This window comes from Paenibacillus sp. S02 (assembly GCF_019454065.1).
In the GTDB taxonomy this organism is placed as follows: domain Bacteria; phylum Bacillota; class Bacilli; order Paenibacillales; family Paenibacillaceae; genus Paenibacillus; species Paenibacillus polymyxa_B.
The window spans coordinates 4,221,572-4,279,242 of record NZ_CP073682.1; the positions used below are offsets into that span (position 1 = coordinate 4,221,572).

The following is a 57,671-nucleotide window of genomic DNA, read 5'->3' on the forward strand; positions in this document are numbered from 1 at the left end:
AGCGCCATCGACGTATCGTCCGTCCACTGGCCCGGCTTTAACCCAAAGACACCGCCGCCCACGATATCCGTTACAGGTTCAAATGTACCTGGACTGCTGAATTCCACAGTGGTTCCCAAAGCATCGCCCACGGCCAGCCCAACCAGGCATCCCAAAAAACGATCCTTGATAAGTGCCATTTTGGTTTTACGCCCCTTTTCAAATGTAATAACTAACGCATATTTTCCCATCTCGCCAGGAAGGAAGCCCGACACTGCCATTTATTCGTAGCTTAAGGCCTTACAACGACTATCCGGTTTCAATTCAATGAAAATTCCTGCCTCTTGATGGTAAACGAGTGGAAACCGCTCCGTATCTACATATTCCCGCACACCGCTTGAAAGCCGCCATACCTGAAGCGGGACTCCTTTTCCCCATAAGAATAATCGGTCACCGCAAATGGCCATATCCGCTTGGGGGTAAGGAAAAACCCCGTCTTCAACAGGCTTACAATTTAGGGATGGGATCGCTGGAAGCACACGCCGGTACCCGGGCTGGGTCATATCGAATAGGACAACAGCCGGTTCAACTCCTTCCTCTCCCCAATCTTTCTCCTCCAGCAAATCGGCATCCATCTGTCCCCAAACCGCCAATGTATCGGGTCCTGTCCAGTATACCGGCCCATCCCAATCTATGGTTTGCCAAAGATGGCGAACCGACGGACCGTTCTCCGATTCCCATGGGTTCATCAGCCAATCCGATAACGACCAAGTTCGAACCACTCCAATCGGAGCCCACACCCATCCCGTATCCGCAATCCACTTTCCCCCTGGTGAAATCAGCAGACTCCCATGAAAATAATCTAGATAGTGCTCATTTTTGCTTTCGCTGTTATACACAGGGGTAGGTCTTGCTGTCAAAAGCATGCCTGTTTCTACATCCGTCAGATCAAGCCGGTTCCATTCCGTCCCATGAACAAGAATGCATGCACCATCTTGGTGTACAAATGCCAGGGGAAACATGCTTTTATCGTAGTGATATTCGTCCCGTGATAATTGCATTTTTTCTTGAGCATGGACTAAATCATACACTGCCGCATGCCGTCCAAAACGATTGGAGATTGCTACGTAGCTGCCGTCAGAACTGGTAACCATTTGGACAGGTTGCATGGGATTAAAATCAGGAATACAAATACGTGTGCACAATTCTGCGCTGCCAGAGCGAAGTTCTAGTCTCCACAGTTCTGCTTGTGTGTTTAGTGCCAGCAGGGTTATGCTTTCCTGAGAGTCACCCTTTAGTGGATGAATGGCTGTAAGGCGTCCGATAGACGGTGGTAAATCAGGTAAAGAAACGTGATGGAATGGCATCATTAAACCCCTTTTATTCTTGATAAATAATAATCTATACCCGCATTTATGAAGCTGGATTTATCAACAAAAAATCTGATATCAAGCAATGCAGTCAATACTTTCATAAAAACTCCCGGTTTTTTCTTGCAAAATAATTTAAGATATGTAATTTCGCTAGGATTACTTTTGAGAACAAAATAGGAATAGTTCATCAAGATCAAATGGGAGATGAACTGCTCTGTTGGAGATTGATGCTCATTGATACAGTCTATCAGCACCTCTAATACCCTATTTTTATTAGTTCATGACTTAAATCAGAAATACGCTCATTAAAATAAGCTCTTAATTTGTAATCGTATATTTTAGAAAATGACATGCTTATCCTCCTTACAAGTAAGCCTGAGCATATTAAACTAAGTACAAAACATTTTCGAACTCCTATATTGTAAAATTAATCTGGATAGACTGGCAAGGCGACACAATTACAGAAACGTATGTTCTCCATGTCTATATTATGATATCTTTACGATAGAAGTAAAACGTGATGTCAAAGGTCATAGCCTACAATTAGAAAGGAATGCAACCTATGAAACAGTTAAGCGAAGCTCTGGCCCGTTTTGTACAACAACAAAACTTATATAATGAAGCCTACGGGCTGTTCCAAGACCACGACATCCAGCCCCGGACGGAGAACCTAACAGATTGCTGGGACAGACGGATTCCCGTATCCCCTGAGCTTGAGTACCTGTATAGCCATTATGAAATGATCGATGCTAAGGCAGCAGGAACACACAAATTGAAAAATGCGGCAGTTGAAATCGGGGATGCAGCTGTCCTCTTTTTTGCTGCACCAGAACACCTGTATCGCCAACAACTAGGCTATCGCTGGATTACATCTGGTGAGTTTGTCCAAGAATCTTCTTCGTGGCCGCCCCATCATGTCGTGATTGCAAATTTTAATGACGATCCAGTCATTGTCGATACTAGCGCACCCGATTCCCCTGTATATGCTGCTTTTGAAGGTGGGGCAGCGCAGCAGGTTGCCGACTCTTTAGCTAACTTCTTTACGGCTCTTTCCATCCTGATCGAAAGTGCCTGCACCTTTAAGGGAGAATTGAAAGATGAGGACACATACGAAACCAAAGCAGAATATATCGAGCACGTAAAACCATTGCTGCATCCGCTGTTGAACGAAAATCAAACCACGTATTTAATGGAATACCTATCCCTTTGTTAGAAATCCTTTTTTTGAAGAGAGGTGGAGCTTATATGATCTATATCGCATTACTGCGGGGCATCAATGTTGGCGGCAACAACAAGATCGAGATGAAGAAGCTCAAGCAAACGTTTGAAAATGCAGGTTTGGGGCATGTGACGACTTACATTAATTCTGGAAACATTATTTTTTCTAGTCAGACCCAGTCTAACCAGGAGCTTTCACTCATATTGGAACAGGCAATTCTGGAGGATTTTAGCTTACCCATCCGCGTCATCGTCCGTAACATGAAAGAGATTCAGAGCATTATGGAGGCACTGCCGAATGAATGGTCTAATGATACACAGATGAAAAGTGATGTAATGTTTCTGTGGGATGAAATTAACGATATTTCCGTTCTGGACAAGCTTCCTTTAAAAACGGGAATAGGCCATGTAATATATACAACCGGGGCCGTTCTGTATTCTGTCAGCAAAGAACAAGTCACAAAAAGCGGGTTAGCGAAATTAGTCGGCACCAAGCTGTATCAGCAAATGACGGTGCGGAATGTGAACACAACTCGTCAGATTTATAAGCTGATGCAAATGGCTGAACAGGAAGAGTTACGGGATACGAGCTCTGACCGTAATCCAAAAGCAATCTTGGAAGAGTAAACTCAAAAAGGGAGCCTTTTTTACGGCTCCCCAACTGTTTTTCTTCGATGTAATTTTTTCCCTAGTCTTTGTGTATTGGCCTCGTTATATTTTAAAACCTTCGACCAGTTCATTCAGTCGGGCCGCGCTTTCCTTCACCTGATCAGACTGGTGTGCCACTTCAAGAGATTTCTCCGTCGATGAAACCATATTCTCTGCAATGTGCTGAGTGGATATAGCAGACTGTTCGCTGGCTGTTGCAATCTCATGGATCGCTCTCACCATGGTTTGGATGGTTGCATTCACCTGCTTAGAGGTGGCGTTCAAATCATTGACCGTGTTCGTATGCTCCACGGCATCATTGTAATATTGTCCTGCTGTGTCCTCAAGCAGCTGATAATCCTTGCCCACCTGGGCTTGCAGGAAGTGCAGTAATTCTTCGGCATTAGTAGTTAAATTCTCTACAGATTGCACAACTTCTTGAGTAACACTCTGAATTTGGTCTACCGCGTGTTTGGAGCCGTCTGCCAACTTGCGAATCTCGTTAGCCACAACCGCAAACCCTCGACCTGACTCACCCGCACGAGCCGCTTCAATGGATGCATTTAGAGCCAGCAAATTGGTTTGTGCCGTAATTTCTAAGATAGACTGAGAAAGTAAACGAATTTGGTCTACAGCCTTGGCTCGTTCTAGCGCTTCCTTCATCTTTTCATTGGCCTTCCGGTAAATCTCCTTGGCCGCTTTATTGGATTCACTAGCCGCATGCTTCAATGTTTCGGCTTTTACACTTGTATCATTGGCAGACTGAGCTCTTTCTTGAGTTTTAACCGAAATGTACTCTGCTGCCCGCTGCATTTCTTCCGCAGAATGATTCATGTTCTCGGTGTATGCCGAAGTCTCTTCCATAGCTGCTGACAGCTGTTCGACCGTGGCAGATACATCTCTAATCCGCTCATTGAGATCTGTCATATTATAATTCGTCTGATCACTCAGTTGGTTAATTTGGCGTGACTCATTGATAACCCCCGTAATGACCATTGAGGTTGAATCTGTCATTTGTTGAATGGCACGAGCAATGACAGCGATCTCATTATTTCCTTTGAGCAAGGTAGGATCAAGTGCTGCCGTTAAATTCCCTTGGGTGATCTCCTCACAGTATTTCGTAATTGTACTCATCCGAAAACGGATATTTCGAATGGCCGCAAAGGAGATGGTGATAAGAATAGCCAGCACGAGTGCCAGAACCGTGATCAAAACAATTGTACGCATTTTAATCTCATTTTGCGTATTTTGATATAAGTTGGCGGATTGCTCATTGTTATAATCTGAAATCGTAGTCAACATCGTAACAATTGCCGTACTGGATTTATTAATCCGGCCTCTCTCTTCCGTGTCATACGTTCCGCTATTTTTTTTGACTGCCATGATTTGCTCAATATCCTGATAATATGTGTCTATACTCCCCCGTAGTTCCTCGTACAATTTCTGTTCCTTAGCATCCAAATTCCTTTGTGAGAATTCATTTAGTCCGGTTGTAACGCTATCTTTTCCTTTCTGCACCTGCTTATACTGTTTATCTGTGTACTCCTTATTGTCGAGTATTTTTGTATAATTAGCCCGCATATTATAGAAATCACTTTTGACTTCAAGAATATTCGTTTGGTGTTGAAAGCGATCCACATACAAAATACCTTGACCCTCTTTAGCTTGATACATACCGATAACCCCAACCAACGATACAATGAGCAAACCCACTAAGCTGATTATAATCATGGAGATCATCGTTGTCGTAACCTTTAAATCTCTAAAACCCTTCCCTTTTTTAGTCCTGTCTAATAGCTTGTTACTCATCCAAACCCCTCCAGATCGTCTATGGATAATAGTTCACGCTGCTCTCAACTTTCACGAGTTTCCGCTCGGTCTCCTTGACATTGCCCTCCAAACAACACAATGAAGCAGATCACAGAACGTGATGATATATATATTTATATATATCGGTAGAAAGCGCTTAAATTTATAAGTAAGATAACAGTGATGCAAAAATAAAGAATATTCTGATAGCCAAATTCATTTGCGGACTTGCTATGTAACTCAAAATTTTAGATACTCATGGGCTTAAAGAATTTGCTAAACTAGAAGAGGAGTCCTTACACGAAGTAGGGCACATATAAACAACGAACGCTAATGATGGGAGAGAAAGTATTGTGACAAACATACAAAATAAAAAACAAGTATATATAATCCACGGATACACAGCTTCGCCAGCCGATCATTGGTTCCCTTGGTTACAAGACAAATTACAGGAAGATGGGGTATCGGTAGATATACTGGAGATGCCCAATTCGCAATCCCCCAAACTTAATGAGTGGATCGAGCATCTATTACAAAATATTAAAGTTCTACATAAAGACACCTATTTTATTGGTCATAGCTTGGGATGTGTATCCATATTAAGATACCTACAGCAAGTAAGTATCCCAGAACCACTTGGTGGTCTCGTTTTCGTTTCCGGTTTTACTGATCCAGTGCCGAGTCTACCGTCATTAGATGAATTTACAAATGGCCATTTGGATTATCAGCAAATCATGGATTCGCTAAAAGCGCGTTCAGTTATCGCTTCAAAGGATGACACAATTGTGCCCTTTGTACTCAGTAAGAAACTAGCTGAAGACATCCAAGCCGATTTCCATGAAGTAGACCATGGAGGACACTTTTTAAAAAGTGACGGTTTTACCACCTTACCGATGGTATATCAAGTGTTAATTGAAATGATGAATGCAAATGAGTAGTGTTACAAGCTCTAGCTCAAGTTCTGTGTGGAGCATGTGATGTGTGACGACTCTTGTAAACATTCCATGCCACCCGCAAGATGGATAAGGCGAGAAAAGTGTCCAACTTGCGGGTTATAAAACACAGCTGGATGAATCATGGGGAATAAAGCTTATGATTATCTAATAACAACCGAATTTACAGCTCCTCTTCCACACTGCAACAGCAGTTTTAACTTATATTATTTCGAGGTGTTTTTATGGAGTGGCTGGAAACGATCAAATTATGGAACCAAATACCGGTTAAAGTGCTGGACATTCGTCATTTTAAGATGAAGCCTGGAGAAAAACTGAGTGCCTATTCCCTGCCTTCAAACGGATTTCTATTTGCCAATCAAGGAGAAGCCAGATTAATACTGGATGAAGTCGAAACCTCATCAGCCAAGTTTCAGGTTCTTCACGGCGGAAAAGGAGCCAATCTTAACATCTGGTGCTTAAACCACCCGTTTGAATATTACCTCATTTTATACAAACCCGTTCAAAAGCAAGCGGATCAGCCTTCACATAAACTAGAAGATCCTATGGCTCTATTTAGACAACAATATGCGTTTCAGGCCCTCTATCCGCTCCCCCTGATATCGCTTGTGGAGCAGATGAATAATCAGTGGGCAAAGAGAAATGAGTTGGATAAGCTACAAGTGAATGGATTGTTCTATCAGTTCGTACATGAACAGTTTCGTCAATTACAGATGAAAGAGGTCAAAATATCCGAGCCGGATTTAGCTACACAAATAGCCCAATATATTCAAGAGCATTTCCAAAAACCAATAGCTATGGAGGCAATGGCTAAACATTTTCATTACAGTACCCACTACCTCGTAAAGGTGTTTAAGCGGAAATATGGATGCAGCCCCATCGAATATGTCGTTCAAACCCGCATCAACAGGGCCAAATCCTTATTGGCTGAAACAGATGCTTCTATTCGTGATGTTGCCGAACACGTTGGATATAACAATTTTTATTATTTTAGTCGACTCTTCAAAAAACAAACTGGCGAAACACCAACACAATTTAAAATGCACAGCTTTGTTCTAAAAGGTTCAACGAATACAAATTTTACACTCAAATCATTCATTGCTCCCCGATCAGGACAACGTTATATTGATAACAATGATAATCATTATCAACATGATGCTTGGAGAGTGGATGATATGAATGTTAGCTTTAAGCCTGCTTTTGCCGTTACCCTTTTGTTTAGCCTAACTCTGCTACTGGCAGCTTGCGGCGGCACGAGTGATGTTGCGAAATCAATTGAAACAAGACTGTATACGGATGCACTTGGTCGGCAGATAGAAATTCCTGTTCAACCCAAAAAGGCTGTTGTTATTACATACGGCGGTTATTTGCTTCCATTAGGCTTAAAACCGATAGGTGCTAATCAAGAAATACTCGATCTTTATCCTGATAAGATGGCTGATGTCCACAGTATAGGGAAAGGAACAGGAAATGTCGAAGCCATCTCCGCTTTAGGCCCGGATTTGATTATACTGCCAGACTTTCACGACAAAGCAACCTTTGAGCAATATCAAAAAATTGCCCCAACTATTGCAGTAGCATGGGGTGGTGATCCAGACGTGATCGATACATTGCGGACCTTTGGTGATATTATGAATCGGAAAAAAGAAGCAGAATCCTGGATTGCTAAGTTCGAGAATAAATTGCAGGATATTCGGGAGCAAACTCACATCCCTATTAAAGCAGATACTACCGCGATATCTTTCATTATTCACAAAGGAGAGGTACTGCTTGGAGGTGAGGGCGGTACACTTGGAAAATTGATTTATCAAGATTTCGGGTTCCAGATGCCTGAGCAATTCAAACCCTATGCCGATGGTGGTACGGCTCTTTCCATGGAGGCTCTAGTTCATCGTCCAGCCGATTATTTCATTACTCAAATGACAGATCAAGAGTTGACACAAATGAAAGAGCTGTTCAGCGAACCTGTATATCAGACAATTCCTGCTGTCAAACGTAATCACATTATTAATGTGTCTCGTGATAAATGGAACTATGGTCCCTATCTGGTGGATGAGGCCGTCGATTCGTTGATCGAACAAATAGCTCAAATTCAGTCATAGGGATATACGCATACGGCACAATAGCGAGAAGTCCAATTCTATGGACTTCTCGCTATTGGCTATATATTGGGCAGAATCATGCAGGTATCAATACAATGCCCATTTTTCCGTACACAGCTCTATAAATGAATGGGCAACCTGTTCACATTCGTCATACCCTAAACTGCCAGAATGAGCAAAAAGAACGGGATACTCATTGTTTCTTTTTTCCTCTCTCATATCAAACATATAGTGGTTTCCGCACCCATCCATCGCAAACGACACAGCACCCGGCATATATTCCGGCAGCTCGTAGGCAAGGTTCATTTCTCTCAAATCTTCGGTATTAAAAAACTGAAAATAGCGTTCACCATTTTGAAACTCCCCGCCGTTAGAGTATTTCAAAAAATCCATATAGCTGTCAGGAAATTGCCCTTGGGGCAGAAGCCAGCCCACAGGATCTAAAGGTTTATATTGATCATGGAATGGAGACGACTTTGGAAAAGGGTTCACTTGTCTTTGCTTGATTTCGTGAATCTCTTGCTCGGATAGCTTTATGTTCCATGTTTTCAAAAAATTAGCGATTTGATCATCAGTTGCTTCCTGACTTTTTACAAACGGTTGTTCAAATTGAATACTCCACATATGTGCCAACCTCCATGCCTTGATGCCTCTAAGAGTTGTTATTTCTACCGAGCAAGCTATTCCTTATCCACTACCGCCTGCCATGCTTTTGTAATGTCTATAGGCGACTTGCTGCTGGTCTCCCCTCCACCTTCCTGGGTCCATAGCGGGGGATAATATGCAAATACCTCTCCCGGCTGAAGTTGCTCCATATCCTTCTGCCAACCGTTCCAGCGGAATGTCTGGTAGAACAAGCCCAAATCTCCCTCAGCCAACCAGCTCAAGAAACCGGAATAGGCCAGCTCAGTGGATTCCCATTCCAATGCATCTGGTGCAAAATAGTAGATATGACCGCTACGTCCGAATTTCCCTATATCCAACCCAAAAAATCCACCTGCTGCATCATAGGCAACAATCAGCATCCCCTCAAGCGCAGGAACACTTTTCGACTCTTGAAGCCCGTTCCATGAGGTCAAGCTACCGAAAATTCCAGAGCCACCCGCACCCAGCAAGGTGATCCAACCGTAATCAAACACGATTCCTCCTGTCTCATAGGCAACTGTTCCCAAATACGATTTCGTACTCACCTGCAAACGGTACAGCGCGTCCCCCGTAGCGGATTTCGATTCGGCCGATACAATGTGATGTGAATTCCGGCCTTCTTTCAGAATATTTCTGACCTCTTCCCATGCATGGTTATCCTTATCTACCAGTTCATCAACAGTTAAAGTATGCATGTTCATTCCCCTTCCCGCATATCCCAAAATTCACTTTCAACCTGCGAACTGATTTTTCAAAACCTGCGTTTGATCTAAAATCACCCACTGATTCACTTCGTCGTATCCTTTTACAATGGCCGTGACCTCATGCTTCGGATACATCCACTCGGATGGTGTCTTTTCCTCATATGTACGAGTGTCTGACAATCCGACCGCATGATGCTGGAAAATATGAATAAGCGTACCGTGTGGGAAAAATGCTTCAATATAACCCTTTACCTTAGTTCCAACGGGCAGTGCATTTTTGATTTGATGCCATTCCTTGTTGAAGGTGTGAAGATAATTGGACCAGACTTCTTCAAACTCTTTTTTTGTAATTTGCGTATAATAGGGCTCTGTATCATCAATCGCTTGCTCAGCTAATAAGAAATGATACTGCTCGTGCTTGCGATTAGAGGTGATAGACGTGCCATCATCCTGGATGACAATTTGTCGATAGGCTATTCCATCCGAATCTATTTCAAAATACCAGGTTCCCATGCCTGGTTCCGGGCAATCCTTAAGATATTTCATGGGCTCCTCCTATTAAAAAATTCAATTCGTTTGTATCACTTTTTCCCGCCATAGGTTCTTGCCAAATATGCGAGATATTCCGAACGCGTCAGTCCTCCCGTTTGACGGTTGAACTCATCATACGAAATGTCTTCCGGGAATCCGAATTCGGCCAGTGCTTTTCGACGTTCATCCTGATGTAACGGATTATCCAGCGTTTTGTGCCACGCCCGCTCTTCCCAGGAGCCAAAACAGTCGGCAACGATACCTGAATAAGCACCGTTATTTGAAAATTTTCGCGAGGACTTGAACACGGTCTCCCCTTCCGGTTTGAAAACCGTGCCCGTTCCCCATGACAGACTATATGTTTTTTCTTTTCTACTATCCGTACTACAGCCATAGCCAATGGGGAATACAACATCCTCTTCCACTAACAGCTTATGTCCAACCCGCTCGTAGGCACCCCGCATAAAGGAATCATCCATAACAATCCAGGTTGTTTCGGATAACGGGGCGGATGTGATAGATTCCAAAGCTGTTGAACGGTCACGACTCGTAAACAAATATGGACGTACGAATAAAGGCATGGTCATGACACTGTTCCAAATGCTCTCCTCTGCAAACAACTGATCCTTTTGCATTTGGCGCAAATCTCCAACAACCAGTACATATCCATCTGTGAATAGGTCTATTTCCACACGAAAGATATCTCCTGGGATTGTTTTATAACGCTGGTTTTTCATATGCTTCAACCGGTCCAGCTTACGATCGTAATCCTTGGGCACAAGTGACGGATATTGCTGAAGCCAATCGATGATCTCTTCTTTACTATGTAAATGCTCACATCCCGTAATAGGGAGTTTCACACCCGTTTTACTATTCACAGCAGTAACATAACTAAGAGGACGATCCCTTCGAATGCCTGCTGAAAAGGTCACGCCTTCTGCCTTGATGCTCGAAACACTTGTGTAATTCAGCTTTTTCTCTTTGCCACGAGCCGTTTTAGGCAAAACAAATGCCCGATCACGAGTAAGAATCTCTACATCGGTTTCTCCATAAGTATCCTCAGTGGAAGAAATTCGCTTGCGAATTACGTCTCCATCCACACAAATATAGTATCCTTCTTTAATTTCTACCACATCCCAATGCTCTTCCAGCACCTCCAGCCCGAAGTACGGTCGTAACGCGTTCGTTAGCCAACTATTCATCTGTTCCTCCAGTTCCAAGTATATCTCAATGCACCCGGGTTCAATTTTCCCAAAGATTATAACATAACGTAGCATGTAGCTCGTTTATTCCTACACTGTTCCAGCTTGGACCAACTCCTCCTGAATCCAGCTACTGCTGGTAGAAAGCTGGAGCAAGTCGGCAGAGATCTGTTTGACCTGCTCTTGCAACACGTGTGACTGATCCGTTCCTTCCAGAAAGCGACTCAAAAAATGAAGAAATACGTCTACCTTCCTAAGCAGCATCAAAATAGGCAACGCATCAATCTCGGTGTGGCTTAAATGAACCTGGCGGCTGAAGCCCCGGCAAAAATCCCGAACTGCTGTCGTCTCCTCCGGTTGTCCCAAAAATCCTGATAAGATGACCGCCGGCTCCATGACCCGAACGTCTAGCGTACAAAATTCAAAATCAAGCAGTGCGGTTACTAGACTATGATCCGAATCCTTTACTAACAAATTGGAAGCGTTCAAGTCTCCATGTACAAGCTGATGCGGCAACTCTTCCAATGCATGAAGCGAATCTGTAATCTCTTCATAAGCTTTTCCTATTAATCGCAGCTCTTCATGCAAATCCTTTAGAGGCTCAGGCGGATGTAAACAAAAGCCTTGAACCGTTTCCCGGTTACACAATGGATAGGATTGCTGCAATGCATAATACGGTCGATAGACTGGAGTCATATCAAGATTGACTGTCGCAAGCACTGCCGATAATTCCCCTGTAGTCTCGCCAAAAGAATTGGCAAAGCTTGAATCCTGCTCCAGGGGTGATATGCCTTTTATGTATTCGAACAGACACACATATTTACCGCTTTCCTTCTCCAGCTGAGCGAGCGTCTCTCCCGTGATCGTCGGAATAGGCGTGGGTGTCCTGAACGATAGTGAATGCTTACTCAGCTCCTGCAAAACTGCATGCTCAAATTCAATTTTGTCCCGATCCTTGTGTGTATCGTAGACGCGCAGCACTCCGTTTCGCCCACCACTCTTAACAAAATACGTCGTATTATTCCAACCTCCGGCTCGTTTTTGCAGCGTACCGTTCCACTCCGGCCAATGCCGTCGTAGCATCGCTTCCAAGGATGTATCCTCCCTTATAAACACCAGCTTATGAATTTGCAGATATTATAACAAATATAGACGCCCATTAGAATTGGACGTCCTTGTATATCTTTCATTTCCTCAACTGTTTGTTTCGGATATTTTGAGGGGTAGCACCATACGCTGTTTTAAACTTTTTATAGAAAAAACTCATGCTGTTATATCCCACCTGTTTAAATATCATTTCGAACGGCAGATTGGTATTCACTACCAAAGAATAGGCTGCATTGAGTTTAATGTTGGCAATAAGCTGAGTGTAAGTAAGACCGGTTACTTTTTTTAACTTATTACTTAAATACGTACTATTGTAATTAAAATGGTTAGATAATTGCTGTAGGCTTAAATGCTGATAGTGCTCTTCCATGTAATTCAGAATAGAGGTAATATTATTTTCCTGCTGGTTTAAGTGAATATTATGCTCGCTTTCCAATACACGGACCAATTCTCCAAATACAATTTGCAAATAAGCCTTCACCAATTCCATCGAATCCTCTTGCCTGGAATAATATTCGATCAAGATCCTACGCAGTATATATTGAAGGTTTTCATTATGCTGCGACTCAAAAATAATAAAGTGATTATGGTGCTGATGCTGGAGGACAGAGTTGGCTAGAAATTCGCCAATCAGGCTTTTTTTCTTAGATAGCCGCTGCAGAAATAGGGATGAAATCGTTTCTCTTTGTAGCAAGATATTAATAAGTATATCGTCTTCTCCCAAAGGGGCGATGCTGTGGGGCACATCCTTATCCAGGACACATACTTGGCCTTCACAAAGCTGAATTTCTTTGCCTGCTATGATTTGGTTGCACTTACCTGAGTAAACATAGTTTAATTCAATAAATTCATGCATGTGCTCCAGCATCGGAGCAAATCTATTGTGTTTGCTAATATAAATATCATGTTCTCCGAAGAAAAATAAAGCGGGCATTCGATACATTTTCTGATTCATATCAAAAAATCGCTCATTTTCCGAATCCTTGGAGAGATCATTAATCACCTGATTGTTTTGCTGTTGTAAAAGTTCAATTTCCGTTTTGTTTCTCAGCAACTGATCCAACTCATGAAGGTTCATAAACACTGACTCCTCCTTCACTATATGATGGAAAACGGGCGGTTCTCCGCCCGTTGAAAAAATCACTATATCGGATACATCCCATTAACTGTGGACTGCCGCTTGAGTTTTGCTTCCCTTTCCTCTAATAGCGATTCCCAGACAAAGGAGTGCTGCAATCGTAAATACAATCGCAGAAACAAGGAAAGAAAATGAGGCCGTTTCATTTCCAGACAACACGCCAACTAACTTGATCACATAAGGCGAAGCAAACGCTCCCAAATTGGAACCTACCATCGCAATGGAAATGGATAAAGTCTCACTGCCTTTAGGTACGATTTTAGTTAGTATGGTAAAAATATAAGGAATAAACAGCGCAAAACTAAAGCCAATGATCAGCATGGCAACGGTAACCATGGTAACATTCTGAGCAAACCATAGTAGTACAAAACCTGTTGCTGTTAATAGACTGGAGATAAAGGGAGCGTAATTTCTAAACCATTTATAGATTCTACCAAACAAGAAGCCTGCAATCATGGTGGACAAGGAAAACAGCGTTAACGCAGTTCCTAAAAAACCAGCATTGGGCATACTCTTTTCAGCAATCATAATGCCTGTTTTGGTATATACAATCATGATAAAAGTCATAAACAGAAAAAGTGCAGCCCCTAATCCAAGTACAGGTATGGATATTCCCCCGCTCTTGTGACCCTTTTCTGTCGAGTTCTCTACTGTAGGCTCCCCGCGCTCTGGTTCGGGAATGATCAGAAAGAATAATAGCGCAATAGGAATGGTGATTCCATAGCATAAAAAAGCGAACTGCCAGTCGATTAGGGCGAGCTGTCCTGCCACAAAGGTAGCCAAGCTGCTTCCGAGCCCTTGAACGGCGCTTTGAAAGCCTACTAATTGAGCACGTTCATCCCCTTCAAAAAAATCACTAATTAAACTGACTGCCAGTGAATTAAACATCCCGAGACCTGCACCTAGTACCAAACGCAGCGCAAGAATCCATGTAATATTCGTCGTGAACATGGGAAGTATTCCGCCGATGACTACGAGCAAAAGCCCTAGCAGGACTGTATTTTTTTTACCCAATCGGGAAGAAATCGGGCCACTCAACAGCACAAACAGCATCATCGAGAAGGATGGAATCGTGACTACGCTTTCAATCAGCGAACTGGAGACGCCTGATAATTGGTTCAGCATCATCGGTATGACAGCCGAAATGGCACTCGCTGACGTCAGGACTAAGGAAATGGATAGCAACGCCGTTTTAAACAAAACTTTGTTCTTTATATTCATTAAGCTCTCACCTCTAGTCTATGTTATTTAGCCTCTAGTTGCATCTGTACTGGAACGTATACTGTCCTGAACCAACCGTAAACGTCATTTCATGATCTCCGCTCTTTTGGAAAATCACCTGTTCCCCAGTAGAACCTAATTTTCCGGCCAGCTCCTTTGGTACATCTCCAGGCGGATACTGAATCGACGGATATTGCATAGCAATGGTCTGCTGTAGTGCATCCGGTTCCATAACGCCCGGAAGTGTAATCTCAGCCGTCGTATTATGTGGCACGTGAACCGTCATCTTCATTTCTTTATTCACGATTTCCCATTGGACTTCAAGCGTGCCATATGGCGTCTCCAGCTTGCCATGGGCCGAAGTAAGATTGGCAGGCGGTTTAGGAGCTAAACGTGATTTTTTATAGCCCGCTTCAAGCACATCGATTCCGGCAATATTTTGGTACATAAAGTCTCCTACTGAACCGTACGAATAGTGATTGAACGAGTTCATATCGGTGCTCCAGAATGAGCCGTCCACTTTGATGCTATCCCAATGCTCCCACATGGTCGTTGCTCCCCGTTCAACCTGATAGAGCCATGAAGGATAATCATTTTGAAATAAAATGTTATAAGCGACATCCGTATAGCCATGGTCGGATAAAACCAGACATAGATAGGGGGTGCCCACAAAGCCGGTATCCAGATGCATATCATTTTTTTCTATGAGCCGTACGAGCTCCTGGATCACTTGTGTTTTATACTTATCTGGCACCAATCCGAAGTGCAAAGCCACAACCTGTGCAGTCTGGGTATTGGAGGTTAATTTGCCCGCGTCATCGAAGTAGCGGTTCGCAAAAGCCGTTTTAATCCCTTCATGCAAGCTTTTATATGTGTTGTAATCGGTATAGCGATTCAGAAGTTTGGCCGTCTGTGCCAAAATATGAGTCGAATACGCAAAATAAGCAGTGGCCACCAGCGTTCCGTCGGTCGCCCCAAAATAGCTTCCTTCCTCGCTATCCAGCGCCAGCCAGTCTCCCAGCTGCAAACCGGTATCCCAAAGACATTCTTCGTTCCCCTGGGTGCGAATATAATCCACCCATGCTTTCATACTGCCATACTGCTGCACTAAAATTTGCTTATCCCCATAGCATTGATATAGGGTCCACGGACATATAACCGCCGCGTCTCCCCATGCTGCCGTCGTTTTGTCCATATTATCGGCAAAGGTTCCTTTGAGGACATCCGGCACTACAAAAGGCACTGCCCCATTTTCCAGCTGGTTGTAAGCCAAATCCCTAAGCCACTTTCGGAAGAAGGAAGCTGCATTCATATTGAAGCTGGCAGTTCTAGCAAAAATCTGTGCATCGCCGGTCCAGCCTAATCGCTCATCACGCTGCGGACAATCGGTTGGCACATCCAGGAAGTTCCCCTTTTGCCCCCACACAATATTGTGTTGAAGTTGATTCAGCTTTGGATCAGATGTCTCAAACACCCCGATCGTCTCCATGTCCGAATGCAGAACAACACCCGTAAAATCTTCAATCGTAACGTCATCAGGAAAGCCCTCAAGCTTCACATATTGAAAGCCTTGAAAAGTGAAATGCGGCCTAAATATCTCCGTCCCCTTCCCGCTGCAAATGTACGTAATCTGCTGCGCTGCATCACGAATATTATCTCTGTAAAAGTTCCCTTGCTGATCCAGCACTTCACCATGAACCAAATTCAGAACCGTACCTTCGGGGGCTTCCACTTTAAATTCCAGCCAGCCTACCATATTTTGACCCAAGTTAAGCACCAGCTCACCTTTAGGAGTTCGAATGAGTTCAACAGGCTTCAATCGGTTCATCACACGGACAGGCTCGTTCTCCTGAGCAATCAGATGACTTAACGGGAACGAGACGACCTGCATCATTTTCCGTTCGGTTAAGGAGCTATGTTCGGCTGCCTGCTGCTCAAGTCGGGCATCATAGATTTCGCCGTTATAAATATCCGACATTAAAATGGCACAGCTCGTTTCTTCCCAGGAAGAATCAGAGCAAATGACTTCAGAACGGCCATCTTCATAACTAATCTTCATTTGAAATAACAATGCATTCGTGTTCCCGTAGGTGTCCTTGCGCTTTTGCCAGCCCAAATAACCGCTGTACCAGCCTTCTCCCACCGTGGCTGTAATTCGGTTATGTTGTTCTCGAATGGTAGAAGTCACGTCATATGCTTGTACCTGGACACGATCGTTATAATCCGTCCATCCCGGGGTAAAGTAGACATCGCCCACTCTTTGTCCATTGAACTCCAGTTCATACAGCCCAAGACTTGTAGCATAAATGACTGCTTTTTTCACTTTTCCCTCAACCGAAAAATATTTGGAAGCGGCAAAAGGAGCCCTTGTCTGAAACTGTTCATGGATGCTCCGCTCCTTGGCTGTGATCCATTGTGCCTTCCAGTCCTGCTCATGGAGCAGCCCCATTTCCCAAAAGCCGGACTCACTCCATTCCGATTCTTCTGGTTCTGTGTCACCCGCTCCCTGAGCCCATACTTTTACCCGATAATAATATCTTTGTCCTGATTCCAGCGGGGGGCCTTCATAGGGAAACAAAATGGATTGATCCGAATAGGTAAAATGATTCCAAATCAGCGGTTCAAAAGTGGGATGAACGGATACTTGCAATTGGAAACGTTTTTGAGAAACATACATTTTTTCAGATTCGATCTGCCAACTTAACCGCGGTTTTAGACAACCCAATCCAATCGGATTATTTAAATGCTCGCATCTAAGCGCTTTCACTTTTAGCATTCTTATGTCCTCCCTGAGGTCTTCTTTTGTGTTTCTATATTCAAATTAAAACGCTTCCATTGATTGTGCGCAATGTTGTATCCCTGCATGTTATATGCTTGATTTACAGGTGTTGAAATTCCACCCCTTATATTGAAGCTTAAAATGGATTTATTAGAAAAATATGTGCGTTTGCAGAGCAGCTACACTTAAAAAAAGCCTGAATCCGTTTGAGAAGGATTCAGGCTTGATTCTTGCTAGAAGGTCTACCTATTCTTTTTCAGCTGGCTTATGCCTGTCCGGCTATCGCCGCTTGTTCCGGCGTGGAAGCTGGATACAAGTGACAGGCTACCTGCCGCCCCGGTGCAGCTTCGGCAAAGATGGGCTGTACTTTGCTGCATATCTCCATGGCTGCCGGGCAGCGGTTATGAAACGCACAACCACTTGGCGGATTTTCTGGACTGGGCACATCCCCTTTAAGTACAATCCGATCACGCTCCGCTTCCGGATCAGCTACAGGTACCGCAGACATTAGCGCCTTTGTATACGGATGCAGCGGCTCTCTGAACACTTCTTGGGTCGGTGCGAGTTCGACCAGCTTGCCCAGGTACATCACACCCACGCGGTCGCTGATAAATTTGACTACCGACAGATCATGAGAAATGAACATATACGTCAGATCATATTGTTTTTGCAGGTCCTTCATCAGATTGAGCACTTGCGCCTGTATCGACACATCGAGGGCCGAGACTGGCTCGTCACACACGATAAATTTGGGATGAAGCGCCAGTGCCCGTGCGATCCCGATCCGCTGGCGTTGACCACCCGAGAACTCATGCGGATAACGATGTGCATGATAAGGAGACAATCCGACCACTTCGAGCAGCTCTTCCACCCGCTCTTTGAGCTGCGTTTTGCTTAGCTTTTCATGCGTGATGAGCGGTTCTTCCAGCACCTGCTGTACCGTCCATCTGGGATCAAGCGAAGCAAACGGATCTTGAAACACCATCTGCATATCCATTCTGAATTTGCGCAGCTGCTCTGTGTTCAGCTTACGTATATCCGTGCCATTAAACAGAATCTCTCCATCCGTCGGTTCGATCAATCTGAGAATTGCCCGTCCAGTTGTGGATTTGCCGCAGCCGGATTCTCCCACGATTGCCAGGGTTTCACCCTGCTGTACAGTCAGGTTAATACCATCCACCGCTTTGACTGCTCCCACTTGTTTGGAAAAAAGTCCTTTTTTGATCGGGTAGTGTTTTTTCAAATTACGTATTTCAAGCAGTGTACTCATGATATCCCTCCTGCTGTAGCAAGCAACGGCTTTTGTGTCCGGGTTCCACTTCTGTAAGCTCCGGTGCCTCTGCACGGCAAATTTCCTTGGCAAACTGACAACGTGGTGCAAAGCGGCAGCCTTTTGGCATATCAAGTGGGTTGGGAACCTGGCCCGGAATGGAAGCCAGACGCTCCTGATCACTGTTTAATTGTGGCAGTGAGGCTAGCAAACTTTGTGTATACGGATGCTTGGGATCTTTAAAAAGCGTTTTTACATCGGTTTCTTCTACCACTTGTCCGGCGTACATAATCACGACCCGATCGCACATTTCAGCAACGACACCAAGGTCATGAGTAATCATCAGAATGGAAGTTCCTTCGGACTTCTGCAGCTCACGCATCAAGTCAAGAATCTGTGCTTGAATGGTTACATCTAGTGCCGTTGTCGGTTCATCGGCGATCAGCAGTTTCGGATTGCACACCATCGCCATCGCAATCATCACCCGTTGGCGCATCCCGCCCGAGAGTTCATGCGGATAAGAAGCGGCTACTTTTTCTGGACGTGGAATTCCCACTTTCGTCAGCATGTCCACAGCCATGTCTTTCGCTTTGTGTTTGCTTACACCGTGGTGGTATCGGGCAGACTCCGCAATTTGCTTGCCGATTTTGAATACAGGATTTAGCGAAGTCATTGGCTCCTGAAAAATCATAGCCATCTCGTTGCCACGAATCGAGCGCATTTTCCGCTCCGAAAAATCCAGTATGTTTTCACCGTTAAACCGTACTTCTCCAGCGGCAATTTTCCCAAGTCCCTTGGGGAGGAGCTGCATAATGGAAAGGGAGGTAATGCTCTTGCCGCACCCGGATTCGCCAACGATTCCGAGTGTTTCGCCTTTGCCAACCGATAGATCGACGCCATCCACAGCCCGAATGGTGCCAGCCGCAGTCTTAAACTCCGTCCGGAGGTTGGTTACTTCAAGCAGTTGTGCCATGCCCTCTTCCTCCTCCTTGTCTATCATTGAACCTTCATGTTCTTTTTAACTTAGGGAATAAAGCTTATTCAGACTTGCCCATCGTTTGCAGATGCTTCATGGTACCGTACAGTTTAGTAATATGTTGAAACTCCTTTTCCGAATGAAAAGAGCATTGCCCACGTCCATAAGCTTTGGCTGTTTCTACAGCCAATTTGGCCGCCAGCGCAATATCGCTTTCGTGGCTGGCCCCCGTTGCACTGCCTGGGACAGGAGCAGCGGCCGTGATGGCTACACCAACCACTGGAGCGGAAGTTGCCACCGCTGGTTGCAAAATGCTGTTGATGTGATACAGGTCGTTACCATAAGGTGTGATGTCCTGCGTAGTTACAGCAAACGTGACACACGGTTCGCCAGTAACGGTCTGAACAATATCGACGAGGTCTTCACTAATTCGTAGCACGTAGCCTTCACGTACCGTCGGGGAAATGGCAATACCTTTATGGTTAATGACCCGATTCCCTTTGGTCGTATCAATGGACAGGATCGCTTCCATTTCGGGTGTCACTTCATATTTGTTCATCGTCAAAATATCTACGGGTGAATCCATAAATGGAACCGGATCATGGGGCTGAGTGGGTGCATCTGGACAAATATGTGTACAGATGATCACGTCTCCATCAAGCACATCTCCTTTGGACTGCATGCTCAAAAGTTTAGCTGCCGCCGAAATTGCCGCTGCCGCACCGTCACCATCGGAAACAAATCCAATCATTTCCGGTCGTGCTCCAAGTCCACCAAGTCGCCCTACTACACCCAAGGTTGGAGAATCGCCCCCCTGAATGCGACCCGTTTTACCGGCAATGACAATTTTAATAAAATCCGTAGAGCCCTTTTCACCTTTCACGGTGGAGACCGTAATCTCCGCTTGACCCAGTTGTTCCAAATAAGCTTTGACTTCTGCCCCGCTGGCAAACGGACTATCCAAAAGGTCATAGACTTCAAAAACTTGTTTCATCATACGGCAGATCCCCTTATGCTTCTTTTTGTGTTGTTTTCAGATATTTAAGCGCCGTCAAGGCGTATACTTTCGCAGATTGAATGATCTGCCATACCGGAGCTTTTTCATTAAAATTGTGAATGGTCGACAGTTCGGCAGGCCCGTATTGCAATACCGGGATGTTGTATTTGCGGAATGCACGGGCATCGCTGGTTGCCCATTGCAGTACGCCATAGGCCTCTTTACCGCTGACCTCAGCGATAGATTCCACAAGCTCCTGTACAATCGGCTCGGTTGGAGGGGTCCAGTTGGCATTACCATAAAATCCGAATTGTTTGGGTTCCGCGTCAATGCCAACACTTGCAAGCAGTTCTTTGGCTTTGGCCAGTACATCGCGGTGGTCTACGCCAAATGGAACACGGGAATCCACTTGCACTGTGCAACGGTCCGCAACCACATTGACTTTGGTGCCTCCCTGGATCGTACCAATGTTCACTGTTACATGATCAAACGCTTGTCCATAGCTTGGGTTCTCACGTTCACTTGCATAACGCTTGGAAATTTCAATGATCTCTTTGACTTCTTCCGGGATGTGCGGCTTAATGTCCCACAGTTGTTGCAGCGCTTCAATCCCTTTTGCTGCCTTCAAAATAGCACTTTCACCTGCTATCGGCTGCAAACTGCCATGACCCGGTGTGCCTTCAACGGTAAATTCAAACCAGCAGCTTCCTTTTTGCCCGATGGTCGGGTTTTGCGGGCCGGAAGGCTCTGCGATCACAGCAGCCGTTCCTTCAATCAGCTTTCTTTCCAGCACCCAAGGTACTCCAAGATGTCCCCCGGTTTCCTCGTCTGGAACTACAAGCAACGACAACGCACCTTCGAGTGGTACGCCTAGTTTGGAGAACAGCGCAACGGTAAATATTAATCCGCCCAGTCCTGCTTTCATGTCCGAAGCACCGCGACCCAGGAGATAGCCATCACGTATTTCACCACAAAACGGATCAAAATCCCAACGAGTACGATCCCCTGCCGGCACAACGTCTGTATGCCCACAGAAAATCAATTTTTTTCCGTCCGCCGTTTCAGCGCCATAATCAGAAATGAGATTCCACATATTCGGCCCGGATTCATGCACCGTTGTTTCTATACCTGCTTCTTTAAGATAGTCCATAATGAACTGACTAATTTCGCGTGAATCACCTGGAGGATTTTCCGAAGGAAACTGAATCAACCGCGAGCATAGCTCAAGCAATTCGTCCTGCCGTTTATCTATTTCATCAAGAACCAACGTTTTCCAATCTGTCATTTCCATTCAGTCCCTTCACGTTTTTCATTTAGCCAACTAAATTTTTTACGATCCATCGGGATCAGCTTCATACTTCAGGTGTAAAATGATAGCCTTCGGCTGTAAAAACCGAAGGCATAAGGTAAGATCACAACTTACTCTTTATTCAATGAATAGAATCGGATAACCTCATCTGGGTAGTAAACATATCCAGTGACGTCTTTGCTCATGCCAACAACCCGATTGTATTCATACAGGTACGCCCATGGCGAATCTTGATTTATAAGCTCTTGTGCTTTGCCATACAGCTCTTTACGTTTATTTTCATCTTGCTCTTTGCCTGCTTGTTCCCAAAGCTTATCCACTTCTGCATTAGCATAATGCATATAATTCGAGGAACCGCCGCTGTACATCAGGAACCCGAGATGGTAACCAGGGTCGTTGACGAAGGAAGTCCATTTGGAAATGTATGCTGTCAGGTTGCCTTCTCGTTGCTGTTCAAGGAACTGTGCACGAGCAACATTGACAACATTCATCTTTACGCCAATCTTGGCAAGTTCAGCTTGAATCAATACAGCATCATCTGCCCAGTCCTGGAAGCCGGAACCCAGTGTCAGGTCAAAATTAAACCCATTAGGATAACCCGCTTCTGTAAGCAGCTGTTTTGCTTTGTCCAGGTCGTGCTTGTAGCTGTAGCCCGCATCGGTGTAGCCAGGCGTGTTACTCGCTACAGAACTCTTCATTTGCTTTGCTTGACCGTACATGACATCGTCGATTAATTGGTCGTAAGGAATAGCATAAGCAATTGCTTGACGCACTTTTGGATCATTAAAAGGTTTGACTTTGTTATTCATGGCGAAATACAGAATCCGGTTACTTGCATTGGATTGAACCTTCAGATCAGCGTTGGTTTCCAGCTTCGAAACGTCCTTTGCAGGAATCTCAATCGCCATGTCCACATCGCCTTTATCCAGCAGAAGTACACGGTTGGAAGCTTCCTTGGTAAACTTCATCGTTACTTTGCTCAGATTTGGCGCTCCTTGCCAGTAGCTGGCATTAGCATTAAAGACAGCTTCTGTCGCAGGGTCCCATTTTTCAAGCTTGAACGGACCTGAACCTGCCGCATGTGTTTTCAAATAGTCGCCATCGCCATTTTCTTTGACAAGCACATCATCCACAATGGAGAAGTTGTACAATGACAGGATTTGCAGAAACATATGATTGGGTTGGGACAATGTAACGACAACGGTGTGCTCATCAGGCGCTGTAGCGGTTTTAATGGAGCTCATACCATACAGGAAGCTACCGGAATCGGAATTTTTAAGCCGCTCAAAGGAATACAACACAGAATTGGCGGTCAGCGGGTTGCCGCTTTGGAATTTAACGTCTTTACGCAGATGGAGCGTATAAGTCATGTTATCAGCGGACACATCCCATTTCTCAGCCAGCATGGGCTTAATTGCTTCCGTATCTGCCACTTCACCGCTATCCGTAGACTTTTTGCCATAGGTCACAAGCTGATCATAGAGCGCAAGCACAAGGGTATCCGATGTAAGATCACTTGCTTCAGCAGGGTCCATGGTTGACCCTCCCTCCGAGTAAGCAAGTGTAATCGTCTTTGGTGGGGATGGGGCATCTGCGCCTTTCTCTCCAGATGAAGCGGACGGGCTGTTAGCATTGCTCGCACAGCCTGCCGTCCATAGCAACGTAGACAAGACGACAATTAGAGAAAGACTTTTTTTCAACATGGCTTACGTTCTCCCCTTTAATGATCTATTTATTTTTATTTGCTAGAGCGCAGTCTAGGATCAAGAACATCCCGCAAACCGTCTCCAAGCAAATTGAAGCCCAAAATAGCTGTCGCAATTCCAAGACCCGGGAAGGTTACAATCCACCATTCACCGGAAATGATATACGCTCGCCCTTCTGAAATCATTGCGCCCCATTCAGCAATCGGGGGTTTCACACCGAGCCCCAGGAAGCTGAGACTGGCTGAGGTGAGGATGGCGAAGCCCATTCCAAGCGTTGCATTCACAAGCAGTGGGGCAAGTGCATTAGGCAAAATGTGGCGAAACAGGATCGTTCCGTTCGTTACACCGATCGCCCGGCTGGCTTCAACAAACTCCTTCTCCCGGAGAGAGATGGTTTGTCCGTGAATCAGTCTGGCGAATTCGGGTATGCCTACAATACCCACGGCGATGAGTGCACTCATCAGTCCTGGTCCCATCGCTGCAGCAATGGCCATGGCGAGTACCAACGACGGGAAGGCAAGCAGAATATCCATACAGCGCATAATAATGCTGCCCATTCGACCGCCGTAGAAACCTGCGATGGCTCCAAGCGGTACGCCGATGATAAATGAGATCGACACTGCGATCATCCCGGTCCATATGCTGATTCTCGCTCCATAAATAACACGACTGAGGATGTCACGTCCGTAATTATCGGTCCCAAACCAATGTTCTGCACTGGGCGGCAACAGCTTGTTCGCCGGGTCGGTTACATAAGGATCATACGGAACGATCCATGATGAGAGGATGGCAATGAGCGTCCACCCAACGATAAAAATGAATCCAATTAAAGCAAGCTTGTTGCCAAACAACAATCGCCAAAAGGTTTTTCGTTTCGGTATAGCGGCTGCATTAGGCTGAGGTACAGCCGCTTTTGCCACCAAATCACTTGCAGTGCTCATCCGAGTACCTCCCCCTACTTTTGTGCTTCGTTCATTATTCGTACCGGATACGTGGATCAATCAATCCGTAAACCAGGTCGACTCCAAGATTGATAAAGCTGTAAATCAGCGCACTTACGAGGGTAAATGCTTGAATCGGTGCGTAGTCAGCCGCCAAAATAGAGTCCGTCACATAGCTGCCCACTCCTGGCCAGGTAAAAATGGTTTCGGTAATAACCGCTCCACCAATCAGGTAACCGACCTGCAAACCAAGTACGGTAAGTGTTGGAATAAAGGCGTTAATGAGTGCGTGCTTATAAATAACAATTCCTTCGCGCAGACCTTTGGCTCTGGCTGTGCGAACAAAATCCTGACCGATCACTTCCAGCATGCTGGAACGCATCATCCGTGCCACAATCGCCATAGTGCCTGTACTGAGACAGACTGCTGGCAGAACCAAATGGGATAAACTGCTTTTTAAAGCTACAAAATCACCGGTCATCAAACTATCGAGCACATAAAGTCCCGTAACGTGCGTCGGCGGATTGATGTCACCGCTAATTCGACCCATGGGCGCAGGAGCGATGCCCCATTTAGCATAGAAGATATAAATGAATAACAGGCCAATCCAGAAAATGGGCATACATGCACCGATCAAGGAAAACACACGTGAAATGTGATCAACAATCGATTCTTTACGGGTTGCTGCCAGGATGCCGATTGGGATTGCCACCAGAATCGCAATAACCAAGCTTGCCAGCGCCAACTCGATGGTTGCTGGAAACCGGGTAGCAAAGTCGCTTGCCACTGACTGTCCGGTGTGATAAGCCTGACCCAGATTACCTTGGAACAATCCAACTACATAATGAAAAAATTGAATGTACTTCGGTTGATCCAGTCCCATGCTGCTTCGAATATTTTCAATCGTCTCGGGTGTAGCCTGTTCCCCCGCAAGCATCACGGCAGGATCACCCGGAAGCACTCTTGAGATCATGAATGTAATGACGACAATACCAAGCAGTGCCGGAATCATTTGTATCAATCTACGTAGTGTGTATACGGCCACAGCCTGTCCCCCCTTATCCGTAATTCCTCGTATCTTTGTCACCTTTCTTTTCATCACTTGTTATTTTTATTCATTGTACTAAGGAACAAGAACGGTTTCCACGTCCTGAATAACTAAAAATAATGACGAATTTTGTCGTTTTCGCACTAAAGTTACTCATCATGTTATTTAAATGTCGTGTTTTATTTGAATATAGAAATCAAAATCAGCATGATGCCAAAAAAAGCGGTCCCCTTTCAAAAGGAAATCGCTTGTTTTTTATATATAGATTGTAGTATTAGGCCGATCAGGAAAGGAGAAATAATCGCGAGCACTGCAAAGAACGAGGTGTTCGACTCAGCAGCTTGCTGTCCGGTCGCACCTTGGAGCGAGGGGGAGCGAAAATACGTATTGCTTTGTCTTTCTCTATAGATTTCCAGTCACGATAATACCATTTGCTCGCTTCAGGTGTGCTCTGACCCAAGCTATAAAGGAATCGATAAATATGCGCAATTCCGGCTCCTTGGCAGGCCAAGCATCCAATTCTGTTAATATCTCATGCCATATCGACTCCGGAATCGGATTATCCCAACAGGGATCAAAAGCCTCATACGTTTCCCCCGTATCAGGATCGTCAAGTGGATATTTGGACTTTAACGCAGACAACACGATATCAAAGTCATCTGCGTAGATAAAGATTATCTCCTCCAGCTTTGGTTCATCCGTATCCCCATAACGCAGCGGTTCAAAAGTATACCCAATATTGGCTCGTGGACCACTATAGCGATAGATTAGTGTCTGAATCTCTTTTTTGTCCTTCTTACTCAATCTCACCACTCCTTTCTTCGGCTACAACTCGAACCAATCCGCAGCGCATTTCTCTTCTTCCAGCACCCTGCACATTCCTTCCCTCAACCTCACCGCATCTCCGCCGCCGATATGAAATAGACAATAGATATAAGGTTCATCATCTTCTAACCCTTCAATATTCCTTGCCTCTTCCACTGAAACTTGGAGCGCCTCAGGCCAATCGAGATCATTCTGAAGCAGGGCAAAGCCATCCTCATCCCTTTGCATCCGATATCCGTCAATCCTAGGCAATGCTTCAGCTAAACGATCCATTAGCACTTGAATATCCTTAACATCTGCGACTTTAATTCCATACTCCCAACCCATTTGCATCCCTCCAATTTCATGAACTCCTCCTTAACTAGCCCCCCCCTAAATCGGATTTCACCTTCTCATTCACCTCAGGAGTTCAGTCGTAGTCCGAATATAAGAGGTACTTTTTTGTTTAAAACCACCCATTTTTGCTGGATTCCCATGATCCTCCCATTTTCCTTCTTCTTTTCCTGAATTTTCTTAAAACTTATTATTTCTTAAAACTTATTATAATAGATATCTAAACTATGTAGCTTATGAATTAGCAAATTGAGACCTTTTGACTATCATTCAAACCAGCAAACAAAATAGGCTTCTCGTGAATATAGCACGGAAGCCTATGGGTTTATCAAACAATTCTATTATTTATTTGGCCTTCTGAGATACCAGCTCACGATTCCCTTTTCTCTTTCTTACCCCCAACATAATGATGGCCATAACAGCTACCAGAGCTGCTATAAGAGCAAAAGGAATATATTTGTCCACCCGATATAGCGTCGTTGTCAAAATAGGAGCAATAATTGCAGAAATGCCTTGGACAGTGGCCACCAAACCAGCGGCTCCCCCTTGCTGTTCTTTACTAACAGAAAGAGAAGCCCCAGCCATAAATCCAGGCATAAGCAAGCCTGTACCTATACCAAACATAAAGAACGCAAAATAGTAAACGACCATGCTGGCTGACATGAGGAATATCAGCATACCAGCAATAAGGAACAGAGAACCGAGCAAAATCATCGGCTTGGGTTGCCATTTAAGCCATTTCATCTGAACGATCTGTACAATCAGCATCGCTGCACCGGAAAACATAAGTCCAAAGGAAACCACTCTTGCTGTTTCTTCGGATGAAAGGCCTAATTGATCTTGAAAATAAAATCCGCCTATAACCTGGATGGTCACAATGCTAATCATCGTAACCAAACCTGCAAACAAATACATTCGTAGACCGGGTTGAAACGGGTTAATCCGAGCTGGCTTTTGCTGAATAACGGGTTTGGCAGACGGAATTGCCAGCAAGGCCACTACAAATGCTACAGCCGCAATCACAATCCCAAAATATAGAGGCCACAGCAAGCCTATTAAAGTAAAGGCACCTGCAATAGCAGGCCCAAATACTAATCCAAGTCCATTGGCCGCACTAATGATAGCCATCCCACTGCCTCGATCTTCTCCCTCGGTCACATCTCCCATATAAGCTTGGGAGGATGACAATACCGCCGGGATAAACCCGCCGATCAAACCGCGTGTAACAATTAACAGGACTAACAGCAACCCCCCGCTGAGCCAACCGTTTAATCCTGCAAAAAGAGTAAGCGTAAACAGCAAGCAGCTTACACACATCCCTATGAATCCAAGCAGAATCACAGGCTTGCGCCCCTTTGCATCACTCAAATTCCCCCATATTGGGGCCATTAAGGCCATCGTTATGGAGCCAAGCGATATAATTAACCCAGAATGACTTTCTCTTAATCCCAACTCACGAATAAGGGGCGGCATAATTGGAGCAATGAGCATGAGCCCTAGCATAGCCACAAATACACTGAAAAAGATGCTCCCTTTTATTCTGTTCATCCTCGCACACTCCTCTGTTATAGATTCTCTCTATGCAGAAGTATACGAGTCACAGCACCACTCTACTGCCTATATACGGATTATTCTACGGTTAAACGGATTTTTATTTTAAAATACCTTCTTTAAGGACGATGGCTTCACTCCGTATTCCCGGAAAAATTGCTCTGAAAATGCACTCACATTGCTATATCCTACAGCCATCGCAGCTTCAGTCACATTGCTTTCTTGGCTTCGGAGCAGTTTCATCGCATAATCAAGACGAATTTGGCGCAAATATTCAAATACAGTAGTTCCAAAGCAGGCTTTGAATCCTTTTTTTAATTTAAAATCGTTTAATCCAACCTTTTTGGATAATGTGATCAGTGAGGGGGGATCAATCATGCTGGATTCAAGTATCTCCCGAGCCATATGCAGCTTTCTGACATCTTCTTTAGACAAACCTTCGGGCATAGGTGTTAAATCAAATAATTGAATCATAAATCGATTTAAAATCTCGAGTGCCGCTGCTTCCATTAACAAAGGCGATTTATGCACACTTTTCAAGTCTCTGATCAAATGTTCAATCATCACTATACTTCTGTGATCCAGTTCAAAACTAAAGTGATGGAATGCAGCTCCCTTAAGAATTTGATTAAATTCAATAGCTACCTGCCGACGAGCCGCTAACTGTGAAGCCGCAAAATTAAACAACGAAATCGGAATGCCAAGTGCAAATGATTTGTATTGTTCGTTAACCGGAGGATGAAAGCACGCTTTAAAATCCTGTAAAAAAATAAGTGCCCCCTGTCCCATCGGGAGTGTATAATCCAACCCAGCCACATTCACATGACGTTGACCCGAAAGCGCAAATTGGAGTTCAATCATTTGTCCACTGGAAGCAAAGTTCGTCGGATACGGCTCGTGATATTGAATATGCGAATACACGATCTCAATCCCACTATAAGTTGTAACTCGGTAGATATGTCCATGGCCCGCTTCCGGTAAAATCATATACGTATGCTCGTTCTGTTGTCTGAACGGTTTTTTTTCCAAATAATGCTGATATATTAATGATAACGAATTTGAATTCACAAGCGTCCACCTCAAATGTTTTCATTCATCCTGATTCTTCGAATGAGAATCGTTATCAATAATAGTAGCTGAATTTGTATGGTTTGACCAGACCTATTGGAGTAAGCTGTGGAGACATTCGGGGGTCTATTAATCCCAATCCATATAAAACGTTGCCTTCAATTTACCCTTCTCACATGCTGGACAGCTTAAATGATGAAGAACATTGTTTTCAATGTGTTCCTGTTTCATGACACTCGTGCATCTAGGACAAGCATAAGAAATCCTGTACTGGGATGAGTCGGATTTCATCTCTATAAACAATTCATTGCGTATAGCCTGACAGTCCGGGCACACATATAGAGCGTCATAAGCATCATATCTCGTCGAAGGATTGCCTATGAATTCCTCAATACATCGTTTAAGGGCAGCATCCTTTACAAACGAAGCAACGGATTCCAAACTCATATATGCAAGACCAAATCCTACAAATATGTTCTCAGTATAAGTACAGGTATCACAGTCCAGCTTGTACGCTTTCCCCATTTGTTCCCCTCTTTATATCTATCTCTTTACAAGATTTGCTGAATGAGTGATCCGATTTCTCCCGCCACTTTTGGAAGCATACAGAGCTAAATCCGCTTGATGAACAATTGTTTGTTCCGTATCCTCTTGCATAACCGTTGCCACACCAATACTCACAGTAATAGCATATTCTCCCCAATCCATCGAGGCCGTCGTGGAGCGGTATCTTTCCGCTGTAAGAATAGCTTCTTCTTGATCGTTGCCCGGAAGAATAATTACGAACTCCTCGCCGCCATACCGAGCGACAATGTCCCTGTCCCGTGACATGGATTGCAGTAATTCTGCCAGATTCGTAAGAACTAGGTCACCCACTGGATGACCATAAGTATCGTTAATACTTTTGAAACGATCAATATCAATGATAAGCAGCGAAAAAGATATTCCACTCTCACGAAAGGACGCGAGGCTAGCTAGTAATTGATCTTGGAAATACCTTCTATTTTTAAGACCGGTTAATGGGTCCGTTGATGCCATCGTTTCAAGCTGGAGATTAATCCTTTCTAGCTCCTGCTGTTTGATTTCATATTCTTCGTGCAACCGTTCAAGCTTCTGGTTCGCTTCATTCGTAGCCTGATATAATTCCTGAAGCTTGGTTTTGGTCTGCAGAATATCTCTCTCATGTTCAATTCGCTTACGCATCATAAGCACTACACAATCAATAACAGTTTCTCCGTTGCGTTCCTGGCGTACCCCGTTTAGAAGTACAGGCACATCCTGTCGATCACTTGTCCTAAACGAGAAGTACATCTCATCGACATGCCCGTACAACTGAATATAGGGATAAAAATAAGTATGAAAAAATAGCTTGTTGGTAACAGACATTGTGGATTCAATCGGCCGTCCGAGCAATTCATTACGATCATAAAGTAGCATATCCAATAAAGTTTGATTCACCGATTGAATGAAGCCAGAATCCGAGATTGAGAAATATCCACAGGGAGCTTTATCTAATTGAATATCCATTTCATGACTGCCTTTCTTCTGATATTACACACTGGCTAAATACTCTTTAATCAGATCGCTTGTTTCTCCTGGTTGACTTAAGTGAGGATAATGCCCCTTTGCCCTCATCTGTTGAAGCCTGCTGTTTTTAAGATGAGTATGTAAATAATTCCCTACTTCAATCGGAGCAATGCTATCGTCCGAGCACTGGAGAATCAGTGTAGGAACCGAAGCATGCTGGAGATCGACACGGCAATCCGAAAAAAAAGTCACTTCCGCAAATTGTCGTGCAATATGAGGGTCTCTTGAGCAAAAGGTTTTCTCCAACTCTTCGGTTAATTCCTGTCGTTCAGGATTCTGCATAACAATGGGTGCCAGGTAACTAGCCCAGCCGATGAAGTTCATTTGCATCATATCAAGCAATTCATCGATGTCACTCTTATCGAAGCCTCCATAATAATAGGGGAGGTCATTCACATAACGAGGAGAGGGACCGAGCATGACGATGCGCTCAAAATATTGGGGATTGCGGATAGAAGCAAGCATTCCGATCATACTACTAACGGAGTGTCCGACGAATATGACATTTCTTAATTCTAGCGCTTCCATAATATCTAGCACATCTTGGGCATACCCTTGTAAGTCGCTGTATTTTTCTGAATCATAGTACTTAATTTGAGAATCTCCAGAACCTACGTAATCAAATAAGACGATTTGGTAGTTGTCGATAAAGCTAGGGACGATATAACGCCACATATCCTGATCGCATCCAAAGCCATGAGCAAATACGATCGTTTGGCTGCCTGAGCCCAGCACTTTTACATTATTACGTACGAGGATGTCAACGGTCATTATAAATCACCTCTCTGAGGTAGTATCTGTTCTATCAGCTTCTTTTCATTATTATATCGGAAAAGATTTGATTATGGATAATGAATCTCATTCAGAAATACATGTACCCCATATTCTTCTAGTTCGGAGTAACTCTGTTCATTTAACTCATTCAAATTCATATCTGTATCCTCTACGCGGCATTTATTCATCTAAATGAAAATGTTTTTTTATAGGCAAGGGCATCGCAGAGAATATTAATTCGCCTAATTGCTCTGGAGATTCCTTCATGCCGTTCTCAAGCCAGTCCTTAGTCACATTCACTCCTCCATAAGCGTTAAACCTTATAGCAAAAAGGATGTCGGGAGGCAACGAAGTCCTATTTGTTTTCTTAAGAATATAATTGGTGTGGCATTCAACCGTATAGTTAAAGATATTATTATAAAAAGACAAGTGCGTATTGTCGTCAAAAGCCTTTTTAAAATAGATGTAATCCTCTTTAATAAACTCAACAATTCTCCCGGCAACACGTCCCCAAGGCTCTTTTTCTATATATTGTTCAATAATTTTATCTGCCTTATCACTATATATCCATGAAATCAGGTCATATTTACTGGAAAAATGATAATAAAACATCTGTCTGCTGACCTGACAATTATCAGTAATATCCGTTACGGTGATGGACTGAATCGGATGTATTTTGGCTAAGTCTATCAAAGATTCAGCAAGAAGTTCCTTAGGAGTTGTTTTTCGAATCATGTTAGCCCTCACAAAATTTTATTTTACATTTGTACACTATGAAGTATTTGTCTACATTTTTAACACTCTTAAAAATCAGTCTATTATTATTTAAGTGCCTATATTTTATACTAATGATGTAAATAGAAGCTGGACAGCCATCTGCCAAATGAAAAGGTGATGGTTCAAAATCTTTTTATAAAGGAGAATAACAGCATGAATCCCAAAAAGATTAAAAATGTAACTATTAATGCTTCATTCAACAGCGAGAATGAAGTTGCTAAAAAGAACATGGATGTCATTATAGACTTTTTTTCTTTATATTTAGGAGATACGGACAAGTTTTATTCTTTGTGGGTTGAAGATAATCCGGCTGTAATTACCCCATTTACCACTGATGATGTGGCAGTTTTGCACAATTCTGTTCAAGAAGGATGGGATGCTGTAAAAGGCTTCTTTAATCCCATTTTTAATGATCTGAAAGGGACATTCGAATGGACCATCGATGAGTTTATAGTCGGAGAAAATCCTAACACGATTGTGACAAAAACACGCAGCCATATTGATATCACAGCGAATGGACCATGGGGAGAAAATAAAAAAATAAAATACAACGGGATCTATGTCCAGATCTTTAAATTTGAAAACAATAAAATCAAATCTTTCGAAGAGTATTATGATACTGCACTGTTAAACCAACAATACTCGTAAATATTTACTATTAGAAAAAGTCTCGGCCTGTAATCTACATTTCCATTACGGAATGTACAATTCACAGACCGAGACTTTTTTTCATTCTTTATTCTGCTTCAACATCATCCGTAATTTTTTCTACTAACCCTCTCAAGCCGTGGTTGGTTACATTTAATTGATCAATAATATTCATAAATTCCGTTACAAGCTTGGCTTGCTCTTGGGAGGAAACCGCAATTTGTGTGATTTCTTGTTCCATGTTATAAACCGATTGTCTGACGGCTTGCAAGGACTGTTCAATCCGTCCGGTTGCTTCCTTGGTGCCCGTGGACATTTTTCGGATTTCTGTAGCCACAACCCCAAAACCAGCTCCTGCCTCACCCACTCGGGCTGCTTCAATTGCCGCATTTAATCCAAGCAAGTTCGTCTGCTCTGAAATTTCCTTAATGTAGCCGGCCACCTCAGTCACGTTACCGGAGTCCTCAACCGCCTGTTTAGTATTGCTTAAAATTTCTTCAGCAGTCGCACTAAGCTCCTCCGAATGGGCCGCCACATGCTGAATCCCTTCAACTAGCTTGCTTGTAACATCCTCGGCTTGAGTCATCAACTTCTTCAGTTGATCTTGATTATCCATACTATAGGTGATACACATTACGGCCTCGATCTCATTCTGTTCATTCTTAATCGGATGAAAGTAAGAATCAGCAGCGATGCCGAAAACTTCAGCAGCGTAACGCTCTCTGGTCTTTTCACCGCCTACTAGCATTTTGAAGTCTCTGTGTACATCAGGAAGAGGATCGCCTGCTTTGAAGTCATAAACTAAGCTTTTACCCGACTGAAAGAACAGAAATTTTTCCCTGTCCATTACGGAAATTGAAACATCTTGTCGTGCAGCTTCTTTGATAAATGGCATGGCGGTCAAAACAGCTTCTACTTGATTCATAATATGTATCCACTTCCTTATATTTTAATATAAGTCCTATCTTCTATTTCGACATTTTCACCCCATGTGTTTAGTGAATTTAAAAATAATATGGATGATGTTGAGCCCCTACCTATAAACAATATCCGTAGTTTCCTGAAGGGAATCCATTTTTACAGCCGGGATGCATATCCATTTAAGGTATTGTTTTCACTTCATAATAAATACAAGCAGCGCGTACCGATTAAAATTGGCACGCGCTGACGGTATGACTTTTATGAAACAGGCACTAAGATTTAATTCAACTGCTCTCCATTGGTTTCAATCACATTCTTATACCAATAGAAGCTCTTTTTTCTGGATCTGGCAAGTGTTCCTTTGCCTTCATTATCCTTATCGACATATATAAACCCATAACGCTTTTTCATTTCACCGGTTCCCGCACTTACCAGATCAATACATCCCCAAGGCGTATACCCTATTAGGTCTACTCCATCAGCAATCGCTTCTTTCATTTGCTCAATGTGTTGCTTTAGATAATCAATTCGATAATCATCGTGAATGGAGCCGTCTTCTTCCACTGTATCTACGGCGCCAAGGCCATTTTCAACAACCATTAACGGGATTTCATATCGGTTGTAAATGTTATTGAGGGACCATCTCAATCCCTGTGGATCGATCTGCCAATCCCAGGCACTTGCTTTCAAATGAGGATTCTTTAAGCCCATAGATAAATTTCCTCCCACCTTCTCCTGGTTGGGATCGGCACTGACACAAGTAGAGGAATAATAGCTGAAAGTATAGAAATCTACGCAACCTTCCTTTAAGATGTCCTCATCCTCTTCTTGCATTTTGATCTGAATGTTATGATCTCTAAAATAGCGTTTGGCAAATCCCGGATAAGCTCCTCTTACTTGAACATCTGAGCATAGGAAATTACTTAAGTTATCCTTTTGTTGAGCTAGCAGAATATCATCAGGATGGCATGTAAGTGGGTAGGAACACATATAAGCAATCATACAACCGATTTTAAAGTCCTTGTTGATTTCATGACCCAGCTTTACAGCCTTTGCACTGGCAATAAATTGATGATGCAACGCCTGATACAGAACCTGCTCATCCTTCACTGTAGCATGGGCAAGCTCTCCATTCCCCTCCGGCATCATAGCTCCAGCCATGAATGCTCCAAATGACAAGGTTAAAATATTGATTTCATTAAAGGTTAACCAGTATTTCACGACATCTTTGTATCTGTTAAAAAGCACTTCACAATATCTCACATAAAAATCTACGACTCTGCGATCTGACCAACCATTATATTTTTGGGTCAAATGAAACGGTGCTTCATAATGTGAGATTGTAACCAAAGGCTCAATATTATACTTTTTCAATTCTGCGAATACACGATCATAGAACTGCAAGCCTTGCTCATTCGGCTCTGCATCATCTCCGTTAGGAAATATTCTTGACCACGCAATGGACATTCTAAAGACCTTGAATCCCATCTCTGCAAATAAGCGGATATCCTCTTGATAGTGGTGGAAAAAATCAATAGCCTCGTGACTCGGATAGTTCACTCCTTCTTCCAGTATAGGTGTAATTCTTCGGGAAGTCGTATGTGTTCCAGCCGTAATCACATCAGCAGTGCTTAGGCCTTTACCTTCTTCATTATATCCACCTTCAAATTGGTTGGCAGCCGTTGCACCTCCCCATAAAAATCCTTGTGGAAATTCCAATTTAGTTGTATTTTTCATTGTTAATTCCTCCTCAACATTTAATTAAGATTAGACTACGACGGTCAATAAATCCTCTTGATACTCAATCTCCTTCTTCTCTGTTTCAATGACATCCAGGTAATTCGTAGTATTGGCAACGATAACAGGTGTGGTCAAAACATAACCAGCCTCTTTTATAGCTTCCATATCAAACTCCATAAGCAGCTGGCCTTTTTTAACAGCATCTCCCTGCTTTACTTTAGGATAAAAATGTTTGCCTTTTAATTTGACCGTATCTTTGCCTACATGGATGAGGACCTCAACACCGTGATCACTTGTAATTCCAATCGCATGACCTGACGAAAATAATGATGTTAATACACCATCTACAGGTGAAACGACCTTACCTTCAGAAGGTTCAATGGCAATCCCTTTACCCAGAGCACCTGTCGAAAAGGCTTCATCTGTTACTTCAGATAAAGACTTCACTTCACCTTTTAATGGACTCATCACCGTCTCTTGTTTTACTAAAACTTCTCCTTTTGCCGCTCCTGGTGTACTGTCTTCCTTTTTTGTTTCTTTCACTTCATCATCTTTAAATCCGCCAAAGAACATAAGCAAGAAACCTAATACAAAGCTTACCAGGATACCGATAACAGCCCCATAAAATCCGTTGTCTATTCCTGCCGGACTGATATAGCTCGGGATAGCGAAAATACCCAATCCACCAATAATGTAACCTTTAGTTCCCATCATTCCTATAATACCGCCGCCTACTGCGGATGCTATACAGCTTAAAATAAATGGTTTCTTACGTGGTAATGTAATCCCGTAAATTGCTGGTTCTGTCACACCAAAAATCCCGGAGATGACAGCTGGAATGGAAAGTGATCTCAGTTTTACATTTTTGGTTTTAAACAAGATCGCCAGTACGACGCCCGTCTGAGCAAAGGAAGCTCCCAGCGTAGCCGCAAGAATCGGATCGAATTTAAGCACTGCTAAATTGTTCATAGCGATAGGAACAAGTCCCCAGTGTAATCCAAAGATAACAAACACTTGCCAGAAAGCGCCCATGAGCATACCTTCAATAATCGGACTTAAGTTATACACAAAGAGGGTTCCAGCGCCCAGCAGTTGACCTGCCCAAGTCGAGAGAGGTCCAATCGCAATCAACGCTAAGGGTACAATAACTAGCAATGTGAAAAACGGAACCAAAAATGTTCTCACTACGCTAGGGATTACCTTTTTAAAGAAGTTTTCTATTTTTGAGCCTACATAGGTGGATATGATAATCGGAAGAACGGTTGACGCATAACTCATCAGAATGACCGGAATACCTAAGAAGGTGATATATACCGGTGACTCAAATATAGTACCGCTAAATAGAGTGTATAGTGGTTTGCCCGAGGCTGTTATCGTGCTAAATGTTGGGTACACAAGCGATGCACCTATAGCCATACCTATAAAAATGTTGGCATTGAACTTTTTAGCTGACGTATACCCCAGGAAAATAGGAAAGAAATAAAACAAACAATCACCTAAAGCATTGAGAATTTGATAGGTACCCGATGTAGTGGCCAGCCAGCCCAAAGCTACAAATAAGGCGGTGAAGCCCTTAATCATACCTGTGGCACTTAAGACACCCAGCGTAGGTGTAAATACACCTGAAATGGTATCAATGAATCTATTGAACAAACTCATTTTTTCACCTGATGCTTCTTCTGAATCTCCTGTCTGAAAACCGCCTACAGCAGTAACATCAGCATAAACCTCAGGTACATGGTTACCTATAACAACCTGGTATTGCCCGCCACTCTTTACCACAGTGACAACACCATCCATATTTTTTAAAACCTCTGTATTGGCTTTACTCTCATCTTTTAGTTTGAAGCGCAAGCGTGTAATACAATGAGTTAGACTATTCACATTTTCTTTGCCGCCGACATTACTGATGATGTCTTTTGCTAATGTCTCATACTTCATTGTAACTTCCCCTTTAATTGTATTTATAAAAAAAGGCAAAACCAAAATAGATCAAATTCGATCTAGGTTGGTTTCGCCTGCATTACCAGTAACAATCCAAGAGTTATTCAATTTTGTCTTTGGGTCACACGCTGAATATGAATCGTTATATACAGCTTTTCCTCATCTGACAATACCATATCCAAGTATTTCTCAATCTTCAGCATGCAGCCATAAGCCTTTTTGTACTTTGTTTTCACTTGCCTCCACAAAAAATCGTCTTCCAGTTCTACTTTTTCTTTTTTATTTAATCGCTGAAAGAAGAATCTTAAATGTGTAATAAATCGCTCATAACTGATCGAGTGTTCATCTATGGTGGTATTATAAGAGTATTTAATAATATTCAAGATGTCGTGTATTTTTTGAGTTTGCTGAGCAACATCTGCTACCTTGTTGTAGGAGCTGTTTACTTGAGCATTTATTAAATGAAGAGCAATATTACCTGCTTCATCTTCTGACAAACGTTTGCCTGTTTCGTCTTCAATGAACTCCAGTGCTTTTAATCCAACCGCAAATTCTTTGGGATAAAATTTTTTAATCTCCCAAATTAATGGATTTGCATTTTTAAACCCTTCATCAAACATTTTAAATGCATTGTTCATGTGATCCGTAAGCGAAACATATATATAATCGCTCAATTGTGCTTCTAATATGCTTTTTCCATATTCAATGATGTCATAGCATAACGAAACATATTCTGATGGAACATCCTCCAACAATAACTTAAATTTCTCTGAAGCATCTTTATGTTTAAGCACAAAGACCTTTTCAATTAGATGCTCTTCTACTTGTTCACCTGCACTCTTTTTGAATGCAATACCACGACCCATAACAACAAATTCATCTCTTTTTTGATCTTTGGCTATTATGGCGTTGTTATTAAATATCTTCGTTATGATCATCTAACTGCCCCCCTTATCCCATCAAATTTAAAAAAGGATTTAGTTGCTGGGCGAAATTTCAGATAGGTCACAAGACGGTAATAGCCGATCAAACCTTCGTCGTAAATCAAATTCAAATGTATTGATTTACAATTTCGTGTTATGAAAACGCATTCATAATAAGAGACAAAGCCTTACGTTTTCCCTGAATGATCTTGAGTGCTTCCAAACCGATCTGATATTCCGTTTTGAAAATGAATATAGTCGGTTAACCACGTCCTATGACATCATTTTTCGGATGTCGATTCGTTGGTCGACGTCATCATCTTTGTTGTTCAGCACTTGTAAGGCTTTATATCACTCACCTTTCTGCGTTATGGCTGACCAGATATTCATAGCATGCAGGATATCGTAAAGCTTGTATTCTAAAAAGAAAAGGCAAAACCCAACACATGGAAATCTAATTCCATGCCTCGGGTTTTGCCTTTTCAGTAACAATCCCAAGATCATAATAACATCAAATTTAAGTTTTGCCAACAAAAATGTTTGCGCTTTCTTTTTCGAGGCAACCACATCAAATACAGCACATTTTCATGGTATAAAATGTCAGCCGCCAATGTAGGACATGTTAATCTTTTTTTTGTTGTTGGCTGTCTGCTCCGTACGTTCATCGGAATACCGATCTGTGCGTTGTTCCCATACTGAAGTAATCACATCGAGTAATTCCTGGTCATTCGCTCCATTACGAAGCATCTGACGTAGATCAAATCCGCCTGAAGCAAACAAACATGTATAAAACTTGCCATCGCACGATAAACGGGCACGTGTACAAGACGAACAAAACGATTCAGAAACCGAAGTAATAAAACCAATCTGTGCGTCGCTGTCTTTATAACGGTAACGCTTTGCCACTTCTCCAAAGTAATCCCGATCCATCGGCTCCAGCTCGTACGCATTCTTAAGTCGTTCAACGATTTCTTTTTTGGTTAGTACCTTTTTGAAGCTCCATCCGTTGTCATTACCTACATCCATAAACTCGATAAAGCGAAGGGTTATTCCCTGCTCCTTAAAATAAGCGGCCATCGGCAAAATCTCCGAGTCATTAACGCCTTTTTGAACTACCATATTGACCTTGATTTCAAAGCCGATTTCTCTTGCATATTCGATCTGCTTCAAAATAACATCAGGCTTAATCCCCCGCCCATTCAACCGTCCAAATAGCTCGGGGTCCAGAGCGTCCAGACTGACATTAAGCCGTCGTAGCCCCGCGTCATAGAGAGGCTTAGCCTGCTGTCTTAGCAGCACACCGTTGGTGGTCAAGCCGACATCTTCCACTCCGTCAATGGACAGGATTTGGGAGACCAGGTCGGATAGATTCCTGCGCATTAATGGTTCGCCGCCCGTGAGTCGAATCTTTTTTACACCCAGGGATACAAAGAGCTTCGTCAGCCGGTGAATCTCTTCAAACGACAGACATTCATTTTGGGGAAGAAAGGCGTAATCGTCACCGAAAATTTCTTTAGGCATGCAATAGGAACAGCGGAAATTGCAGCGGTCTGTAACCGATATACGCAGGTCACGAATCGGCCGCTGCAACTTGTCTTTCAGTGGATGAAAATTCATACGCCCCCTCCTTTCTAGTTGTTTAGCATCGTTATCATTAGCCGCCGCTGACTGGGGGAATGAAGGCTGCAATATCTCCATCCTGTAATACATCCGTAGACAACGCATACTCCTCGTTTATCGCAATTCGCACAGACTTGATCGGCATATCTGGATATTGATCTGATATCCAATTGGATAAATCGCCTACCGTTTGGCCCGCCAAATCTACCAATTCTTCTGCTTTTCCCGTCACCTCACGGAGTCCCGCAAAGTAGTACAGCTTAATCATGACTGATCTCCCCTGGCTTTTTCTTTTGATCTCCGACCCACTGCGTTCCATCTTCCCAAATCTCTCGTTTCCAAATAGGAACTATTTCTTTGATTCGTTCGATCGCGTATTCATTCGCCTCATACGCATCCGAACGGTGAGGTGAAGAAACGGCAATGACAACGGCGATATCACCGATTTGAAGCTCGCCAATGCGGTGCGCGATCGCCACTCGCGTTCCTTCCCATTTCTGTTCGATTTCGCGACCAATCTCTGCGAGTTTTTTTTGAGCCATAGGGACATAGGCCTCATAAGCAAGGTATAAGGTCCGTACGCCTTGAGTCCATTCTCGTACGTGCCCTGTAAAAATAGTCACCGCTCCTGCTTCCGGCCTTAGGACATAATCCGCATAAGCCTGCGGGATAATGGGCTCCGTCACAATTTCAAATACACTCATCTTTTCCACCTTCCAGCCACCGGACAAGCCACTCTCCGGTGACAGACTCTTTTAAATGTTTCTGCTTTTTGTATCTATATCTCATTTAACCGAACAGCTGATGATATAGTTTTTGACCGTTGGCAACACTCCGTACACCGTGTATGAGAAGTCTTCCGTTTTTGAATAAAATCATTCGATGCTTAAAAGCATAAAATTCAACGAAATAAGGGGTTCTTTTTACACGATCTGCCATAAGCCTGCCCATTTTCTCTGCATCATCAAGCGTGATCGGACGATGTGGGTCTGGAAGAACCTGTACCACGTTCCGTCCGCACAGAGCCGCATACGCCGAGCGACGTGATGCTGTTAGTGCAGGAAACGTAGGATGCTCTCCACAGGTTGGACATTCTTGGTTACGGATGCGGGAAATCCCTATGTCCATCTGCGTGTTCTCCCATAGATCAAATAGATGAACCTTGCGGCGCATCTTATCACGTCTGCCGCTCAGCCACTTCATGGCTTCTGCACATTGGAGGGCTGCTGTCACCTGGACTGCAGGCGAGATGATTCCAGCCGTATCGCAGGTCTGATTGATCGCAGGCAGTGATGGCAGAAGGCAGCGTAAACAAGCTGACTCGCCCGGCACGAATGGAAAAACAACGCCTGTGCTTCCAACACAGGCTCCATAAATCCATGGAATTCCTGTCTTCAGTGCAGCATCGTTGATAAGCAGACGAGTTTCGAAATTGTCCGTAGCATCCATCAGCAATATACTTTTGCTGGCAAGTTCTTGAACAAGCTCGGCATCCAAGTTATCGAGATATGTGTGCAACCTCACGTCTTCTCGTATGGCTTTCAGCCTTTTTTCGGCTGCCATAACCTTAGGTTGCATTTCCGCGGCGTCCTGCTCCGTAAACAACTGCTGACGTTGCAGATTCGACACCTCTACATAATCCCTGTCAACAAGATGAAGCTCCCCAACGCCCGCTCTTACCAGTGTTTCGGCAATGGCGGAACCCAGTGCCCCGCAACCGATAATGGTGACGACAGCAGCGGATAAATTACGCTGCCCTTCGCCACCAATAGGTCTAAATAAGATCTGTCTGGAATAACGTTCATTCATTAGATTGTGTCCCTTGATAATACAGCCATATAACGAGGATCAGGCTAGCCAGCGCCACTTGGGAGAGTAGCATGAATCCAATGGAATATTGGCCAGTAGCGGCATGAATCGTCGACAACAAGATCGGAGGGAAAAAGCCACCGAGGCCGCCCATCATGGATACAATTCCGTTAACTATGCCTGCCTGTTTATTAAAATAAAATGGAACTAGCTTGAAAATGACGCCGTTCCCCATTCCAGCGCATACAGCGATCGCCAAGCAGCCTACTGTATAAAGGGTAATCCCTGGTGAAAAAGCCAAAAGAATCGCAGCGACCGTATAAACAGAGAACGTGCCTACCAGCAGGAACAGGGGCTGAAACCGATCCGCCAGCCAGCCACCGATGGGACGGAAGAAAGTGGCAATCGCTATGAAGCCTGCTGTACGCATCCCTGCATCCACTTTAGTCAGCTCAAAATTCGATACCAGGAAATTCGGCAAGTACACTGTGAACGCTACAAATGAGCCAAATGTAATAAAATAAAAGAGCGAGAAAAACCAAAGCTTTTCATTTTTGTAAACCCCTTTGATCTGTTCCATAATGGGCGTCTTTACTTTAGCTTCATGACGGTCCCCTAAGAAGAAATTCAAAACGATAAAAACAAGCAGCAAAATGAGATACAGCTTCACTGTAGGGGCCCAGCCAATTTGAGTAGCCACAATAGGGGCCGAGAAGGTAGTGACGGCTGTTCCCAAATTTCCAATGCCATACATTCCATTTACAAACCCATGCTTTTCCTTTGGATAATACTTCGGCAGCGAAGTCACCCCAACCGAGAACACAGCTCCTCCAATCCCAAGGAACAAGCCACCGATAATTAAATCCATCATCGTAGAAGCTTCACTGATATAGTAGACGGGAAACAAAAGCAAAATAAAGCTAACGAGAAAAACGATTCTTGCTCCGAAGATGTTGGCATAATAACCAAGCGGAATGCGCAGAATCGAACCAAGCACGACCGGAATTGCCGTGACCATGGCCAATTTTCCGGGTGGAATAGCAATATCCTCCGTAATGAACGGCATAAGAGAAGAAATGATAACCCATACCATGAATCCAAGAATCAAGTTCAATGTTTGTAACGGCAACTGCATTTTTCTAATCATTTAACTCACCTTTTCAACGTTTTTTCTGTCGAATTATTGATTTGAATTTTCTGTCCCCATTGTAGCCGCTAGCCCATCCATTCGAATATAGGGGACTCCCCTTTACCTGGCAGGGGACTCCCTGAAAATATAAAAAGCCGCTTCTATAGGAAGCGGCTTGGTCAATTCAAGAGATAAGCGTATTTAATTGGTCACATAACTTGGTCAGATCATTCCGATTGATCTGTTGCTCTGCCATAGGAAAAAGTACGGCTTCCTCTTTTATAAAATGTACAGTCAGGACTTCGAAGGCCTCCCCCGCGTTCTTGGTCGCCTCTCGAATCTCATCAAGCGTGAGCAAACTCAGATCGCCCTCCGTCTGATAAAGAAAATGATCGATATAGCCCTCTATTTCACGGTGCTCCTCCTGTATACCGACGAGTGGTCCCTGTTCAAAACCAATGTAGGTTCCTAGCAGAGAAAAGAAGTGTTCTTCTTCCTTTTCGGTATGTTTCTTGAGGGGTACCCTAAAATCGATAATCTGCATTCTCAGCTTTTCCAGTTGCTTGCGGCCTTCTTCCAAATCTAGTATTCTGTGCTGCTCAAACCACAATACAATAGCATGCCATTCATCCATCAGATAGGTTAGATAGCGATGCTCATTTTCAAGAATACGCATGGCAGGTTTGGAAAAGCGCAGTTTCTCATTTTCCAGCACGCGGATTTCCTCCATTCATCGGCTAAAAATCCAGCATTTTTTTCTTTAATGCATATTGGACCAGTTCAGGCCGGCTTCTTAAATTCAATTTCTCCATGATTTTCGCTTTGTTCGCTTCCACCGTCTTGACAGAGATGAACAGCTTTTCCGCAACTTCCTTGTTACCGTAACCTTTTGCGACCAGAGGTAGAATCTCCAGCTCCCGCTTGGACAGGATCTCATAAGGATCTTCTGATTGTGACGTCGTATCTTTTTTGATGAATTCACGAACGAGAGAAGTAGCCATTTTAGGATGGATATAAGTCCCACCCCCATGAATGGTTCGTATAGCAAGCAATAGCTCCTCATCTGGAGCGTTTTTCAAAACGTATCCTGAAGCACCATTCTTTAAAATATGAAAAAGATATTCTTCATCGTCATGCATGGTCAGAATCAGAATTTTAGTATCAGGGTGGTCCTCTTTAATCTTGCCTGTAGCGATCAATCCACTTTCGCCTGGGGGCATGCTGAGATCCATGATTAGAATATCCGGACGATATTTAGCTACCATCGTATACGCTTCAATGCCATCCGCAGCCGTTCCGACAACCTCCATATCCGATTGGAAGTTCAAAATCATGGAAAATCCGCTTCGTACAATAGCATGGTCATCCGCTAACACAATTTTGATCAAGTCTCTATTCCTCCTCTTGGCCAATCGGAATTTGTAAAAAGACTTTGGTTCCCTGACCAACATTTGAAAGGACGCCAAAACTTCCACCTACCAACTCTGCTCGCTCCTGCATGCCATATAAACCTAATCCCGTTCCAATAGGCTTGCTCCCCTTTTCAAAGCCAATTCCATCGTCCTCTACAGTCAAACGAAGTGTATGATCGTGCTCAGTCAAAGAAACTTTAACCATATCTACCTGGGCGTACTTCAAGGCATTGAGAACAGCCTCCTGGCAGACACGGTAAATGACCGTTTCCTTTTCACTTCCATATCGCTTTTGGGAAAGATCCGACACAAATTCAACTACTAGACCAAAGCTTTGTTCAACCCTCTTAAAATGGGAGCGAAATGCCGCTTCAAGCCCAAAATCATCAAGTGTAGCGGGGCGTAATTCCACAGACAGGTTGCGGATATCATCCAACAATCGCGTCATGGATGCTTCAGTCTGCTTCATGTTTTTGATGAGCTGTTCATCATTCGTCATGTATTTTAACACCCGTAGTTCAACAACCGCGCTCATCAATTCCTGGGCCACACTGTCGTGCAGTTCCCTGGAAAGCCGTTTGCGCTCATTTTCCTGCGCTTCAATGACATGCTTCATCATTTTGTTTTGATACAATTTTTCCTGCGTCTGAAATTGCGGAGTCAAGTCTCTCAACATCAGCACCCGTGTTCCATGTTCAGAATCAATGGTGTGAAAAGAAGCCGCATAGGGAACCATTCCGTTGCTCTTCGTTTCCAGATACACCTGAAAAGAAGCGAAATCCTTGGATTCTGGCATATTGAAATAACAGTCAAGGCAGGTACGGGGCTCCGTTTCGCTTGTATAGCCCCTGCATGTTCCACATAAAGCTCTTTCCTTCCCTTCATAGAGTTGAATGAGGACGTCATCGCCCACAATCTCCTCTGCTGCCGGATTCATGGCTAGGGTATTCCCTTGCCTATCAAAAAAGAAAATGGCTTCCGTACTGTTCTCAAACAACTTCACCATTAGCGCACTCAAAGAGCCAGTCCCTAAAGACAATGTCAATTCACATCACTTCCTTCCCGTTCAACTCTCCAATTCCCCTATGCGCCAAGGCTTCCAAATCACGCATCATGGCTTCGGTCATGAGCTGTTCTTCCCGAAATCCACCAAGCAGTACGCCCGCGACGCGAGCATCATTCCATAGGGGAACAGCCCCGAGACTCTTGAGCTTCTCGGATTGAACGATCGGATAGTTAAACAGGTTGTCTGCCCCCACATATTGATAAATAGATGGAATGAAAACGGATTTCCCGGTTTTAAACACGATTCCTGCTATGCCCTTACCGGATTGCAGCACAATCCGCTTAAAGCGATCATTTAAATTACCGGCTGCATTTTTCCATTTAATTACGTATTGATATTCGGCCGGTTCAACCAGAGCAAGCGCCATGAAATCATAACCGAAATGTTCGCGTATTCGCTCAAGCTCCCTTTGATAATCCATCCTATTATTCATCGCTCTCTCCTAATAGAATTAGGAAAGAAGGCAGAGCCCGCTTTCCTAATTCGATTTATGTCTTCTGTAAAGGATATAACTTCTGCGCACATAATTCAACGGAACACTCCACACATGTACAAGCCGGGTAAACGGCCAGAATGCAAAAATCGCAAAGCCCATAAGTATATGAAGCCTGAAAGACATCGGTACGTCTCTCATCAGAGTCGGGTCAACACGGAATATGAATAAACCGCGGAACCAGATCGAGATCGTCTCCCGATAATCGAATTCCGGCTGTACCGCATTCGTTACGAGAGTCGCGAACATCCCCATGCATACAATGGCCAAAAGCAATACGTTTACAATCAAATCAGACGCTGTACTTAAACGGCGCACATTGCGTATTGTAAAACGACGAGAGGTAAGAATCAACATACCGAGGAATGTCATCGCTCCAAATATTCCACCAACATAAACTGCTCCAATATGATACAGATGATCGTTTACACCCAGTGCATGCATCCAGGTTTTTGGTATGCCCAGACCGGATACATGACCCATAATAACCGGGATAATACCCAGGTGGAATAAGAGACTTCCGATCATCAATTGTTTTTTTTCAATAAACTCACTTGATTTTGCTGTCCAATTGAACTGGTCGTTTCTATAGCGGAAAATATGCCCTACAATAAAGACGACCACGCACATATAAGGGAAAATAACCCATAAAAACTGCTCTAGCATCATCATTGCGCGGCTGCCTCCTGTTCTACGCAAACTTTAAGCGTTTCGCGCAGTCCCTTCACCAAATGAAAATACGGGCTTTCCATTTTTTCCAGCGCTTTAAGCAAATGATATGTGCCGTCTTCCAGGATCGCGATTGGCATGCGGAAGTTTTCTGTCGTCTTCGGATCTTGTGACCATTCGGCGGCATACAAAAATTCACACATGAGCGGAAGGTAATCTGGCAGCTCTCCATCTGGCATTTCAAGACCATACATCTCGTATAGCACCTTTAACTTGACCAACATTTGTCCCCGTTCTTTTGCATCTTCGAATTTAAAGTAAGTCATATATAGTGCACAATTTTTTTGAAAATCAAAGGTTTCTGTATACATTTCCTGAATCTCTTCCATACTGAACTCTTGCATAAGGGACCAGTAGGTGTTCGCATACGTATATGCCGGATGGTTTGGATCAAACGATGCTTCCAGAAAAGCCGGATGAAAATCCAGCTTTTCCGGGTACATGAGTTGTTGGGCGAAAAACCCGAATGATGGCTTGCATTCATACAGCTTCGCTACATTAATCACGCCAAATACCCCCGTAGAAGTTTTCTTCATACATTTCTTTGCCCGTTTTCAAGGGCTCTTCCATCCCCATTGAACTTGCCATACTACAGCCGTCACATCCAGAGCCTGAACCCATATTTCCCATGGTATCGCCGTAACCCGCAGATCCTTGAGCCCGGTACGGATTCGAATATCCTTCTTTATGCGATGTCGGAATGACGAAACGATCCTCATACTTGGCAATCGCCAGAAGTCGATACATCTGCTCGGTCTGCCGCGGTGTCATGCCGATGCGCTCAAGACGGCTTTCATCGAAAGATTGTCCTGTGGACTGGGCACGCATATAGGAGCGCATCATAGCCATTCGCTGCAAGGATTCCTTCACAGTTTGCGTGTCGCCCGCCGTCAGCATATTGGCAAGGTACTGAATGGGGGTGCGCATCTCTTCGATAGCCGGAAAGATCATATCGGGATTCTCAATCGAGTCTTTCCCTTCAAAGTAATTCATGATCGGACTAAGTGGTGGCACATACCACACCATAGGTAATGTGCGGTATTCCGGATGAAGCGGGAATGCCAGCTTGTGCTCAATGGCAAGCTTGTAGACCGGCGAGTTCTGCGCTGCTTCGATCCAGTCCTCCGAGATACCGTCTTTTCTCGCTTGAGCAATCACTGCCGGATCACTTGGATCCATGAACAGGTCGCACTGCGCTTTGTAAAGTTCTTTCTCATCCTGCGTAGAAGCGGCCTCAAGCACCCGATCCGCGTCATACAGCATAACGCCGAGGTAGCGAATTCGTCCTGTACATGTCTCGGAGCAGACTGTCGGCAGGCCAGCTTCCACACGCGGGAAACAGAAGGTACATTTTTCCGCTTTGTTCGTCTGCCAGTTAAAGTACACTTTTTTGTATGGACAGCCCGTCATGCAATACCGCCATCCGCGGCAGGCTTCCTGATCGACGAGCACGATTCCGTCCTCGTCCCGTTTGTACATGGCGCCCGAAGGACAGGACGCGACACAGCTTGGATTTAGGCAATGTTCGCAAAGCCGTGGGAGATACACCATGAACGACTTCTCAAAGTTAAATTTAATCTCTTCTTCGATTTTCTGAATATTGGGATCAAGCGGACCGGTTACATGCGCACCCGCCAGGTCATCTTCCCAGTTTGGCCCCCACTCCAAATCCATTTTTTCACCTGTTACCGCAGAATGCGCGCGTGCCACAGGTGAATGCTTCTGTTCTCCGGCGTTGGTCAGTTGCTCGTAATTGTAAGTCCAGGGCTCATAATAATCTTTCATTTCCGGCATGTCTGGATTGTAAAAAATCTTACCCAGTGCTATCTTGGACAGCTTGTTGCCTGACTTCAGTTCCAGTTTCCCTTTGCGGAGCTGCCAGCCCCCTTTATATAATTCCTGGTCTTCCCAGCGCTTCGGATAACCGATACCTGGTTTGGTTTCCACATTGTTAAACCACATATATTCCGCACCTTTGCGGTTCGTCCAGGTTGTTTTACATGTCACGCTGCACGTATGACAGCCAATACATTTATCCAGGTTCATGACCATGGCAATTTGAGCTTTAATCTTCAAGCCAGTTAACCTCCTTCATTTTACGTACCGCAACGTACACATCACGCTGGTTGCCGATCGGACCATAATAGTTGAATCCATAACTAAGCTGAGCATATCCACCGACCATCTGGGTTGGTTTGAGATGAATTCTTGTCGGTGCGTTATGACTACCGCCGCGTGTATCCGTGATTTCGGAGCCTGGCACTTGAATGTGCTTATCCTGAGCATGGTACATGAACATCGTTCCTCTTGGCATCCGGTGGCTGACAACGGTCCGGGCGGTTACGACGCCGTTACGGTTGTATACCTCTACCCAGTCATTGTCAGCAAGATCATGTGCCTCTGCGTCTTCGTTGTTGATCCACACCGTAGGACCTCCGCGAAACAGTGTCAGCATGTGCTGGTTGTCCTGATAGGTGGAGTGAATATTCCATTTACCGTGCGGTGTCAGATAACGAAGTACAAGTGAATCTTGCCCGCCTTTTATTTCCCGGTCGCGAGGGCCGAACACCATCGGCGGCAAAGTCGGTTTGTAGATCGGCAATGATTCCCCAAATTGTTGGAAAATCTCATGATCAATATAGAAATGCTGTCTTCCCGTCAAAGTACGAAACGGAACGAGACGTTCAATATTCGTTGTAAATGGTGAATAGCGGCGTCCCTTCTTGTTCGATCCAGTGAATACCGGTGTCGGTATAACTTCACGCGGCTGTGCCGTGATACTTTGGAAAGTGATCCTTTCCGCTGCCCGATCGGCCGAGATGTCTTTGAGTTCCACACCGTGAAGCTCTTCTGCCTGCTCATAAGCCTTTTGCGACACCCGTCCATTAGTCGCGGATGAAAGGTGAAGAATTGCATTGGCCACTTGGCGAGCTGTCTGGATTTTGGGCAGCCCATCTTTAATGGACTCATCGTAATAAACTCCGTTCAACTTTTTCATTTCCTCATATTCGTCCGCTACGGAGAAGCTGACGCCATGCGCACCTGCTTTCCCAGTAGTCAAGTTAGGACCGAGTGAGATAAATTTATCGTGAATTTTAGTATAATCGCGTTCGATGATGCTGAAATTCGGCATGGTTTTACCCGGAGTCGCTTCAATCTCGCCCTTCGTCCAATCCTTTACAAGACCCATCGGCTGTGAAATTTCGCCTATACTATCGTGTGCGAGCGGCGCGGTCACAAGGTCTTTATATGTTCCTGGCAGGTACTCTTTTGCCATATCCGAAAAGACTTCGGAAAGCTGGCGGTAAATATCCCAGTCCGCGCGGGATTCCCACAGTGGATTAACAGCCGGATTAAACGGGTGCACGAAAGGATGCATGTCTGTTGACGACAAGTCTGTTTTTTCGTACCAGGTTGCCGCCGGAAGCACGATGTCCGCGTACAATGGAGTTGTTGTCATCCGAAAATCAAGTGCAACCATCAAATCAAGCTTTCCTTCTACATCTTCTCTCCAGACGATTTCCTCAGGCTTCTGTTCCTCATTCGGCCGGGCAAGCAGGGCATCAGATGCTCCGAGTAAATGTTTCATAAAATACTCTTGTCCCTTTGCCGAACTGGAAATCAGATTTGACCGCCAAACAAAAAGTGAGCGCGGGAAGTTCTCGGCTGCCCCAGGATCTTCTACAGCGAAGCGTGTCTTACGTGATTTAATCTCTTCCACAGAATGATTAATGATTTCCTCGTTGGACTTCTTGCCTAATTGCGCAGCTTCTTCGGCGAACAGCAGACTGTTTTTATTAAACTGTGGATAAGAAGGCAGCCAACCCAGACGCGCTGCGAGCACGTTGTAGTCTGCTGGATGTCTGTAACTGACATCTCCGCCAATCGGTGACTTCAAGGTGTCTGTTCCACTTTCTTCGTAACGCCACTGCTCTGTTGCAAAGTAGAAAAACGATGTAGCATTTTGCTGTCGAGCCGCCCCTTGCCAGTCTTTTGCAAAGGCAATCGTTGACCAGCCTTCGATCGGGCGGAGCTTTTCTTGACCAACATAATGCGCCCAGCCTCCACCGTTTACACCTTGGGAAGCAGTCAACACGACAAGATTCAAGATGGACCGATAGATCGTGTCACTATTGAACCAGTGATTGATACCCGCACCCATAATAATCATGGAGCGCCCTTTAGTATCGATAGCATTTTGAGCAAATTCCCGAGCAATCTGTACCACAACAGACGCCTTCACACCTGTGATCTTCTCCTGCCAGGCAGGGGTATAATGCGAAGCTTCGTCGTAATAATTTTTGGCGTTATGAGGGCTGTCATTGCGTGCGACACCGTACTGGCTCATCATCAAATCGTACACGGTTGCTACGTAACGTTCCGAGCCATCTGCCAAGCGTACTTTTTTGGCCGGAATTACACGTTTGAATGTTCCATTACCCGCGTTATCAAAGTAAGGGAATACGATTTCTTCCCATTGCTCACCATGACCTTCCACAGTGAGTGCGGGCTCAACCTTTGTTCCGTCTTCCCGCTCCAGAATCAGGTTCCATTTCTTATCCTGCTCCCAGCGCTGTCCCATCGTACCGTTCGGGACCAGCATTTCCCCCGCCGCTTCGTCATATATGACCGGCTTCCAGTCCGCATGCGGCGAAGCATCGCCCAGGTCACTCGCCCGTAGAAAACGTCCACCTTTCCAGGCTCCTTCGTGTGGATCAAGCAGAATCATAAACGGCATATCCGTATATTGTTTGGCATAGTTAATGAACATCGGTTCTTGGCGATCTTTGTAAAACTCATCCAAAATAACATGCGTCATAGCCTGGGCTATGGCAGCATCTGTACCCGGATGTGGTGCAAGCCAATTGTCAGCGAACTTCACATTCTCCGCCAAGTCGGGAGCCACGGATACGACTTTTGTTCCCTTATATCGTACTTCCGTCATAAAATGAGCGTCTGGCGTCCGGGTAAGCGGTACGTTCGATCCCCACATAATCAGGTAACCCGCATTGTACCAATCAGAAGATTCCGGTACATCCGTTTGCTCACCCCAAATTTGAGGAGATGAAGGCGGAAGGTCGGCATACCAGTCATAAAAACTCAACATCTGTCCACCGAGAAGCGAAATGAATCGGGCTCCTGAAGCGTAGCTTATCATTGACATCGCCGGAATTGGCGTAAAGCCCGCGATCCGGTCGGGACCATACTTACGAATGGTATAGATGAGTTGCGCCGAGATCAGACGTAGGACATCGTCCCAAGCGACACGGACATGACCGCCTTTTCCACGAGCTGCTTTGTAGAGCTTGGCTTTCTCCGGATCTTCCACAATGCTTGCCCATGCTTCCACCGGATTGGCATGTTCCTGAATGGCTGCCTGCCAAAGCAGCAACAGCTTACCGCGCATATAAGGGTATTTCACGCGTAATGGACTGTATTCATACCAGGAAAATGTAGCCCCACGCGGGCATCCGCGCGGTTCAAATTCTGGCATATCTACACCGCAGGAAGGATAATCGATCTGTTGATTCTCCCAAGTGATGATGCCGTTTTTCACAAAAACCTTCCAACTACAGGAACCGGTGCAGTTCACTCCGTGAGTCGTCCGAACCACTTTGTCGTGAGACCAACGCTGACGGTACACGTTTTCCCATTCTCTATTTTTTTCCTCAAGGATTGACCAATTTCCCGAATAGCTTTCGATCGGTTTAAAAAAGTTGAGGTTGTATTTCTTTTTCATCGATGACCAACACTCCTTTTTAGAAAGAATCATCCCAACGCAAGTTCCAAGGGAAGACTCATTCGCTTACTCTCATTATGTAATTCATTCATCTCTGTTCCCATTAGGGAATGTCCTATAGCGCTACAGGAAATCCCTCGTTCTATGGAAAGATACAAAAAAGCCTCCCCCTGCTAAAGGGAAGCTTGTATGAAGTAATTAATTGTTCTTTTGACCCGTTAACAGGAGCATGATAAAAGAAATGAGTATGATAGAGCATGTCCACGCCCACGCCATAGGAAGATGACCAGCATCCACTGCAATATAAATGGCCGTCGGAATCGTTTGTGTTTTCCCCGGAATATTTCCGGCAATCATCAGTGTAGCACCAAATTCGCCCAGACCGCGGGCAAAACCGAGTATAAAGGCAGCTTTAAAAGAAGGGAAAATTAAAGGGAAGGTGATATATCGAAAAACCTGCCATTCACTTGCACCCATCGAACGTCCCGCGTTTTCCAAGTCCCGGTCAACTGAAGACAATCCCATTCTCAGCGTCCGATAGACAAGAGGAAAAGCCACTACCACCGCTGCTATAACCCCAGCCCACCACGAGAATATAATAGGTTCTCCAAACCATTGCTCCACAAAACGTCCGAACCCGCTTTTTCGTCCAAGTAATATGAGTAGTAAAAAACCAACAACCGTTGGTGGGAGTACCAAAGGCAGCATGAGCAGGGTTTCAACGACCGTTTTCCCTTTAAATAATCCTAACCGTGACATTGACCATGCCACAAGCAAGCCTAATATGATTACCAGAATGCTGGATAACAGTGCGACCTGCAACGATAATCGGATAGGAGGCCAATATTCATTCCAATCTATAACTTGCATGCTCACTTCGGTATGGTAAATCCATACTTAGCCATAATATTCAGAGATTCTTGCGATTGTAGGTATGCATAAAAGTCTTCGGCTTCTTGAATGTGCTTTGAAGCTTTGACAATCCCGATTGGATACTCAACAGGTGAATAGGTTTTGGGATCCACCTCAAAAGCGATTTTTGCCTTCTGTGAAGTCAACGCATCTGTTTTATATACAAATCCGACATCAGCATTTCCAGTTTCCACATATTGCAGCACTTGTCTAACGTCTTTTGCTTGAACCAGCTTGCTCTGTAACGTGTCCCAAAGCTCTGCTTTCGTCAGCGCTTCCTGTGCGTAGTTGCCCGCAGGAACACTTTCAGGAATTCCGATCGCAACTTTCTTCACTTCTTTTTTTGTTAAATCGGTTACACTCGCGATGTTCATCGTCCCGTCTGCAGGGATAACCGCGACCAATTCATTCGTCAGCCATGTTTTTTGTTTTTTCGTATCTATTAACTGCTGATCAACAAGGGACTTCATGTTTTTGGTCGAAGCGGACAGAAACAAATCCGACGGCGCTCCTTGTTCAATTTGTTTTTCCAGCGCACCAGAGCCGCCGAAGTTAAAATTCAATTTGATGCCTGTATGGGTTGATTCGTATGAATGCTGAATTTCTTTGAGCGCATCCGTTAAACTTGCTGCTGCGGATATGGTAAGCTCAATAGCTTCAGCCGTTTTCGAAGATGTCTGGCTGGAAGATCCGTTCTGACCCGCGCTGCCAACATTTGAATCTAGTTGTTGTTTCGTACCGCATCCTGAAAATAATAAAATGATGGAAATAACCAAAACGAAAACAGTGCTACTTTTAATTAATTTATGCATTTGGTTTGGCTCCTCATGTTCATTCATTATCAATTAATGGGTTTCGCTATTAGCTGTGCCTGTCTCGTACGTTCGATCAGTGTACAATTTTCAAGAAGAATATGATTAAAAATATCTGCTTCCAGGTCTTCTAACCGCTTCAATACGAGTCGGTGCGTACCACAAGCTTCCCGCATTGGCTCAAAGCCGTTTGTGATCAAGCGCATTTCCTTCAGGAATTCCACCACTGTTTGATGTTCGTCTTGCAACTTGGATAAAGTTGGATTTAATGCATCTGCTCGTTCCACTGTTGATTCTTGTAAAAATGCTTCAATCATCGGAAACACAAGGTCCTCCTCATTTTGAATATGTTCCGATAATTCCTGTTTAAGCAAGGTGAACAGTTCATTAACTCGCTTTAGATGCGGATAACGTTCGCCGTGAACCCGCGTTAGTTTGGTTACATACGGCGTTAACGCCGATAGTTCTTCCCGAAGCTTCGTATGATACTCATTTTGAATATAGGCGATTAGTTCTTTTGGTTCGAGTGAAGGAGGTTGCATTTGCTTATGCTGTGCCTGCTTTTCTTCCACTTCATGTATCTGCGTTAGCAGTTCACCAGCGTGGAGGCCTCGATTGGCTGCTGCTTCACGGAGCGATATTTTCCCTCCACAACAGAAATCAATCCTCAGTTTGCGGAACAGATCTCCCGTTTTGGGTACTGCTTTCACAATGTCCGCCACCCATGTTTCTTCCGTTAACTGGCTCATCTTCCATTCCTCCATCGTACTTCGATTTTGTGCTCAACTTTCATTCTACGTCTCCCTTAAAGCTGAACCAATCAGGGGGTTCCCTCTTTCACTAGTGGAAAGAGCCTGATTATAAAAAATCAGAAAGTAACTGTTCAGCCGCTTCTTTCCCTTGAGCAATGCAATCTGGAATTCCAACGCCCCCATAGCCGGCACCGCATAGAAAAACACCCGGTAAATCCTGTGCGAAGTCCTGTCTCACCTTCGCCATATGCTCTTTGTGTCCAATCGGATATTGCGGCATCGATCGATCACACCTACTGACTTCGGCGAATTCCGGTTCCGCTTCCAGGCCCATTAAATCTTTCAAATCTTTGCGCGCGGCATCCACAAGTTGATTGTCTGTCATCTGAATCCACTCCTGTGCGCCTGCATGTCCGATATAGGTCCGTAAAAGCGTATATCCTTCAGGAGCAGTATGGCTCCACTTCGTCGAAGACCAAGTACATGCCGTAATCTTTTTGCCTTCTTTGCGGGGGACTAGAAATCCCGTTCCTTCAAAAGCAAAATTAAGATCTGTGTTTTTATAAGCAAGGGCAATATTGGCTACGGAAACATAGTGAATCTTGTGTAACCAGCTAGCGCTTGCCACGCCGGAGAATAATGTAGCCGCTTCAAAAGCTGGAATAGCGCAGATCACCGCATCCGCATCTATTTTTTGTCCATGTTCTAAAATGACCTGATAACCGCTCTCTTTCCTTACTTCAACTACACCTTGCCCCATAACAAAACGTACGGTATCCAGCCTTTCCTTTAGCCGCTCCACGATCGTAGATAATCCTAGCCGATAAGAAAGAAACATACTTTTCTTAGCGATTTCCGGCAGTTTGTCTTGTACTGCTGGCTTTCTTCCAGCCCCTTTAGACATACCCTTAATCAGACTTCCATGCTTTTGTTCCATTAGTTTAAATTGAGGGAAGGTGGACATGAGGCTCAGAGAATGTGTATCCCCAGCGTAAATTCCAGACAATAGAGGTTCTGTAATCTGATCCAGAACTTCTTTGCCGAGACGCCGTTTGATAAAATCCCCTAGAGATTCGTCCTCATCACCTTTCTTCGCTGGAATGATTAAATCCAAGGCTGCCCGTGCTTTTCCCAGCGGAGAAATAAGCCCTGTCCGAATGAAGGGGGTGAGCTTTGTTGGAATGCCCAGAATGAAGCCCATCGGCATCGTATGAAGTTTGCCCTTATGCAAAATGCAAGCAGATTTGGCTTTCGGGTTTGTCGATACCAGCTCTGCTTCCAGCCCCAACTCCATGGTCAGATCCAATATTGCCGTCTTTCTGGCCAAGAAAGCATCTGGTCCTTTTTCGATCATAAAATCGTTTTGGCGAACGGTTTGCAGCTTTCCTCCCAGACGTTCACTTTTCTCCACCAGTGTAATCTCCACTTCAAGCTGCCGATCCTCAGCCAGCTTTTTCACATAAAAGGCAGCACTTAAACCACTTATTCCTCCACCGAGAATAACAACTTTTTTAGAACTTTTTTTCATGAAAACACTTTTCCTCTCCAACCCCGGGTATATAAGCGCAATAAGGGTCACTCTCCAAATAGTCTCCTGTTATTGCAAAAGCCCTTGCTCTGGAACCCCCACAGATGGCCTTGAATTCACAGACTCCACATTTACCTTTAAGTAGGGACTTATCTCTAAGATTCATCATGATCGGAGAGTTGCGATAAATATCTGCCAGGCTATCCTTTCGTACATTCCCGCACATAAGAGGCAGAAAACCGCTCGGGTATACTTCACCGATATGACTAATAAAAACAAATCCATCTCCATCATTTACGCCTTTAGGAGCACGTCCTAAAACATCTGCCCTCTTTTGTCCGTCTACTACACTGCTCTCACCTGCTCTGCGCTTTTGCTGCAGTACGACCCTCCGGTAGTGAGGAGCTTCTGTAGCCTTCACACCGTACGGCATCTGTTGCTGTATTTGATACAACCATTTCATTACGGCTTCATGCTCATCAGGAGTAATCATATCTTTCTCCATGCCACGGCCGGTTGGAACAAGGAAAAATAAACTCCATAACACGGCCTGCATTTCCTTTACCCTTTCTGCAATTTGCTCCAGATCATGAAGATTGTACCGGGACACCGTAGTGTTCACTTGAATAGGAATGTTCAGTTCCTTTAAATAACCAATTCCCCGCATGGTCGTATCGTAAGAACCCGCTGTACCCCGAAAATGATCGTGAATGTCTGCACATGAACCGTCCAGACTAAACGCCCATCGCGATAACCCAACTTGCTTTGCTTTCTCTACCGCTGCTCGTGTCACTTTAGGGGTGGCGCTGGGGGTCATTGAAACCGACAGATTTTTCTCTTCAATTGCATATTGAGCCAGTTCAAACAGATCAGGACGCATTAAAGGATCTCCGCCTGTGAATACAACCAACGGATGATTCAT

The 57,671-nt window shown here is 44.3% G+C and carries 52 protein-coding genes (2 of these 52 running past the window's edge); 5 read left to right on the plus strand and 47 right to left on the minus strand.

Translation table 11 applies throughout. The annotated features are described in order from the left end of the window. Together KAI36_RS18725 and KAI36_RS18730 are read right to left on the minus strand one after the other, a co-directional pair. Positions 1-179 carry the start of an ADP-ribosylglycohydrolase family protein gene (locus KAI36_RS18725; RefSeq protein WP_220028168.1) on the minus strand. Its footprint begins 775 nt before the window's first position, so the window shows 179 of its 954 coding nt (coding positions 1-179); the start codon lies at positions 177-179; its stop codon lies off the left edge, out of view. A gap of 81 nt (positions 180-260) precedes the next feature. Further along, complete coding sequence (locus KAI36_RS18730; protein ID WP_220025701.1) at positions 261-1,346, minus strand: hypothetical protein; 1,086 nt, start codon at positions 1,344-1,346, stop codon at positions 261-263. A gap of 568 nt (positions 1,347-1,914) precedes the next feature. Here KAI36_RS18730 and KAI36_RS18735 point away from each other — a divergent pair. Together KAI36_RS18735 and KAI36_RS18740 are read left to right on the plus strand one after the other, a co-directional pair. Continuing rightward, positions 1,915-2,565 carry a hypothetical protein gene (locus tag KAI36_RS18735; RefSeq protein ID WP_220025702.1) on the plus strand — a complete coding sequence of 217 codons (651 nt, stop codon included), beginning with the start codon at positions 1,915-1,917 and terminating at the stop codon, positions 2,563-2,565. A 32-nt stretch (positions 2,566-2,597) separates the two neighbouring features. Continuing rightward, complete coding sequence (locus KAI36_RS18740) at positions 2,598-3,197, plus strand: DUF1697 domain-containing protein (protein ID WP_220025703.1); 600 nt, start codon at positions 2,598-2,600, stop codon at positions 3,195-3,197. An 84-nt stretch (positions 3,198-3,281) separates the two neighbouring features. Here KAI36_RS18740 and KAI36_RS18745 read toward each other — a convergent pair whose 3' ends face one another. Then, the gene (locus KAI36_RS18745) at positions 3,282-5,027 is read right to left on the minus strand and encodes a methyl-accepting chemotaxis protein (RefSeq protein ID WP_220025704.1); all 1,746 of its coding nucleotides are present in this window, start codon (positions 5,025-5,027) and stop codon (positions 3,282-3,284) included. A gap of 353 nt (positions 5,028-5,380) precedes the next feature. Here KAI36_RS18745 and KAI36_RS18750 point away from each other — a divergent pair, with 353 nt between their 5' ends. Together KAI36_RS18750 and KAI36_RS18755 are read left to right on the plus strand one after the other, a co-directional pair. Continuing rightward, positions 5,381-5,965: an RBBP9/YdeN family alpha/beta hydrolase gene (locus KAI36_RS18750; protein ID WP_220025705.1), complete on the plus strand. Its 585-nt coding sequence runs from the start codon at positions 5,381-5,383 to the stop codon at positions 5,963-5,965. 239 nt (positions 5,966-6,204) lie between these two features. Then, a complete protein-coding gene (locus KAI36_RS18755; RefSeq protein ID WP_220025706.1) occupies positions 6,205-8,082 on the plus strand; it encodes a helix-turn-helix domain-containing protein in 1,878 nt (625 codons plus the stop codon). An 87-nt stretch (positions 8,083-8,169) separates the two neighbouring features. Here KAI36_RS18755 and KAI36_RS18760 read toward each other — a convergent pair whose 3' ends face one another. The 22 genes from KAI36_RS18760 to KAI36_RS18865 form a co-directional block, all read right to left on the minus strand. Continuing rightward, entirely contained in the window at positions 8,170-8,706 is a 537-nt protein-coding gene (locus KAI36_RS18760; RefSeq protein ID WP_220025707.1) for an SMI1/KNR4 family protein, read from the minus strand. Between the two features lie 56 nt (positions 8,707-8,762). After that, the gene (locus tag KAI36_RS18765) at positions 8,763-9,422 is read right to left on the minus strand and encodes a DUF2625 domain-containing protein (protein ID WP_220025708.1); all 660 of its coding nucleotides are present in this window, start codon (positions 9,420-9,422) and stop codon (positions 8,763-8,765) included. A gap of 36 nt (positions 9,423-9,458) precedes the next feature. Next, a complete protein-coding gene (locus KAI36_RS18770) occupies positions 9,459-9,977 on the minus strand; it encodes a hypothetical protein (RefSeq protein WP_220025709.1) in 519 nt (172 codons plus the stop codon). 35 nt (positions 9,978-10,012) lie between these two features. Further along, positions 10,013-11,164: an immunity 26/phosphotriesterase HocA family protein gene (locus KAI36_RS18775; protein ID WP_220025710.1), complete on the minus strand. Its 1,152-nt coding sequence runs from the start codon at positions 11,162-11,164 to the stop codon at positions 10,013-10,015. A 90-nt stretch (positions 11,165-11,254) separates the two neighbouring features. Then, positions 11,255-12,256 (minus strand): phosphotransferase enzyme family protein, encoded by a 1,002-nt coding sequence (locus tag KAI36_RS18780; RefSeq protein WP_220025711.1) that lies wholly within the window; start codon positions 12,254-12,256, stop codon positions 11,255-11,257. Positions 12,257-12,350: 94 nt separating this feature from the next. Next, on the minus strand, positions 12,351-13,349 hold the full coding sequence (locus KAI36_RS18785) for an AraC family transcriptional regulator (RefSeq protein ID WP_025721023.1): 999 nt from the start codon (positions 13,347-13,349) through the stop codon (positions 12,351-12,353). An 84-nt stretch (positions 13,350-13,433) separates the two neighbouring features. After that, a complete protein-coding gene (locus KAI36_RS18790; RefSeq protein ID WP_023989672.1) occupies positions 13,434-14,630 on the minus strand; it encodes an MFS transporter in 1,197 nt (398 codons plus the stop codon). A 34-nt stretch (positions 14,631-14,664) separates the two neighbouring features. Beyond that, positions 14,665-17,406: an alpha-L-rhamnosidase gene (locus KAI36_RS18795; RefSeq protein WP_220025712.1), complete on the minus strand. Its 2,742-nt coding sequence runs from the start codon at positions 17,404-17,406 to the stop codon at positions 14,665-14,667. A gap of 268 nt (positions 17,407-17,674) precedes the next feature. Beyond that, complete coding sequence (locus KAI36_RS18800) at positions 17,675-18,679, minus strand: ABC transporter ATP-binding protein (protein WP_220025713.1); 1,005 nt, start codon at positions 18,677-18,679, stop codon at positions 17,675-17,677. Further along, positions 18,663-19,652, minus strand: a complete 990-nt coding sequence (locus tag KAI36_RS18805; protein WP_103744708.1) for an ABC transporter ATP-binding protein — start codon at positions 19,650-19,652, stop codon at positions 18,663-18,665. Before KAI36_RS18805 ends, KAI36_RS18800 begins: the two co-directional genes overlap by 17 nt. A gap of 64 nt (positions 19,653-19,716) precedes the next feature. Then, entirely contained in the window at positions 19,717-20,652 is a 936-nt protein-coding gene (locus KAI36_RS18810) for a DUF1177 domain-containing protein (protein WP_103744709.1), read from the minus strand. 13 nt (positions 20,653-20,665) lie between these two features. Beyond that, positions 20,666-21,937 carry a M20 family metallopeptidase gene (locus KAI36_RS18815; RefSeq protein WP_103744735.1) on the minus strand — a complete coding sequence of 424 codons (1,272 nt, stop codon included), beginning with the start codon at positions 21,935-21,937 and terminating at the stop codon, positions 20,666-20,668. Between the two features lie 134 nt (positions 21,938-22,071). Continuing rightward, a complete protein-coding gene (locus tag KAI36_RS18820) occupies positions 22,072-23,664 on the minus strand; it encodes an ABC transporter substrate-binding protein (protein WP_023989678.1) in 1,593 nt (530 codons plus the stop codon). Between the two features lie 35 nt (positions 23,665-23,699). Beyond that, positions 23,700-24,608 carry an ABC transporter permease gene (locus KAI36_RS18825; protein ID WP_103744710.1) on the minus strand — a complete coding sequence of 303 codons (909 nt, stop codon included), beginning with the start codon at positions 24,606-24,608 and terminating at the stop codon, positions 23,700-23,702. A 34-nt stretch (positions 24,609-24,642) separates the two neighbouring features. Then, complete coding sequence (locus tag KAI36_RS18830; protein ID WP_181016545.1) at positions 24,643-25,653, minus strand: ABC transporter permease; 1,011 nt, start codon at positions 25,651-25,653, stop codon at positions 24,643-24,645. Between the two features lie 405 nt (positions 25,654-26,058). Continuing rightward, positions 26,059-26,460, minus strand: a complete 402-nt coding sequence (locus tag KAI36_RS18835) for a hypothetical protein (protein WP_023989681.1) — start codon at positions 26,458-26,460, stop codon at positions 26,059-26,061. Between the two features lie 21 nt (positions 26,461-26,481). Further along, positions 26,482-26,808, minus strand: a complete 327-nt coding sequence (locus tag KAI36_RS18840) for a hypothetical protein (RefSeq protein WP_025721045.1) — start codon at positions 26,806-26,808, stop codon at positions 26,482-26,484. A 351-nt stretch (positions 26,809-27,159) separates the two neighbouring features. Beyond that, on the minus strand, positions 27,160-28,362 hold the full coding sequence (locus tag KAI36_RS18845; RefSeq protein ID WP_103744711.1) for an MFS transporter: 1,203 nt from the start codon (positions 28,360-28,362) through the stop codon (positions 27,160-27,162). Between the two features lie 108 nt (positions 28,363-28,470). After that, positions 28,471-29,433: a helix-turn-helix domain-containing protein gene (locus KAI36_RS18850; RefSeq protein WP_103744712.1), complete on the minus strand. Its 963-nt coding sequence runs from the start codon at positions 29,431-29,433 to the stop codon at positions 28,471-28,473. Positions 29,434-29,976: 543 nt separating this feature from the next. After that, positions 29,977-30,960, minus strand: coding sequence for a sensor domain-containing diguanylate cyclase (locus KAI36_RS18855; RefSeq protein WP_103744714.1), 984 nt, complete (start codon positions 30,958-30,960; stop codon positions 29,977-29,979). Between the two features lie 24 nt (positions 30,961-30,984). Then, the gene (locus KAI36_RS18860) at positions 30,985-31,791 is read right to left on the minus strand and encodes an alpha/beta fold hydrolase (RefSeq protein ID WP_025718044.1); all 807 of its coding nucleotides are present in this window, start codon (positions 31,789-31,791) and stop codon (positions 30,985-30,987) included. 183 nt (positions 31,792-31,974) lie between these two features. Further along, entirely contained in the window at positions 31,975-32,529 is a 555-nt protein-coding gene (locus tag KAI36_RS18865) for a TetR/AcrR family transcriptional regulator C-terminal domain-containing protein (protein ID WP_103744715.1), read from the minus strand. 195 nt (positions 32,530-32,724) lie between these two features. Between KAI36_RS18865 and KAI36_RS18870 the strand changes: the two genes are divergently transcribed. Next, entirely contained in the window at positions 32,725-33,219 is a 495-nt protein-coding gene (locus tag KAI36_RS18870; RefSeq protein ID WP_103744716.1) for a nuclear transport factor 2 family protein, read from the plus strand. A gap of 88 nt (positions 33,220-33,307) precedes the next feature. Here KAI36_RS18870 and KAI36_RS18875 read toward each other — a convergent pair whose 3' ends face one another. From KAI36_RS18875 to KAI36_RS18980, 22 genes are all read right to left on the minus strand, one after another. Then, on the minus strand, positions 33,308-34,144 hold the full coding sequence (locus tag KAI36_RS18875; RefSeq protein WP_023989690.1) for a methyl-accepting chemotaxis protein: 837 nt from the start codon (positions 34,142-34,144) through the stop codon (positions 33,308-33,310). Positions 34,145-34,419: 275 nt separating this feature from the next. Continuing rightward, positions 34,420-35,877, minus strand: coding sequence for a glycoside hydrolase family 1 protein (locus tag KAI36_RS18880; protein WP_220025714.1), 1,458 nt, complete (start codon positions 35,875-35,877; stop codon positions 34,420-34,422). A gap of 30 nt (positions 35,878-35,907) precedes the next feature. Further along, positions 35,908-37,821, minus strand: coding sequence for a beta-glucoside-specific PTS transporter subunit IIABC (locus KAI36_RS18885; RefSeq protein ID WP_220025715.1), 1,914 nt, complete (start codon positions 37,819-37,821; stop codon positions 35,908-35,910). 107 nt (positions 37,822-37,928) lie between these two features. Next, positions 37,929-38,762 carry a BglG family transcription antiterminator LicT gene (licT, locus tag KAI36_RS18890; protein ID WP_013311326.1) on the minus strand — a complete coding sequence of 278 codons (834 nt, stop codon included), beginning with the start codon at positions 38,760-38,762 and terminating at the stop codon, positions 37,929-37,931. A 585-nt stretch (positions 38,763-39,347) separates the two neighbouring features. Further along, positions 39,348-40,364, minus strand: coding sequence for a GTP 3',8-cyclase MoaA (gene moaA / locus KAI36_RS18895; RefSeq protein ID WP_220025716.1), 1,017 nt, complete (start codon positions 40,362-40,364; stop codon positions 39,348-39,350). A 37-nt stretch (positions 40,365-40,401) separates the two neighbouring features. Next, positions 40,402-40,635, minus strand: a complete 234-nt coding sequence (locus KAI36_RS18900) for a MoaD/ThiS family protein (protein ID WP_220025717.1) — start codon at positions 40,633-40,635, stop codon at positions 40,402-40,404. Beyond that, entirely contained in the window at positions 40,628-41,071 is a 444-nt protein-coding gene (locus KAI36_RS18905) for a molybdenum cofactor biosynthesis protein MoaE (protein ID WP_028542280.1), read from the minus strand. Before KAI36_RS18905 ends, KAI36_RS18900 begins: the two co-directional genes overlap by 8 nt. A gap of 85 nt (positions 41,072-41,156) precedes the next feature. Then, the gene (locus tag KAI36_RS18910; protein ID WP_220025718.1) at positions 41,157-42,176 is read right to left on the minus strand and encodes a ThiF family adenylyltransferase; all 1,020 of its coding nucleotides are present in this window, start codon (positions 42,174-42,176) and stop codon (positions 41,157-41,159) included. Then, a complete protein-coding gene (locus KAI36_RS18915; RefSeq protein ID WP_025718066.1) occupies positions 42,169-43,323 on the minus strand; it encodes a nitrate/nitrite transporter in 1,155 nt (384 codons plus the stop codon). Before KAI36_RS18915 ends, KAI36_RS18910 begins: the two co-directional genes overlap by 8 nt. Positions 43,324-43,489: 166 nt before the next feature. Beyond that, positions 43,490-44,020: a hemerythrin domain-containing protein gene (locus KAI36_RS18920; protein ID WP_220028169.1), complete on the minus strand. Its 531-nt coding sequence runs from the start codon at positions 44,018-44,020 to the stop codon at positions 43,490-43,492. A 22-nt stretch (positions 44,021-44,042) separates the two neighbouring features. After that, complete coding sequence (locus KAI36_RS18925; protein ID WP_023989699.1) at positions 44,043-44,690, minus strand: response regulator transcription factor; 648 nt, start codon at positions 44,688-44,690, stop codon at positions 44,043-44,045. A 7-nt stretch (positions 44,691-44,697) separates the two neighbouring features. Continuing rightward, positions 44,698-45,762: a PAS domain-containing sensor histidine kinase gene (locus tag KAI36_RS18930; protein WP_025718072.1), complete on the minus strand. Its 1,065-nt coding sequence runs from the start codon at positions 45,760-45,762 to the stop codon at positions 44,698-44,700. A gap of 1 nt (position 45,763) precedes the next feature. After that, positions 45,764-46,216 (minus strand): GAF domain-containing protein, encoded by a 453-nt coding sequence (locus KAI36_RS18935; RefSeq protein ID WP_023989701.1) that lies wholly within the window; start codon positions 46,214-46,216, stop codon positions 45,764-45,766. Between the two features lie 45 nt (positions 46,217-46,261). After that, on the minus strand, positions 46,262-46,945 hold the full coding sequence (gene narI, locus KAI36_RS18940) for a respiratory nitrate reductase subunit gamma (RefSeq protein ID WP_081365995.1): 684 nt from the start codon (positions 46,943-46,945) through the stop codon (positions 46,262-46,264). Continuing rightward, entirely contained in the window at positions 46,945-47,511 is a 567-nt protein-coding gene (gene narJ / locus KAI36_RS18945; RefSeq protein ID WP_220028170.1) for a nitrate reductase molybdenum cofactor assembly chaperone, read from the minus strand. Before narJ ends, narI begins: the two co-directional genes overlap by 1 nt. After that, positions 47,504-49,081: a nitrate reductase subunit beta gene (gene narH / locus KAI36_RS18950; protein WP_028542275.1), complete on the minus strand. Its 1,578-nt coding sequence runs from the start codon at positions 49,079-49,081 to the stop codon at positions 47,504-47,506. The genes narJ and narH overlap by 8 nt, the downstream gene beginning before the upstream one ends. After that, positions 49,071-52,745 (minus strand): nitrate reductase subunit alpha, encoded by a 3,675-nt coding sequence (locus KAI36_RS18955; protein ID WP_220025719.1) that lies wholly within the window; start codon positions 52,743-52,745, stop codon positions 49,071-49,073. Before KAI36_RS18955 ends, narH begins: the two co-directional genes overlap by 11 nt. 198 nt (positions 52,746-52,943) lie before the next feature. Continuing rightward, a complete protein-coding gene (gene modB, locus KAI36_RS18960; RefSeq protein WP_481856492.1) occupies positions 52,944-53,621 on the minus strand; it encodes a molybdate ABC transporter permease subunit in 678 nt (225 codons plus the stop codon). Beyond that, positions 53,618-54,469, minus strand: a complete 852-nt coding sequence (gene modA / locus KAI36_RS18965) for a molybdate ABC transporter substrate-binding protein (RefSeq protein ID WP_220025720.1) — start codon at positions 54,467-54,469, stop codon at positions 53,618-53,620. The genes modB and modA overlap by 4 nt, the downstream gene beginning before the upstream one ends. A gap of 29 nt (positions 54,470-54,498) precedes the next feature. After that, positions 54,499-55,218, minus strand: a complete 720-nt coding sequence (ric, locus tag KAI36_RS18970) for an iron-sulfur cluster repair di-iron protein (RefSeq protein WP_220025721.1) — start codon at positions 55,216-55,218, stop codon at positions 54,499-54,501. A gap of 109 nt (positions 55,219-55,327) precedes the next feature. Continuing rightward, complete coding sequence (gene hemG, locus KAI36_RS18975; RefSeq protein WP_220025722.1) at positions 55,328-56,749, minus strand: protoporphyrinogen oxidase; 1,422 nt, start codon at positions 56,747-56,749, stop codon at positions 55,328-55,330. After that, positions 56,733-57,671: the 3' portion of a TIGR04053 family radical SAM/SPASM domain-containing protein gene (locus KAI36_RS18980; protein WP_220025723.1), read on the minus strand. The gene runs 177 nt beyond the window's last position; 939 of the gene's 1,116 nt are visible here — the last part of the coding sequence; the start codon falls outside the window, past its right edge; the stop codon is at positions 56,733-56,735. Before KAI36_RS18980 ends, hemG begins: the two co-directional genes overlap by 17 nt.

Excerpts from the sequence above, each read along its gene's own strand:
- KAI36_RS18730 (WP_220025701.1), bottom strand. The coding sequence starts at position 1,346 with ATGCCATTCCATCACGTTTCTTTACCTGATTTACCACCGTCTATCGGA.
- KAI36_RS18735 (WP_220025702.1), top strand. The coding sequence starts at position 1,915 with ATGAAACAGTTAAGCGAAGCTCTGGCCCGTTTTGTACAACAACAAAAC.
- KAI36_RS18740 (WP_220025703.1), top strand. The coding sequence starts at position 2,598 with ATGATCTATATCGCATTACTGCGGGGCATCAATGTTGGCGGCAACAAC.
- KAI36_RS18745 (WP_220025704.1), bottom strand. The coding sequence starts at position 5,027 with ATGAGTAACAAGCTATTAGACAGGACTAAAAAAGGGAAGGGTTTTAGA.
- KAI36_RS18755 (WP_220025706.1), top strand. The coding sequence starts at position 6,205 with ATGGAGTGGCTGGAAACGATCAAATTATGGAACCAAATACCGGTTAAA.
- KAI36_RS18760 (WP_220025707.1), bottom strand. The coding sequence starts at position 8,706 with ATGTGGAGTATTCAATTTGAACAACCGTTTGTAAAAAGTCAGGAAGCA.
- KAI36_RS18765 (WP_220025708.1), bottom strand. The coding sequence starts at position 9,422 with ATGCATACTTTAACTGTTGATGAACTGGTAGATAAGGATAACCATGCA.
- KAI36_RS18770 (WP_220025709.1), bottom strand. The coding sequence starts at position 9,977 with ATGAAATATCTTAAGGATTGCCCGGAACCAGGCATGGGAACCTGGTAT.
- KAI36_RS18775 (WP_220025710.1), bottom strand. The coding sequence starts at position 11,164 with ATGAATAGTTGGCTAACGAACGCGTTACGACCGTACTTCGGGCTGGAG.
- KAI36_RS18785 (WP_025721023.1), bottom strand. The coding sequence starts at position 13,349 with ATGAACCTTCATGAGTTGGATCAGTTGCTGAGAAACAAAACGGAAATT.
- KAI36_RS18790 (WP_023989672.1), bottom strand. The coding sequence starts at position 14,630 with ATGAATATAAAGAACAAAGTTTTGTTTAAAACGGCGTTGCTATCCATT.
- KAI36_RS18795 (WP_220025712.1), bottom strand. The coding sequence starts at position 17,406 with ATGCTAAAAGTGAAAGCGCTTAGATGCGAGCATTTAAATAATCCGATT.
- KAI36_RS18800 (WP_220025713.1), bottom strand. The coding sequence starts at position 18,679 with ATGAGTACACTGCTTGAAATACGTAATTTGAAAAAACACTACCCGATC.
- KAI36_RS18805 (WP_103744708.1), bottom strand. The coding sequence starts at position 19,652 with ATGGCACAACTGCTTGAAGTAACCAACCTCCGGACGGAGTTTAAGACT.
- KAI36_RS18810 (WP_103744709.1), bottom strand. The coding sequence starts at position 20,652 with ATGATGAAACAAGTTTTTGAAGTCTATGACCTTTTGGATAGTCCGTTT.
- KAI36_RS18815 (WP_103744735.1), bottom strand. The coding sequence starts at position 21,937 with ATGACAGATTGGAAAACGTTGGTTCTTGATGAAATAGATAAACGGCAG.
- KAI36_RS18820 (WP_023989678.1), bottom strand. The coding sequence starts at position 23,664 with ATGTTGAAAAAAAGTCTTTCTCTAATTGTCGTCTTGTCTACGTTGCTA.
- KAI36_RS18825 (WP_103744710.1), bottom strand. The coding sequence starts at position 24,608 with ATGAGCACTGCAAGTGATTTGGTGGCAAAAGCGGCTGTACCTCAGCCT.
- KAI36_RS18840 (WP_025721045.1), bottom strand. The coding sequence starts at position 26,808 with ATGGGTTGGGAGTATGGAATTAAAGTCGCAGATGTTAAGGATATTCAA.
- KAI36_RS18845 (WP_103744711.1), bottom strand. The coding sequence starts at position 28,362 with ATGAACAGAATAAAAGGGAGCATCTTTTTCAGTGTATTTGTGGCTATG.
- KAI36_RS18855 (WP_103744714.1), bottom strand. The coding sequence starts at position 30,960 with ATGGATATTCAATTAGATAAAGCTCCCTGTGGATATTTCTCAATCTCG.
- KAI36_RS18860 (WP_025718044.1), bottom strand. The coding sequence starts at position 31,791 with ATGACCGTTGACATCCTCGTACGTAATAATGTAAAAGTGCTGGGCTCA.
- KAI36_RS18865 (WP_103744715.1), bottom strand. The coding sequence starts at position 32,529 with ATGATTCGAAAAACAACTCCTAAGGAACTTCTTGCTGAATCTTTGATA.
- KAI36_RS18870 (WP_103744716.1), top strand. The coding sequence starts at position 32,725 with ATGAATCCCAAAAAGATTAAAAATGTAACTATTAATGCTTCATTCAAC.
- KAI36_RS18875 (WP_023989690.1), bottom strand. The coding sequence starts at position 34,144 with ATGAATCAAGTAGAAGCTGTTTTGACCGCCATGCCATTTATCAAAGAA.
- KAI36_RS18880 (WP_220025714.1), bottom strand. The coding sequence starts at position 35,877 with ATGAAAAATACAACTAAATTGGAATTTCCACAAGGATTTTTATGGGGA.
- KAI36_RS18885 (WP_220025715.1), bottom strand. The coding sequence starts at position 37,821 with ATGAAGTATGAGACATTAGCAAAAGACATCATCAGTAATGTCGGCGGC.
- licT (WP_013311326.1), bottom strand. The coding sequence starts at position 38,762 with ATGATCATAACGAAGATATTTAATAACAACGCCATAATAGCCAAAGAT.
- moaA (WP_220025716.1), bottom strand. The coding sequence starts at position 40,364 with ATGAATTTTCATCCACTGAAAGACAAGTTGCAGCGGCCGATTCGTGAC.
- KAI36_RS18900 (WP_220025717.1), bottom strand. The coding sequence starts at position 40,635 with ATGATTAAGCTGTACTACTTTGCGGGACTCCGTGAGGTGACGGGAAAA.
- KAI36_RS18905 (WP_028542280.1), bottom strand. The coding sequence starts at position 41,071 with ATGAGTGTATTTGAAATTGTGACGGAGCCCATTATCCCGCAGGCTTAT.
- KAI36_RS18910 (WP_220025718.1), bottom strand. The coding sequence starts at position 42,176 with ATGAATGAACGTTATTCCAGACAGATCTTATTTAGACCTATTGGTGGC.
- KAI36_RS18915 (WP_025718066.1), bottom strand. The coding sequence starts at position 43,323 with ATGATTAGAAAAATGCAGTTGCCGTTACAAACATTGAACTTGATTCTT.
- KAI36_RS18935 (WP_023989701.1), bottom strand. The coding sequence starts at position 46,216 with ATGAATAATAGGATGGATTATCAAAGGGAGCTTGAGCGAATACGCGAA.
- narI (WP_081365995.1), bottom strand. The coding sequence starts at position 46,945 with ATGATGCTAGAGCAGTTTTTATGGGTTATTTTCCCTTATATGTGCGTG.
- KAI36_RS18955 (WP_220025719.1), bottom strand. The coding sequence starts at position 52,745 with ATGAAAAAGAAATACAACCTCAACTTTTTTAAACCGATCGAAAGCTAT.
- modA (WP_220025720.1), bottom strand. The coding sequence starts at position 54,469 with ATGCATAAATTAATTAAAAGTAGCACTGTTTTCGTTTTGGTTATTTCC.
- ric (WP_220025721.1), bottom strand. The coding sequence starts at position 55,218 with ATGAGCCAGTTAACGGAAGAAACATGGGTGGCGGACATTGTGAAAGCA.
- hemG (WP_220025722.1), bottom strand. The coding sequence starts at position 56,749 with ATGAAAAAAAGTTCTAAAAAAGTTGTTATTCTCGGTGGAGGAATAAGT.